At 62.0% G+C, this 50,982-nt stretch carries 38 protein-coding genes (1 of these 38 cut by a window edge); 17 read left to right on the top strand and 21 right to left on the bottom strand.

Going from position 1 to position 50,982, the window contains the following annotated elements; genetic code table 11:
• The 15 genes from J5M56_RS18055 to J5M56_RS17985 all read right to left on the bottom strand — a co-directional run.
• Positions 1–3,092: glycosyltransferase family 2 protein (locus J5M56_RS18055; RefSeq protein WP_207937476.1), on the bottom strand; the 3,092-nt coding region annotated here is incomplete at its 3' end.
• A 73-nt stretch (positions 3,093–3,165) separates the two neighbouring features.
• On the bottom strand, positions 3,166–4,749 hold the full coding sequence (locus J5M56_RS18050; protein ID WP_186478795.1) for a flagellar hook-associated protein 3: 1,584 nt from the start codon (positions 4,747–4,749) through the stop codon (positions 3,166–3,168).
• A 13-nt stretch (positions 4,750–4,762) separates the two neighbouring features.
• Positions 4,763–6,796 (bottom strand): flagellar hook-associated protein FlgK, encoded by a 2,034-nt coding sequence (flgK, locus tag J5M56_RS18045; protein ID WP_207937475.1) that lies wholly within the window; start codon positions 6,794–6,796, stop codon positions 4,763–4,765.
• 12 nt (positions 6,797–6,808) lie between these two features.
• Positions 6,809–7,975, bottom strand: coding sequence for a flagellar assembly peptidoglycan hydrolase FlgJ (flgJ, locus tag J5M56_RS18040; protein ID WP_060476942.1), 1,167 nt, complete (start codon positions 7,973–7,975; stop codon positions 6,809–6,811).
• A gap of 11 nt (positions 7,976–7,986) precedes the next feature.
• The gene (locus tag J5M56_RS18035) at positions 7,987–9,096 is read right to left on the bottom strand and encodes a flagellar basal body P-ring protein FlgI (RefSeq protein ID WP_060476978.1); all 1,110 of its coding nucleotides are present in this window, start codon (positions 9,094–9,096) and stop codon (positions 7,987–7,989) included.
• Between the two features lie 12 nt (positions 9,097–9,108).
• Positions 9,109–9,804 (bottom strand): flagellar basal body L-ring protein FlgH, encoded by a 696-nt coding sequence (gene flgH, locus J5M56_RS18030; RefSeq protein WP_060476943.1) that lies wholly within the window; start codon positions 9,802–9,804, stop codon positions 9,109–9,111.
• Between the two features lie 61 nt (positions 9,805–9,865).
• On the bottom strand, positions 9,866–10,651 hold the full coding sequence (gene flgG, locus J5M56_RS18025; RefSeq protein ID WP_060476944.1) for a flagellar basal-body rod protein FlgG: 786 nt from the start codon (positions 10,649–10,651) through the stop codon (positions 9,866–9,868).
• A 47-nt stretch (positions 10,652–10,698) separates the two neighbouring features.
• Complete coding sequence (locus tag J5M56_RS18020; protein WP_060476945.1) at positions 10,699–11,439, bottom strand: flagellar basal body rod protein FlgF; 741 nt, start codon at positions 11,437–11,439, stop codon at positions 10,699–10,701.
• A 179-nt stretch (positions 11,440–11,618) separates the two neighbouring features.
• The gene (locus tag J5M56_RS18015; protein WP_207937474.1) at positions 11,619–11,804 is read right to left on the bottom strand and encodes a hypothetical protein; all 186 of its coding nucleotides are present in this window, start codon (positions 11,802–11,804) and stop codon (positions 11,619–11,621) included.
• 48 nt (positions 11,805–11,852) lie between these two features.
• On the bottom strand, positions 11,853–13,199 hold the full coding sequence (gene flgE, locus J5M56_RS18010; protein ID WP_186478793.1) for a flagellar hook protein FlgE: 1,347 nt from the start codon (positions 13,197–13,199) through the stop codon (positions 11,853–11,855).
• 27 nt (positions 13,200–13,226) lie between these two features.
• A complete protein-coding gene (flgD, locus tag J5M56_RS18005; protein ID WP_060476948.1) occupies positions 13,227–13,943 on the bottom strand; it encodes a flagellar hook assembly protein FlgD in 717 nt (238 codons plus the stop codon).
• Positions 13,944–13,958: 15 nt separating this feature from the next.
• A complete protein-coding gene (gene flgC, locus J5M56_RS18000; RefSeq protein WP_060476949.1) occupies positions 13,959–14,402 on the bottom strand; it encodes a flagellar basal body rod protein FlgC in 444 nt (147 codons plus the stop codon).
• Between the two features lie 3 nt (positions 14,403–14,405).
• Positions 14,406–14,813 (bottom strand): flagellar basal body rod protein FlgB, encoded by a 408-nt coding sequence (flgB, locus tag J5M56_RS17995; protein WP_207937473.1) that lies wholly within the window; start codon positions 14,811–14,813, stop codon positions 14,406–14,408.
• A 301-nt stretch (positions 14,814–15,114) separates the two neighbouring features.
• Entirely contained in the window at positions 15,115–15,942 is an 828-nt protein-coding gene (gene cheR, locus J5M56_RS17990; RefSeq protein ID WP_060476951.1) for a protein-glutamate O-methyltransferase CheR, read from the bottom strand.
• A 51-nt stretch (positions 15,943–15,993) separates the two neighbouring features.
• Positions 15,994–16,923 carry a chemotaxis protein CheV gene (locus J5M56_RS17985; RefSeq protein WP_186478791.1) on the bottom strand — a complete coding sequence of 310 codons (930 nt, stop codon included), beginning with the start codon at positions 16,921–16,923 and terminating at the stop codon, positions 15,994–15,996.
• Between the two features lie 78 nt (positions 16,924–17,001).
• On the opposite strand from J5M56_RS17985, the gene flgA reads away from it, so the two are divergent.
• From flgA to J5M56_RS17960, 5 genes are all read left to right on the top strand, one after another.
• The gene (gene flgA, locus J5M56_RS17980) at positions 17,002–17,754 is read left to right on the top strand and encodes a flagellar basal body P-ring formation chaperone FlgA (RefSeq protein WP_060476979.1); all 753 of its coding nucleotides are present in this window, start codon (positions 17,002–17,004) and stop codon (positions 17,752–17,754) included.
• Between the two features lie 150 nt (positions 17,755–17,904).
• Positions 17,905–18,219, top strand: coding sequence for a flagellar biosynthesis anti-sigma factor FlgM (flgM, locus tag J5M56_RS17975; protein WP_207937472.1), 315 nt, complete (start codon positions 17,905–17,907; stop codon positions 18,217–18,219).
• Between the two features lie 51 nt (positions 18,220–18,270).
• A complete protein-coding gene (locus tag J5M56_RS17970) occupies positions 18,271–18,738 on the top strand; it encodes a flagellar protein FlgN (RefSeq protein ID WP_207937471.1) in 468 nt (155 codons plus the stop codon).
• Between the two features lie 80 nt (positions 18,739–18,818).
• Positions 18,819–19,562, top strand: coding sequence for a flagellar brake protein (locus J5M56_RS17965; RefSeq protein WP_060476955.1), 744 nt, complete (start codon positions 18,819–18,821; stop codon positions 19,560–19,562).
• Between the two features lie 147 nt (positions 19,563–19,709).
• Entirely contained in the window at positions 19,710–20,282 is a 573-nt protein-coding gene (locus J5M56_RS17960; RefSeq protein WP_060476956.1) for a hypothetical protein, read from the top strand.
• Between the two features lie 54 nt (positions 20,283–20,336).
• On the opposite strand, the gene J5M56_RS17955 is transcribed toward J5M56_RS17960, so the two are convergent.
• The 3 genes from J5M56_RS17955 to bkdR all read right to left on the bottom strand — a co-directional run bounded on the left by J5M56_RS17955 (position 20,337) and on the right by bkdR (position 23,719).
• Complete coding sequence (locus J5M56_RS17955; protein ID WP_060476957.1) at positions 20,337–21,671, bottom strand: MFS transporter; 1,335 nt, start codon at positions 21,669–21,671, stop codon at positions 20,337–20,339.
• Positions 21,672–21,800: 129 nt separating this feature from the next.
• Positions 21,801–23,042: a glutamine synthetase family protein gene (locus J5M56_RS17950; RefSeq protein ID WP_186478829.1), complete on the bottom strand. Its 1,242-nt coding sequence runs from the start codon at positions 23,040–23,042 to the stop codon at positions 21,801–21,803.
• A gap of 191 nt (positions 23,043–23,233) precedes the next feature.
• Complete coding sequence (gene bkdR, locus J5M56_RS17945) at positions 23,234–23,719, bottom strand: Bkd operon transcriptional regulator BkdR (protein WP_207937470.1); 486 nt, start codon at positions 23,717–23,719, stop codon at positions 23,234–23,236.
• Positions 23,720–23,916: 197 nt separating this feature from the next.
• Here bkdR and J5M56_RS17940 point away from each other — a divergent pair, with 197 nt between their 5' ends.
• The 7 genes from J5M56_RS17940 to J5M56_RS17910 all read left to right on the top strand — a co-directional run bounded on the left by J5M56_RS17940 (position 23,917) and on the right by J5M56_RS17910 (position 31,171).
• A complete protein-coding gene (locus J5M56_RS17940; protein ID WP_060476960.1) occupies positions 23,917–25,149 on the top strand; it encodes a 3-methyl-2-oxobutanoate dehydrogenase (2-methylpropanoyl-transferring) subunit alpha in 1,233 nt (410 codons plus the stop codon).
• 1 nt (position 25,150) lies between these two features.
• The gene (locus J5M56_RS17935; protein ID WP_060476961.1) at positions 25,151–26,209 is read left to right on the top strand and encodes an alpha-ketoacid dehydrogenase subunit beta; all 1,059 of its coding nucleotides are present in this window, start codon (positions 25,151–25,153) and stop codon (positions 26,207–26,209) included.
• Positions 26,210–27,478, top strand: coding sequence for a dihydrolipoamide acetyltransferase family protein (locus J5M56_RS17930; RefSeq protein ID WP_207937469.1), 1,269 nt, complete (start codon positions 26,210–26,212; stop codon positions 27,476–27,478). It abuts the gene before it with no gap.
• A gap of 2 nt (positions 27,479–27,480) precedes the next feature.
• Positions 27,481–28,860 (top strand): dihydrolipoyl dehydrogenase, encoded by a 1,380-nt coding sequence (gene lpdA / locus J5M56_RS17925; protein ID WP_060476963.1) that lies wholly within the window; start codon positions 27,481–27,483, stop codon positions 28,858–28,860.
• 170 nt (positions 28,861–29,030) lie between these two features.
• Complete coding sequence (locus tag J5M56_RS17920) at positions 29,031–29,750, top strand: AzlC family ABC transporter permease (protein WP_207937468.1); 720 nt, start codon at positions 29,031–29,033, stop codon at positions 29,748–29,750.
• Positions 29,747–30,073 (top strand): AzlD domain-containing protein, encoded by a 327-nt coding sequence (locus tag J5M56_RS17915; RefSeq protein ID WP_207937467.1) that lies wholly within the window; start codon positions 29,747–29,749, stop codon positions 30,071–30,073. The genes J5M56_RS17920 and J5M56_RS17915 overlap by 4 nt, the downstream gene beginning before the upstream one ends.
• A 138-nt stretch (positions 30,074–30,211) precedes the next feature.
• The gene (locus J5M56_RS17910) at positions 30,212–31,171 is read left to right on the top strand and encodes an endonuclease (RefSeq protein WP_207937466.1); all 960 of its coding nucleotides are present in this window, start codon (positions 30,212–30,214) and stop codon (positions 31,169–31,171) included.
• A 67-nt stretch (positions 31,172–31,238) separates the two neighbouring features.
• On the opposite strand, the gene J5M56_RS17905 is transcribed toward J5M56_RS17910, so the two are convergent.
• Complete coding sequence (locus J5M56_RS17905; RefSeq protein WP_207937465.1) at positions 31,239–32,870, bottom strand: twin-arginine translocation signal domain-containing protein; 1,632 nt, start codon at positions 32,868–32,870, stop codon at positions 31,239–31,241.
• A gap of 172 nt (positions 32,871–33,042) precedes the next feature.
• On the opposite strand from J5M56_RS17905, the gene pvdM reads away from it, so the two are divergent.
• From pvdM to J5M56_RS17880, 5 genes are all read left to right on the top strand, one after another.
• The gene (gene pvdM / locus J5M56_RS17900; protein WP_207937464.1) at positions 33,043–34,401 is read left to right on the top strand and encodes a pyoverdine-tailoring dipeptidase-like protein PvdM; all 1,359 of its coding nucleotides are present in this window, start codon (positions 33,043–33,045) and stop codon (positions 34,399–34,401) included.
• The gene (pvdN, locus tag J5M56_RS17895) at positions 34,401–35,690 is read left to right on the top strand and encodes a pyoverdine-tailoring periplasmic protein PvdN (RefSeq protein ID WP_060476968.1); all 1,290 of its coding nucleotides are present in this window, start codon (positions 34,401–34,403) and stop codon (positions 35,688–35,690) included. Before pvdM ends, pvdN begins: the two co-directional genes overlap by 1 nt.
• A 25-nt stretch (positions 35,691–35,715) precedes the next feature.
• Complete coding sequence (locus J5M56_RS17890; RefSeq protein WP_207937463.1) at positions 35,716–36,570, top strand: formylglycine-generating enzyme family protein; 855 nt, start codon at positions 35,716–35,718, stop codon at positions 36,568–36,570.
• A gap of 152 nt (positions 36,571–36,722) precedes the next feature.
• A complete protein-coding gene (locus J5M56_RS17885; RefSeq protein WP_207937462.1) occupies positions 36,723–38,381 on the top strand; it encodes a cyclic peptide export ABC transporter in 1,659 nt (552 codons plus the stop codon).
• 84 nt (positions 38,382–38,465) lie between these two features.
• Positions 38,466–40,943: a TonB-dependent siderophore receptor gene (locus tag J5M56_RS17880; protein WP_186478780.1), complete on the top strand. Its 2,478-nt coding sequence runs from the start codon at positions 38,466–38,468 to the stop codon at positions 40,941–40,943.
• Between the two features lie 227 nt (positions 40,944–41,170).
• On the opposite strand, the gene J5M56_RS17875 is transcribed toward J5M56_RS17880, so the two are convergent.
• Together J5M56_RS17875 and J5M56_RS17870 are read right to left on the bottom strand one after the other, a co-directional pair.
• Entirely contained in the window at positions 41,171–42,118 is a 948-nt protein-coding gene (locus J5M56_RS17875) for an alpha/beta hydrolase (RefSeq protein WP_207937461.1), read from the bottom strand.
• Between the two features lie 59 nt (positions 42,119–42,177).
• Positions 42,178–50,982 carry the 3' portion of a non-ribosomal peptide synthase/polyketide synthase gene (locus J5M56_RS17870; protein WP_207937460.1) on the bottom strand. 4,809 nt of this gene lie beyond the right edge of the window, so 8,805 of the gene's 13,614 nt are visible here — the last part of the coding sequence; its start codon lies off the right edge, out of view; it ends in the stop codon at positions 42,178–42,180.

Genomic DNA, 50,982 nt, shown 5'->3' with positions numbered 1-50,982 from the left:
CAGCCCACCCGCGGTCGGGCCGTGGTCTGGCGCTCGCTGGCAAGCCCTGCCCAGAGCCGAGCTGCCAACATGTTGGGGACCACGCGGATATCGTGATGAAGGCTCGACAAAGCGTCGGCCAACGGCTCGGTGGACACCACCACTCGGTCGCACAACGAGATGCCGCGGGCGACCAGTTCGCGGATGTCGCCGGCAATATTGCGCGAGTGATCGTTGCGCTTGGGCACATCGATGATGTAGTCGTCGATCTCATAGATATGCCTGGCACTGGAAGCACGCACCAGGCGCTGCATTTCATCGACCGAGCTCTTTTTGCTGCGGTACTGGAAGATGACGACGTCGGGCTTTTCGCGCTCGAGCTGGATCAGCTCCGGCATGGAGTAATCCTGACGTCCTTGTATCCAGCCCGCGCTCTCCAGGCCCAGGAACGGTTGAGAGACACGGTAGTGACCCACCGCAGAAGAGTTGACCGGTAACGCCAGCACCGACGGCAACACACGCTTGATGAAAGGATCCCACCCTTGGCGCAGCCCAGGCTCCAGGGTGAAGCTTGCCATCTTCAGGCTGAGATTGCGGTTGTAGGCAGGGTCACGGGCCAGCTTGGCAAGCCAGCGCTCATGCAACACTGCCTGGTCGTGCGCCCTCAGGGCGCGTATGTCATGCGCACCTGGGTGACCATCGCTGGCCGCCGCCATGCAAGCCAGCAAGGCGTTGGGCGTCCACACCAACAGGTAGCCTTGCTCTCCCAGCCGTAGGCAGATGTCCACATTCTGAAAGCCGCCCTGCAATCGGTCGACGTCGAACCCACCGAGGCTTTCGAACAGTTCCCGCCGCAGCAACAGGCAGTCCAGGCTCAAGGCGCTCCAGTTCTGCACCGCCTGCAGGCGGTGCATGTAACCACTGCTATCAGCGGGCATTCCCACAAACGGGCTGCCAGCTTCGCCATGCAGCGACAGCACCAGCCCGGCACCGACCACCGTGCCGTTTGCGCTACACAGTTTCGGGCCAACCGCGCCAACTTCCGGACGCCGGGCTTGGGCCACAAGCTCAGCGAGCCAACCCGCGTCGAAGGCCACGCAGGTGCTATCGAGCATCAGCAGATACTCGCCGCGCGCCAAGCCGCTGGCCTCGTTCAACTGGGCCACCTTGCTGGTTTGAGCAACTTCGATCACCCGCAACTGCTCGCTGCCAAGGCTGCGCATTGCCTCAAGCCACTGGCGCAGCTCTGTCGGCACGCTTGGCGCAGCAATCAACAGCACTTCGAAGTTGCCGTAGGCGGTGTGCTCGAACAATGACTCGACGCAACGCCTGGCCACCTGAAGGTTGTCGCCAACAGTGACGAGAATCGAGACCGAGGCAGAACCTGCGTGCTGGTAAGCCACGCGGCAGAGGGCAAGCCCGTCAGCGCAAACGACATCAGCTGCCACGCCCAGCCGTTGCAAGTGGGCGTCAGTCACCCGAGGTGCCTGCAGGACGCAGCGCGGGTCCCTCAACCAATCGTCGAAACGCCATGCGCAATGAACCAGTACCTCATCGACATGTTCGACCACCTGGAGGCCATGCTGCTCCGCGAGCCGCCACAGCAGATCATGGGGAGCCAGCAGCCCGAAGTCAGCGTTGAGCCCCCCTACCTGCTGCAATGCATCGCATTTGAATGCGAGCACGCGCCCCACATAGGGCATGCTGCGCATCAGGTCGAGGTTGAAGTCGGGCTTGAACAATGGTGTGGATTCGCTCAGCGCGTCCTGACTGTCTTCGTCCATGTACAGGCACACACGGTCGCGCACCACCATGCGTTCGGCCATGATCGCCAGCGCATGGGGGACCAAGCGGTCACCGGCACGCAAAAGCAGCACCCAGTCAACGCCCTCAGCCTGCTGAAGGCGAGCTTGCAGCGTCGCCATGCCATCGCTTTGCGATTGCAGAAATTCCACACCCGCCTCGTCTGCGCCCAATGCCTGCGTCGGCCCTACCACCCAGCAAGTGGCAGCCGGATATGATTGCGCGTTCAGGCTTTCGAGCGTCATGCGCAGCGCCGATGCCTGGCCTTCATCGGCCCAGACTACCGGCACTATCCTGGGCTGCGAGGGCCATTGCCCAAAGCGCTTGGGCAACAGCTTCAGCTGCGCGTCCGAGAGTACGCGGCACTCCAGCCACTGGCTGTAGACCTGCTCCAGAGACAGGCAATCACTGCCTACCTGCTGTTGTGTACGGGCCCACTGCAAAGCCCCTAAGCCATTTAGGTCATACTCCTGCCATTGCGCACTGGCATCGTCGACGTAGTCGCAGAAAGGCAGATACCTGACCCAGCCTTTGGCCGGAGCAGCTTCGCTGGTGCGCTCACCGAGCATTGCCTTGATCCAGTCGGTTTCGATCGGGAACGCCAAGGTCATGCTGGGTTGGTGGCTCAATCGTGCCGGGTGCAGCCGCTCCAGGCAGAGGAAACGGTCGAGGTGCCCCAGGTTTCCCCGGCGTAGCAGGCAGATGTACAGTGCCAGGTCCAAACGTGCCGCAAAGCCTTGGCCTTCCATGACCAGCGCGGGCAGAAACTCCTCCACCAACGAGCGCCGCATCAACGCACCGCTCAGGCCACCGAACAGATTGGGTGCCTGCAACTCCAGGGCATCGAGCAAATCGGTCCCTTTCACCACGGCATCGTCCGGACACATCACCATGTTGAGCATCCGTGAAGGCAGCAATGCATCGTCGGCGGCACACAGCAATCGCTGGCAGATCGACAGGCTCACGTCCGGGTGGCTGTTCATCGCTGCGGCCTGCAGGCTCACGCACTCGGTGAACAACAGGTCGTCATCGCAAAGAAACTTGATCAGCGCGCCGCGCGAAAGCTCAAGACACACCAGCAGATTGCGGGCAAATCCTAGTGTCTGTGGGTTGCGCTGGTAGCGGATCGGTCTGCCGGTTTCGGCCATTACCTCGTCAACGATAAGCTTTATCGCGTCGCCACGACTGTCATCACAGACCAGAACTTCGAAGTGCGGGTAATCCTGGTTGACCGCGCTCATCAAGGCATTGCGCAGAAAATCAGGATTGAATGCCGCAATGGCGATACTGACCAGAGCCGATGGGTTCACGTTGAGGTACCTTGGGGAACGCGCTCACGCATTACCGGCAGGCAATGCGTGAGTGGATATAACGAGGGGGCTGTCAGATGTAGTTGACCAGCGAGAGGCCGGCAACTTTTGCATAAGCCTGTAAAGACGCTTGCAGCATGTTGGTCTGCATCTGCAACCGCAGCATCACCTCGGCCGGATCGCTCTCGCGAATCGAGCTCTGGGTCTTGGTGTTCTCGGTGTTCAGCGCATCGTTGGTTTCAGCCTGCACATCCAACGCCTGGCCCCGGCCACCAATGGCGCTGATCGAGGACGATACCTGGTTGCTGGCACTCACGATGTTGCCAATGGCCGAATCGACCGATGCCAGAAAATTCTGTCGGGCCACCGGGTCGTTGTCCACCGGCGTACTCAACGCTGTACGCAGTTGACTGATGGTGTCGAGCACGTTCTGGGTCTGATGCGTGTCGACCTTGACCCCGAACGAATCGCCCGCAGCCGGCACCCCGGACAGCTCGAAGCTGACACCCGCCGCGGAAGCCGTGGTACCGCTCGGCCCTCCCAAGGTGCCTGAAGCCACTGGGCGGCTGCTGTCGGTGATCGGCGCGGCATACAGCTCGAAGGTGTTGGTACCAGTGAATTTCAGCACTGCACCACCGGTAGGGAATGCAGCCTTGTAGGCAGCTTGGTCGGTGATGGTCGCGCTGGTGACTTGCTCGCTGGAGCTGTTGCCAGGGCTGCGGGTACCGGATACCTGATCAGCCTTGGAACTGAGCGTGAAGGTATGCCCAGCAATGGCGGCATCCTCGTTGCCTTTGTCTGCATCCTTGAAGGTGATGTCCAGGCGCATGTCAACGCCGCGGAAGCTGATGGTGGTGTTGTCGCCCTTGGGGTCGAACTTACCGCCCTGGCTGGCTTCCAGGGTCACATCATTGCCGCTGGCATCGGTGATCTTGTACTGAGTGCTGCTGGTGAACTCGATGCTGTAAGGCTCACCGCTGCGGAAGCGGTCGTTGTAGGTCGAGCTACCCGACACCTGGCCGTTGGACAGGCTCACACGGCCGTCATCGATCGCTGGCGACACCAGCTTGGTTTCGCTGCGGCTGGTATTGAGCGCCTGCTCGAATGCATCGTAACCGGTTTCGTTGGCAGCCAGGCTGAGCATGTCGCCCACCTGCAGGTTCAGCTTGCTCTGGTCACCCTGGTAACTGTAGGTGCCATCGGCATTGCGCACATACGGCTGGGTATCACCCTTGGAGCCGGAGAAAATGTACTTGCCATTCTCATCCTTGCTATTCATCAGGGTGAACAGCTGGTCTTGCAGCGACGCCAGCTCGTCGGCATTGGCCTTGCGGTCGGAGTCGGTGAACGTACCGTTGCCCGAGCTCACCGCCAGTTCGTTGACACGCTGCAGGATGGTGCTGATGGAGTTGAGCGTGCTTTCAGCGGTGCCCAGTGAGTTGCGCACGCTGGTGATGTTACCCGAGTACTGTTTGAGCATGTTCTGCTGCTGCTCCAGCTGCAACAGGCGCGCAGCCCCCACCGGATCATCCTTGGCCGAGCGAACGCGGATGCCATCACTGGCCTCCTGCTGGCTCTTCACCGATTTGGCGAAGTTGTTCTGGTAGTTGGCCTGGTTGGTGTTATAGAACTGTGCGGTAGAGATGCGTACGCTCACGATCTAGGGCTCCTCAAAGACTGTTGATCAGGGTGGCGAAAGTTTCCTGGGCCGCCTTGATGATCTGCGACGACGCGGTGTAGTACTGCTGGAACTTGATCAAATTGCCAGTTTCTTCGTCGATCGACACGCCCGACAGGTTGTCGCGGGCATCCTTGGCCGACTTCTGCAGCGCCGTCGTGGCATCGCTGTCCATCTGCGCCTGGCCGGCCTTGCCACCCACGTTGGAGACCAGCTTGGCGTAGGCATCTGTGAAACTGATGCCCTTGCCATTGGCACCCACGTCGACGGTGGATTTGGTCTGCAGGTCGATCACCGACTGGCTGTTGCGGTTGTCCGCCGAGCCTGCGCCGGTCAACGCCACGGTATAGCTATCGCCATCCTTGGGAGCACCGGAAACGCTCATCTCGAAGGTGAAGTTGCTGCCCAGCGAATTGCCGTCGCCATCGACCATCGGCACCGAGAGCTGCAGCTTGTTGTCCTGGCCGGGGATGATCGTACCGCTACCGATACTGTTGCCCTTGGCGTCGTACATCGTGTACGCCTGCGGCGAGGTGCTGTCATCGCCGAACACCAGCTTCACCGGGGTCGAGTATTTAAGGCCTGTCTGCAGCTGCGAACGTTGCGCGGAATCGTAGATGTCCAGTTCCGAGGTCAGCGTCGGCTGGGTGATCACGCCAGTGCCTCTGTTGCCCGAACCGCTGGTTGCCGTCAGGGGCGCGGCCAAGGCCAGGCGCTTGGGATCGGTCAGCACAGTGTCGATGCCGGCTGCGGCATTGCGTGTCGGGGTGATCTTGAAGCTGTCACCGGCGCTCAGGGCGCCACCGTTGAGCGCCAGGCTGAACCCATCGATCACCGGTGCCGGATCGTCGTCAAGGCTGTAGCTGCCCATGTCGGTGCCATCTGGCAGCTTGCGCACGGTGTATTGCTTGTCGCTGGTGAAGGTCACCTGGTAATCGCTGGTGGTGAGCTTGCCGGTGTCCTTGATGGTCACATCGAGGTTGCCAGAGCCTGCGCTGTTGCCAGACCGGGCGATGCTGCGCTGGGCAATGGCCGCGGCGCTGTTGATATCGCTGAACAGGGTGGCACCGAAGTCACCGTTCTTGTCGATGCCTTGGGCCAACTGACTGTTGATGGCATCTGCCACTACCAACGCCACGCGGCCAAGCTCATTGAGCGCGGGGTCGAGCGTTTCCTTGCGATAGCGGATCAGGCCGCCCAGCTCGCCACCGGTGGTGCTGTTGGTGATGTCCATCTTGGTCGAGCCACGATTGAGGATCAGGCTCATGCGGGTTGGGTCGCTGGCGCTAGGCTCGACACCGATCGTTTGCGTGGTATTGCCCAGTACCAGGGCCTGGCCGTTCTTCAGGTAGACGTCGTAATTGCCGTTCTTTTGCTCGACCACATCGGCACCGATCAACGACGACAACTCGCGCACCGCGCCATCGCGCTGGTCGAGCAGGTCGTTGGGCTGGCCGTTGATGGCAGTCATCTTGGAGATCTGAGCGTTGAGGTCGGCAATCGACTTGGTCAGGGCGTTGACCTTGTCGGCGATCGACGCCATGTTGGCGTTGATATCGCTGTTCTGCTGGTTGAACTGCGCCGACAAGGTATTGAAACGCTTGGCCAACGACTGCGCACTGGTCAACAGCAGCTGACGCGACGCGTCCTCGGTCGGTTTGGCGGCAGCATCCTGCATGGCGCTGAAAAAGCTCTGCAAGGCAGCTGTGATACCGGTGTCACTGCTCGAGAGGGCAGTATCGAGCGGGGTGATCTGGCTCAGGTACGAAGAGGCGTCGCTGCTCAGCGAGGTGGTGGTACGCAACTGGTTCTCAAGGAACGCGTTGTAAACCCGGCGTACGTCGGCCAGCGTAGTGCCAGAGCCGATGAACACCTGGCCGACCTGCTGGGCGCCTTTGGTCTTCTGCACGTTCTGCTGGCGCGAGTAACTATCGACATCGGCGTTGGCAATGTTGTTACCCAGGGTATACATCCCCGACTGTGCGGCGCCAAGCCCCGACATACCAATGTTGATCAGACTCGCCATGGTTCCATGCCCTTAAAGTTTCGTTGTGGTACCGAGCGTTGCGTATTGCTCGTACGACTTCATCTGTCTTGCGATCTGCGAGATCTTGCTGGCGTAGTTCGGGTCGGTGGCGTACCCGGCCTTTTGCAGCTCCCGCACGAACTGTTCTGGGTTATCGGCTGACTTCACCGCATCTTGATAGCGTGAATTGTTCTGCAACAGACTTACCAGGTCGTGGAAGCTGTCCTGGTAAGAGTCATAGGAACGGAACGCCGCCGTCTCCTTGACGAACTGACCGTCTCGGAATTCGCTGGTGATCGCCCGCGCCGAATCGCCTTCCCAATTGCCACTGGCCTTGATACCGAACAGGTTGTGGCTGCTGCTGCCGTCACTGTTGCGCATGACCGACTTGCCCCAGCCGGTTTCCAGGGCGGCTTGAGCCACCAGGTAACGCGGGTCGACACCGATGCGCTTGGCAGCCTGCTCAGCCATCGGCAGCATGGTGGCGACGAATTCGTCGCTGCCTGCGAAGGCCTTCTTCGGTGCCAGCGGCGGCTGCGCCACCGCGCGGCCGGTAATGCGCAGGCCGTTGTCGGGAACGGCGATAGCGGTAGCCACTTGCTGCCCGTCACGGGCCGGCACGGCTGCCGTATTGGTGGTCGCGGCCGGGCCGGTGGCCGAAGGCACGATACCGGCCAGCAGGCGGTCGGTGAGCTTGCCCGGCAGCGCCAGGCGCCGGGCATTGAGCGCGGCGACGTCATTACGCGTGGCAGCGGCCTGGGTGGCGTGCACAGGTTCGGCCACCTTGTTGCCCCACAGCGCAGGCGCACTGCCCTCGATACGTGGGAACGGGCTGGTGTTGACCGGCGTGCTCTTGTTCTTCGACAGCTGGCGCACCAGCACGTCTTGCAAACCGATACCACCACCCTCGCGGGACATGCTCACGGCCAACTGCTGGTCGTACATGTCACGGTACTGCTTGACCGTCTCGCTGTTCATCGGGTTGTCGTCGGCCAGTACATCGCTGGCCTTGCGCGAGGCTTTGAGCATCTCGCTGATGAACAGCGACTCGAACTCCTGGGCCACCTTGCGCACGTTGGCATCGCTGTCGCGGTCACCGTGCTTGAGCGAGCTCAGGCGGTTCAGGTCGGTGTAGGCACCGCTGTCGGCGTGGCTGGAGACGAGGCTTTTCGAATTCATCGGCGGCGTCCTCAGATCACGATCAGGTCGGCCTGCAAGGCGCCGGCCTGCTTCAAGGCTTCGAGGATGGCCATCAGATCGCTGGGCGCTGCGCCCACCTGGTTCACCGCACGGACGATTTCATCCAGGGTGGTCCCAGGGCCGAACTTGAACATCGGCTTGGCTTCCTGCTGGGCATTGACCCGCGAGCGCGGCACCACTGCCGTCTGGCCATTGGAGAACGGCCCCGGCTGGCTGACGATCGGGTCTTCGGTAATGGTCACGGTCAGGCTGCCGTGGGTCACCGCCGCCGGCGAGACCTTGACGTTCTGGCCAATGACGATGGTACCGGTACGCGAGTTGATGATGACCTTGGCCACGGCCTGGCCAGGGTCGATCTCCAGGTTCTCGAGGATCGACAGGTAGTCCACGCGCTGGCTTGGGTCCATGGGCGCACTGACCCGTACCGAGCCGCCGTCCACGGCCTGGGCCACACCTGGGCCGAGCAGTTCGTTGACCTTGTCGACGATGCGCTTGGCTGTTGTGAAGTCGGGGCGGTTGAGGTTCAGGGTCAGGCTGTTGCCTTGGTTGAAGCCGCTAGGCACGGCACGCTCGACCGATGCTCCGCCAGGAATGCGGCCGGCCGACGGAACGTTGACGGTGATCTTGGAGCCGTCACGGCCTTCGGCATCGAAGCCGCCGACCACCAGGTTGCCCTGGGCGATGGCGTAGACATTGCCGTCGATACCTTTGAGCGGCGTCATCAGCAGGCTGCCGCCACGCAGGCTCTTGGAGTTACCGATCGATGATACGGTGATGTCCACCAACTGCCCTGGCTTGGCAAATGCCGGCAGGTCGGCATGCACCGACACGGCGGCGACGTTCTTGAGCTGCACGTTGCCCGAACCTGCCGGCACCTTGATGCCGAACTGCGACAGCATGTTGTTGAAGGTCTGCAAGGTGAAGGGGGTTTGGGTGGTCTGGTCACCCGTGCCATTGAGCCCCACCACCAGGCCGTAACCGATCAACTGGTTGGAGCGCACACCAGAGATGCTGGCGATGTCCTTCAGGCGCTCGGCATGGGCTCCGAACGCACAGGACAGAAGCAGGGTCGCGGCAATCAGCTGCCTTAGGTTGAACATGTTCATCCGTACTCAGAAGGGCCAAAGCGGGCTCATGAAGAAGCGGTCCAGCCAACCGGGCTGGCTGGCATCGGCGAAGGAGCCTGTGCCGGAATAGGTAATGCGCGCGTCGGCCACACGGGTGGACGGCACGGTGTTATCGGTGGCGATATCGTCGGCACGGATCAGCCCGGCGATACGCACCAACTCCTCGCCGGTGTTGAGCGTCATCCACTTCTCGCCGCGCACGGCGATGATGCCGTTAGGGAGCACTTCAGCCACGGTGACCGTGATCGAGCCGGTCAAGGTGTTGCCTTGGGTCGCCTTGCTGTCGCCTTTGGTGGTGCGGTCACCGCTGTACCCGGCCGACAGCGACAGGTCGCCGCCGCCGAACGGATTGTTGGTATTGGGGTTGGCCCCGAACAGCGAGGTCAAGCCGAGGTCGGCCTTGCTGTTTTTCTGAATCTGCGACCCTGCGTTCTTGCTCGCCGAAGTGCGCTCGTTGAGGGTGATGGTGATGATGTCACCCACACGGAACGCCTTGCGGTCGGTGTACAGGCTCTGCTCGAAACCGGCCTGGTAGATCGAACCGTTGTTGGCAGCCGCCGGCAGCGGGGTGCGCGGCAGAACCGGCGCATAGTACGGGTCGTTCGGCTTAGGCGTCGGCGCGACGCAACCAGCCAACACCACCGCCCCCCCCAGGGCGAACACAGACAACAGACGCTTCATGACACATACCTCACGGTGTAACGGGAGTAGAACCTGCACTTAGGCTTGCAGCGACCACGCTTCAGAGCTGTTGCGTGACGAACGACAGCATCTGGTCAGCGGTGGAGATGACCTTGGAGTTCATCTCATAGGCACGCTGGGTGGTGATCATGTTCACCAGCTCTTCAACGGTGCTGACGTTGGAGTTCTCCAGTGTCTGCTGCAAGGTGGTGCCAAAGCCATTAAGGCCTGGTGTGCCGACCTGCGGCGCGCCACTGGCAGCGGTTTCCAGGAACAGGTTGTCGCCGATGGCTTGCAGGCCAGCGGGGTTGATGAAGTCGGCTGTCTGGATATTGCCGATCACCTGTGCTGCGGGGTTACCGGCAGTGGTGATGGACACGGTGCCGTCCTGGCCGACGGTGAAGGTCTGGGCATCGTTGGGCACCACCACCGCAGGCTCCAGAGCGAAGCCCTGGGCAGTGACGATCTGGCCATCGGAGTTGAGATGGAAAGTACCGTCACGGGTATAGGAGACAGTGCCATCGGGCTGCAGCACCTGGAAGAAGCCACGGCCATTGACCGCCATGTCCAGCGGGTTTTCGGTGGTTTGCAGGCTGCCGGTCTGGAAGTTTTTCTGGGTGCCGACGATGCGCACACCGGTACCTACCTGCAGGCCCGATGGCAGCTCGCTGTCCTGGGTCGACTGCGCGCCAGGCTGACGCTTGATCTGGTACAACAGGTCGGCGAATTCGGCGCGATCGCGTTTGAAGCCTGTGGTCGAAACGTTGGCCAGGTTGTTGGAAATAACGGTCAGGTTGGTGTCCTGGGCGGACAGGCCGGTTTTAGCGACCCAAAGAGCCGGAAGCATCAGTATTCTCCTCGTGCGCCTGTTTTACGGCACCCGTTCACAGTTGGTTAGCCGATTTGCAAAACACGCGCCATGGCTTCATCGCCTTCCTTGGCCGCGTTCATCATTTTCACGTGCAGCTCGAATTGGCGGGACAGCGCCAGCACCGACGTCATTTCTTCGACGGCATTGACGTTGCTGCCTTCCAGAAAGCCCGACACCACCCGCACATTGACGTCGGCAGCCGCCGGTTGGCCGCTCTGGGTGTGAATCAAGCCATCCAGACCTTTGGTCATGGTTTTGATGTCCGGGTTGACCAGCTTGATACGGTCGACTTCGGCCATCACCCGCGGGCCTTCACCCATCGAGCGGATGCTGAGGGTGCCATCGGCACCGACTTCGACTTTCTGCTCTGGTGGAATGGCGATAGGGCCACCGTTGCCGATCACCGGCATGCCATTGCCAGCTCGCAGCACGCCAAGGGCATCGATGTTCAGGCTGCCGGTGCGCACGTAAGCTTCGCTGCCATCGGGCGCCTGCACGGCGATAAAGCCCTGGCCGCTCACCGCCACGTCCAGGTCACGCCCGGTCTCGACCATCGGCCCTTCGCTGAAGTCGGTAGCCGGGCGCTCGGTCATGGCAAATGCCCGCGACGGAAAGCTGTCACCGAACACCGGCATCGAGCGTGCCTGTTCCAGATCACGCTGAAAGCCATTGGTGGAAACGTTCGCCAGGTTGTTGGCGTGGGCCTTTTGCGCCAGCGCGTTCTGGCTGGCGCCGGTCATGGCCACGTAAAGCATCTTGTCCACAGTCATCCTCCGCTGCACTGACGATCGATTGCCGCTCGCCGCTGCTGTGCAGGCTTTAAAGCAAGTTCCGAACCAACTTTTCGAATTCATGAAAAAGCCCGTATTCACGGGCTTTTTCAGGGTTTGCCAGCTGCCTGCCGCCGGTTATCCGGCGCCGGTTTGCCGATAGCGGCAACGGCTTACAGTTCGCGGCAACCGCCGTTGCTGTAAGGGCCGGCGAATTTTTTCCAGCCCTGCCCCGGCGGCCATTGCGAACACACCAGCCGCCCGTCCGCCTGGCTTTCCCAACGCCACCAAGGCGCGGTGCCGGCGTGGGCCTGATACAGGTAGAAGGCGGCGAGCAACAGGATGGCCAGCTTGTTCATGGGTGCTCCAGATCGCCGGGGCCGCTCGACGGCCCCAGCGCGTCATCATCAGGTCATCTGGATGATGGTCTGCATGATGGTGCTTTCGGTAGAGATGGTCTTGGCGTTTGCCTGGTAGTTGCTCTGGGCCTTGATCAACTCGACCAGTTCTTGAGTCAGGTTGACGTTGGAGGCTTCCAGCGAGTTGGACTCAACGCTGCCCAGGGTACCGGTTTTCGGCGAATCGATGCCCGGAATGCCCGAGGAATAGGTTTCCGTCCAACGGGTGCCACCGATTTGCTGCAGGCCCTGGTCATTGGCGAAGCTGGCCAGCGCCACCTGGCCAATGGCCCGGGATTGCTGGTTGCTGAAACTGGCGAACAGCACACCCGTGGAGTCGATGCTCAGGCTGGAGAGAATGCCGGTGGCGTAGCCGTCCTGGGACTGCGACATGCGCGCGGTCTCGGTATTGTACGAGGTGGTGCTGTTCATCGACAGACGCATGCCAGTGGTGTTCTCGGTGGAACCGTTGGCGATCCAGTTACCGCTGGCATCCTGAGTGGCTGGAATCCAGCCCTTGAGCGTGAAGGTGTTGTTGGTCACGCTCCACTCCGCCCCCGCCGGCAGCCCGGTGGTGTCAGTAGTCATCGAGGCCACGCTGCCATCGCTGTTGAAGCTGATGGTGCCCGTCAATGGGGTATCGGTGGTCGGGTCCATCGGGTTGCGGCCATCGATCAGGGTGTACATGGTCCACTCGTTCGTATCGGTCTTGCGATAGAACTGCTCCATGGTGTGCTCGTTGCCTTGGCTGTCGTAGACCTTGGTCGAGAACGACTTGCTGTACGAGGTTTCGTCCGTCGGGTCGAAGACGATCTCACCTGCGACCGGCGGCGTGGAAGGCAGCGGGATGGATTTGGCCGACGAGTTCAGGTTGATACCCTGGTCGATCAGGCTGGTGGCCTTGGGTTGCAGGGCGGAGGTATCGATCTTGAGGTCGGTCAGCACACCCTTCTTGATCGTACCGTTGGCATCCGCCGCATAACCTTGCAGGCGCAGGCCATCGGAGGTGACGACGTAGTTGTCCTTGCTGTTCTGGAAGGCGCCGGCACGGGTGTAGACCATCGAACCGTTGTCCGACAGTACGAAGTAGCCTTGGCCCTGGATGCCCATGTCCAGCACGTTGCCGGTGTTGTTCACGTCACCCTGGGTGAACTGCTGGGAAACCGCGGCCAGGCGCACACCGTTACCGACCTGGTTCTTGCCTACGCCCAGGCGGTTGGCACCTGCGTAGACATCGGCGAACTCGGCACGGGACGATTTGAAACCTGTGGTGTTGACGTTGGCGATGTTGTTGCCAGTGACGTCCAGTTGCTTGTTGGCTGCGTACAGACCGCTAAGGCCGATATTGAAAGACATGCTGTTGCTCCTTGTGCCGTTCTGGCCTTAGATACCGATGGTTTGTACGTCAGCAAGGGAAACCTTGCCGACGCCAGCGAGGTTGAGCACCATCTCGCCTGTGGTGTTGAAGCTGACGCTGGTGACCTTGGCCGGCAGCAGGGTATTCATCTGCACCGACTGACCGTCGACGGTGGTGCTGGCGGTGAAGGTGTAGGTGCCCGGATCGACCTTTTCACCGCTGGCGTTGGTGCCATCCCAGATGAAGTCGGCGTAGCCGGCTTTCTGCTCGCCCACCTCGATGGTCTTGACGGTGTTGCCGTCCTTGTCTTTGACGGTGATCTTCGCCCCATCGATGGCCTGGGGTACGACGAACTGGCCATTGAAGCTATCGGCGGTGTCGACCACGGCCTTGTCGTTCTGCACGATCACCGAGCGCCCGACCAGCGAAGAAGCCTGCAGGGCCTGGGACGAGGCCATGGCACTGGTGATGTTGGTAACCGATTCATTGAGCGAGGTAATGCCTTCCAGGCTGCTGAACTGTGCCAACTGGGCGACGAACTCACCGTTGTCCTGCGGGTCGAGTGGGTTCTGGTGCTGCATCTGGGTCACCAGCAGCTGCAAGAACGCGTCCTTGCCCAGCGTGCTGTTGCCCGTCTGGGAAGTTGTGTCTGTGGCGGTTTTCTTGGTGGTACCGGTGCTTACACCCGAGGCCGCCAGCACGTCATTGAGGTTGACACCGGTGGTCGAAGTATCGATGGCCATCGTCGCAATTCCTTATCACTGACCCAGGGTCAGAACCTTCTGCATCATGTTCTTGGCGGTGTTCATCAGCTCGGCGTTGGTCTGGAACGCGCGGCTGGCCGAGATCATGTCAGCCATCTCTTCCACCACATTGACGTTGGGGTAGTAGACGTAGCCGTCCTTGTTCGCCGCCGGGTGGTTAGGCTCGTAACGCGCCTCCAGGTTGCTCTGGTCTTCGACGATGCCCTTGACCTGCACGCCCTGCCCCGCCTCGCCCTGATCCTCGAACAGCGACTGGCTGGTGCCGTTCTGTGCGTTCTGGAAGGTGGTGGCGAATACCGGGTGGCGAGCACGGTAGGTCTGGTCGATGCTCGAGGACACGGTTTCGGCGTTGGCGATGTTCGAGGCGACGGTGTTGAGGCGAGTGTTCTGCGCGCTCATGCCGCTGCCGGCGATGTTGAAAACACTGGAAAGGGACATGAATTACTCTCCGCGCAGGGCCGACACCAGCCCTTTGAATTTACTATTGAGCAGGGTGAAGCTGGCCTGGAACCCGATGGCGTTTTCGGTGTAGTTCGATTGCTCGATCTGGGCATCCACGGTGTTCTGGTCCACCGAGGGCTGAGTTGGCACGCGGTACTGCAAGCTGTCGTCAGCCATTGCCAGCCCGTGGGCCTCGATATGCCGGCTATTGGTACGGTCCATGGCAAAGCGCCCGCTTTGCTGCTTCTGACTCTCGGCGGCAAGCACCGAAGAGAAGTCCAAGTCACGCGCCTTGTAGTTGGGCGTGTCGGCGTTGGCGATGTTGTTGGCCAACACTTCGGCACGCTGGGCGCGAAAACCCAGGGCTTTTTCGTGAATGCCAAGCGCCTTGTCGAAACTGATGCTCATAATCGGGTAAACCTTCGAAGGTTGGCCGGAATTTCGTTGAGCAAGTCATAGCAAGGGTTGTGCCAACGACCTGAAACTGCGCAAACACTGGGCTGCGGTGTATTCAGCTGCTGGCCCGATGCCAGAAAAGCGGCAAAGTGCTTCCGCTTGGCCAGGGAAAAGCGGCAATTGAGGGGTGGCAAAAGCGGCAAATCAAAAAATTGACGTCAAACCGCAACGCCACGATTCGCGGGTTGAACCGCGAGAGGGCAGGCATAGGCAAATAAAAAAAGCCGGCAATTTGCATTGCCGGCCATCGCACTCACTTGGCCTGGTAGATGATACCGGGGCTGCACTGGACCATCTGGTAATGGTCCGGCAACCCATTCAGCGCCTCCGAGGCACCGAGGAACAGATAGCCCCCAGGCTTGAGGGTGCTGTGGATGCGCATCAGGATGTCCTTCTTCACCTGCGCCGAGAAGTAGATCAGCACATTACGACAGAACACGATATCGAACTTGCCCAGGCTGGCGTAACTGTCGAGCAGGTTGAAAGCGCGGAACTCGACTCGGCTACGGATGGCCGGTTTGACCGCCCACCGGCCGGGCCCTTTGGTGTCGAAATAACGCTGCAAGCGCTCCTGGGACAACCCACGAGCGATTGCCAGGCTATCGTACTCACCGCTTTTGCAATTGGTCAGCATCGAACCGGAAAGGTCGGTGGCGACAATCTGCGCCCCCATCTTCAACTGGCCAAGGTTACTGCGCTCGAATTCGTCGATCGCCATCGAGATCGAATACGGCTCCTGCCCCGACGAACAGGCCGCCGACCACATGCGCAGACGCTGGCCGGGGTTGTTCTTGATGAACTCGGGTATGACCTTGTTCTTCAGCACTTCGAACGGGTAGGTATCGCGAAACCACAGGGTCTCGTTGGTGGTCATCGCATCCACCACCTGCTCACGCAGGCCGCCGCGCGGCTGGGTCTGAATGCGCTGCACCAGCTCGCCGAGGCTCTTGATACCCTGTTGCTCCATCAGCTTGTTGAGACGGCTGGAAACCAGGTACTGCTTATTCTCCCCCAGCAGGATGCCACAGGCTTTTTCCAGGAATACCCTGAACTGTTCGAATTCCAAATTACCCGTAGACACTACTGCCGCCTCTTTTCAATCACTGGTGCCGGGGGGCTGCCCCCGGCTGCTTCAATGCGTTGCCTTGATTCGGTCGACCACGCGCTGGGCCAGGTCATCCGGCCTGAATTTGGCGAGGAAATCATCGGCACCGACTTTCTTGACCATCGCCTGGTTGAATACCCCGGACAGCGAAGTATGCAGGCAGATGTGCAATTTTTGCATACGCGGATCGCTACGGATCTCTGCGGTAAGCGTATAGCCGTCCATTTCCGGCATTTCAATGTCGGAAATCATCATCAGAAACTCTTCTTCCGGCCGCTTGCCCTCCTCCACCAGCTTGCGCAGGTAATCCAGGGCCTGACGACCATCGTTGAGTGCAACCACCTCCACCCCCACCGTCTGCAGGCAGCGGCTGACCTGCTTGCGCGCCACCGACGAATCGTCGACGGTAAGCACGCGCAACAAAGTGGCCTTGTCCTGCACCTCGGCATCGACCACACCGGCAGACACCGATTCGGACGACGGTGCCACCTCGGCCAGCACCTTCTCCACGTCGATGATTTCGACCATGCGGTTGTCGACCCGGGTAACGGCCGTCAGGTAATGGTCGCGCCCAGTGCCCTTGGGTGGTGGATGGATCTCTTCCCAGTTCATGTTGACGATACGCTCGACCGAATGAACCAGAAACCCTTGGGTCTTGGTGTTGTACTCGGTGATGATCACGAAACTGTTGCGCGTGTCTTCCTGCAAGCCTGGCAGGCCGGTCGCCATCGACAAATCGAGGATCGGGATGGTCGCCCCGCGAATGTTGGCCACACCTCGCACAACTCGGTGAGACTTGGGCAACAGGGTCAGCTCAGGGCATTGCAGCACCTCGCGGACCTTGAACACGTTGATGCCGTAAAGCTGCGCTCCATTGAGACGGAACAGCAGCAATTCCAGGCGATTCTGCCCAACCAGCTGCGTACGCTGGTTGACTGAATCCATTACCCCCGCCATGCCTGACTCCTTATGCTTTCTGCCTTTTTGGTGCCACTTGCTCAGCAAGTCGGCACGGGCTTTGCTTTTTTGAGCGTCATGTACACGAAAACGACAAATTTCCGACGACTGACGCACCTGCTGAGCGGCTTGCTCGCCACGCTATGCCTGCTGGCACCTGGCGCTCGCACACTGGCGGACGCGGTTACCTTGCCTGAACAGCTTATCGGTGTCACCCAAGGGTTTCTTGAATTCAGTGTCGAGGACTATCTGGCGACCACGCAAACCCCAGGGCGCTACGAAATTCAGGTCAACCCGCTCGACCCGCGCCTACGCATGCCCCTGTGCAGTCAGCAACTGGACGCGTCGCTGGAAAGCCCTGCACAACCGCTGGGGCGGGTGACCGTGCGGGTGCGCTGCAACGGCAGCGCGCCCTGGACCATCTTCGTACCGGCAACGGTGAAGCTATTTCGCGAGGTGGTGGTGGTCACTCGGCCACTCAAACGTGACAACGTGGTCGGCGAGAACGATGTCGCGTTGCGCGAGCGCGATGTCGGCACGCTGAACCAGGGTTTTCTCACCGAACTGGATCAGGCGGTGGGCATGAAAATGCTACGCCCCACAGTGCTCGACCAGGTACTCACGCCGCAGCACCTTGAACAGGCTGAGGTGGTGCGCAAGGGCGATCATGTCGTGATTACCGCGCGCAGTGGCTCGCTGAGCGTGCGCATGCCCGGCGAAGCGCTGGCCAAAGGTGGCGAAGGCGAGCAGATCCGCGTGCGCAACCTCAATTCGCAGCGGGTGGTCAAAGCCCGGGTGACCGGCCCAGGCCACGTCGAGGTCGCCATGTAGATTACGCTGGCAGTGCGCTGCGGCTTTTCCTAAACTGTGCGCAAACGGGTTCGCGGGCTTGCTGACAGGCGGCTACGCATTAATGCCTAAAGTTTATTTCGGGTTGGCCGAAAACAAGGCAAGCGTCCAAATACCCAGAGGTTTGCGATCATGGCCATCGACTTAAGTCGTTTGAACAACTCTCCGTCCATCACGGGTGGCGTTCGTGGCAACGCCACGTCCGGCAACGCCGAAAAAACCGGCGAAGCCAAAGAAGCGCCCAAAGGCGCCAGCGCCAGCGGAGAAGCGGTACACCTCAGCCAAGAGGCCCAGCAGTTGCAACAGGTCAGCGACAAGCTGCGCGACCAGCCCGTCGTCAACAGTGCCCGCGTGGCGCAGTTGAAGCAGGCCATCGCAGACGGCAGCTACCAGGTCGACGCCGGCCATGTCGCCAGCAAACTGCTCGATTTCGAAGCCCAGCGCTGACCGTTCGTCGCGCTGACTTCACGGACGCTATGTAAAGCCAAAGAGTTAGCCATGCACGACATCACTTTGCTGCAACTGATCGAAGACGACATCGCACCGACCCAGGAACTGCTCGACCTGCTCCAGCAGGAGTCGATGGCCCTGCACGGCCGCGACATGGCTCCGCTGGAGGGTATCCTGGCGCGCAAGCAGTCGCTGATCGTTCTGCTCGAGCAGCAAGGCATGCGTCGCAACAACCTGCTCACCAGCCTTGGCCTTAGTGCCAACCGTGCCGGTGTGCAGGCACTGGCCGCTCAGTCGGACAACGGCGAGCTGATCATGCAGCAGCTCGAAGTGCTGAACCAGTTGATGACGGCGTGCCAGAAGGTCAACGAGACCAACGGCCGGATGATTCAAGTGCAACAACACGTCACGGCCAACCAGATCAATATCCTTCAGGGCGGTGAAGCGCCATCGCTCTACGACAGCCGTGGCACCACCTCCCCACTAGCCAAGCCCCGGGCGCTCAGCCAGGTGTGATTATTTCTATCAAGGCACGGAACATACTGGCAAAATGCCGTTACTTGCGTGTGTCGTTTTTGCCTGGAGATTGATAACCCGTGTTCAATGAAGCCGATGCCCCGCAACCGCCAAAGGTGCTGAACACGCCCTTGGAGATCGCGGCCAACCTGCGCCTACTACAAGAAAGCCACGATCCGCTGATCATCACCTTCCACGAGCGCAGCCAGCGGTTCCAGAGTTACGTGGTGCACGTAGACCGTGACAGCAATGCGCTGGCCCTGGATGAAATGATTCCGCGCGATGGCGAAAAATTCATCGAGAACGGCGAAGCGTTCCGCATCGAAGGCTTCCACGACGGTGTGCGCATCGCCTGGGAATGCGACCAGCAGTTGAAAATCAGTGAGGTCGATGGTCATCGCTGCTACCGCGGTGCGATGCCCGAAGAAATGACCTACCACCAGCGCCGCAACGCATTCCGTGCAGCGCTCAAGCTGTCGCAGTTGGTCGACATCATTCTCGATGGCAGCTACCTCAAGGGTAACGGTGCCTTGCGCGGCAAGCTGCTGGATATTTCGGCCACCGGCTGCAAGCTGCGCTTCGACGGTAACGTCGAGGACCGCCTGCAACTGGGCCAAGTGTACGAACGCTTCAAGGCCAGCAACCCGCTAGGCCTGGTTGATACCATGGTGGAACTGCGCCATCTGCACTTCGAAGAGCGGATCAACACCACCTTTGCTGGCGTGCGCTTTCATAACCTCACAGGTCAAGCCCAGCGCAAGGTCGAAAGTTTCGTCTACCAGTTACAGCGTGAGGCTCGGCGTTTCGATAAAGACGATTATTGAACCGAGCCGCACTCGCCGAACGCCACCCACCGGGTGGCGTTTTCGTTTGCCGATTGGCGTAGGGTTTCCCCATTACGCGTGATTGACCGACTTCCTACTGTAGAGCGCCCTAAGCCTGCAACAGGCGCATCAGGAACGAGGCCTAGCATGATTCAATCGACATTCACCGCTGAACTGCATTGCCACTATGGCCGTATCGGGGTAGTTGAAACCCCCATCTGGGTGCACCCAACGCTCTCTTTGGACGTCGATGGCTGGCTGTGCACAGAGCACCACTTGCGGGGCACCTCCAGCTTCAAGCCCATACGCTTCGAGTTCGCCTTCGTGGAAAAAGGACGTAACCGCATCTACTACAAGATCAAATGCGACACTTCCTGGGAGTACCAAGACGCAAGGCTCGCCAAAAACGGCAATGGCTGGCTGGGCCTTTACGGCACTCACGTGTTGGGCAGGTTATTGGACTTGCCCCACGATCTGTTTTCGCAGTCGCGCAACAAATGGAAGATCGAATTGCTGCAACCCTGGGACGGTGATGTGGCAAGCGCCGAGCATATCGATTTCCACCTGCGCGACTTGCAGGGCCACAGGGTGTCAGTTGTGCCCTATAGGCACGTCAGCAACAAGGACAGTGACAATCTGCGTTTGTGGTTTCTCAATGCCGGCGACAAACAGGGCGAAGTGCTGACGCTGCAGCTGCGCAATATAGAGCTCAAGCACTAGTGACATTGCAGCCTGCCAGCAATCAGGCACGGGGCCTGCTTGCTGGCAGTTCGATTACACCGGCCGCTCGACGTGCCCCGGCGCCGCCTCTACCCCCGCCTTTTCCTCTTCTTCGGTATCCTCAGCCGCAACTGGGGTCTGCATCACGTCCTGCACGGTCTGCTCATCCACACGGGGGTCGAGGGCCGCCGACAGTGGCGAGCCGGCCGCTGGCATGGCCACGTGCCCCAGTGGAGCATCCTGCACCTGGTGCAGCCCGGTAACGGCTTTTGGCCGGATGCGCCAGACCAGCACCAGGGCGAAGAATGCGAAGAATGCGTAGAGCATCTGCGCCCCGAATACTTTCATCAGAACACCCGCCGCCAAGGGCCCGATACAGGCACCCACGCCATAGGTGACCAGCAGCATGGCCGTCAACGAAACCCGCCGCTCGCTCTCGACATGGTCATTGGAGAACGCCACCGCCAGCGGGTACAGGCAAAATTGCAGCAGGGAAATCACGAAGCCAATGCCGAACAGCACCTCAAGCGGCACGCTGGGCAACAGCGCGAGCGGCGCCGACGCCACTGCCAAACCCACTGCGACGCTACGAATCAGCACAGCACGGTCATACCGGTCGGACAGCCAGCCAAGCGGCCACTGCACCAGCAGCCCGGCAAAGATGCAGCAACCCATGAACAGACCAATCTGTTCGGTCGACATGCCTTGACTGGACGCGTACAGCGGCGCCAAGCCATAGAACGAGCCGACGATCAGGCCCGAACCCAGTACCGTACTGAGCGACTGCGGTACCCGCTTGATGAAGAACTTTGGTTCCATCGGTGCCGGGCGCAGCGGCGCTGGGTGGATGCGTCGGGTCATCGCTACCGGCACCAGGCACAAGGCGAAGCACATGGCTACCAGCATCAGCAGCTCAGGGCCCAGTTGCGGGTGTACCACCAGAATCAGCTGGCCAAGCACAAGGCCAAGGTAGGAGGCGATCATGTAGCCGCTGAACACCGCACCCCGATGCTTGGCGTCGGCCTGCTCATTGAGCCAGCTTTCGATGACCATGTACTGGCACATCATGCCCAGGCCGACGATCATCCTCAGCCCGACCCATACCGGCAGCCAGCTGGTCAGGCCATGGCCGAGCACCGCCGCACCGACGATGCCGGCGCACGTGGCATAGGCTCGAATGTGCCCAACCCTACCGATAAGCCGGTGGCCGACCTTGCCGCCTACCGCCAGACCAAAGTAGTTGGCTGCCATCAACGCACCTACCCACAGGCTATCGACATGCTCGGCCGCTAGGCGCAGCGCCAAGTAAGTGCTCAGCAGGCCGGAGCCGATCAGCATCATCAAGGCGGCAAAATACAGCGACTGAAAGGGCTTCCAGATGTTTCGCATACGTCCCGTCGAACTCCCTGGTCAGGTGGCGTTGGCTTGCCGCAAGCATAAAAGCAAAACGGCCGTAATGCAGTCCTGCGCCAGCCAAATCGGCTGACAGCGGCGCGGCCAGTGCCAAGGGTGTCGCGCTCAGGCCTGTGCGGCCAGCACGCGTCGCTCCCATGGCGTGATTTCGTTGAAGAAGTCCGTAAGTTCAAGGGTCTTGCTCGCAACGTAGCCTTCGATGAACTCATTGCCGAACAGTTCCCGGGCCAACGCACTGCGCTTGAGGCGCTCCAGTGCTGCATGCAAGGTGCAAGGCAGACTCAAGTGCTCCGGCACCTGGAACTCGCCCTGGATCGCCGGGGTGGGCTGCAGGCGCTGTTCGATGCCATGCAGGCCCGCGGCCAAGCTGGCAGCGATGGCCAGGTAGGGGTTGGCGTCGGCGCCCGGCAAGCGGTTTTCCACCCGTCGCGCCACCGGGGCGCTGGCAGGGATGCGCAGGCCTGCAGCGCGGTTGTCCTCGGACCAGCAGGCATTGTTCGGCGAAGCATAAGGGTGGCACAAGCGCTGGTAGGAGTTGACGTTGGGCGCGAACAATGCGGTGAAGTCGGCCATGCACGCCTGCTGGCCACCGATGAAGTGGTAAAACGCCTCGGTCGCCTCGCCTTTCTGGTCGCTGAATACATTCCGCCCGCTGGCGATCTCCACCAGGCTCTGGTGAATATGCATGGAACTGCCCGGGGTATGTGCCAACGGTTTGGCCATGCACACCACAGTCAGCCCGTGCTTTAGGGCCACCTCTTTGAGCAGGTGCTTGAACAGGAAGGTCTGGTCGGCCAGCAGCAGCGGGTCGCCGTGCAGCAAGTTGATCTCGAACTGGCTCACGCCCATTTCATGCATGAAGGTGTCGCGTGGCAGGCCCAGGGCCGCCATGCATTGGTAGACCTCCTGGAAGAATGGGCGCAGGCCGTTGTTGGAGCTGACGCTGAACGCCGAATGCCCAAGCTCACGGCGGCCGTCCCTGCCAAGCGGGGGCTGGAAGGGCTGCAGCGGGTCGGCGTTGTGGGCAAAGACGAAGAACTCAAGCTCGGTCGCCACCACCGGTGCCAACCCCAGGGCTGCATAGCGGGCGATCACCGCTTTTAGCAGGCCCCGCGTGGACAGCCCAGAGGGCATGCCGTCAAGTTCGTTGGCATCACAGATAGCCAGCGCCAGGCCCTCTTCGCTCCATGGCAGGCGATGGATCTGTGCAGGCTCGGCCACCAACGCCAGGTCACCGTCATCACTGCCGTAGAAACGCGCTGGAGGGTAACCCCCCATGATGCATTGCAAAAGCACACCCCGGGCCATCTGCAAGCGGCGGCCTTCGAGGAAGCCTTCGGCGGTCATCACTTTTCCACGGGGGACCCCGTTGAGGTCGGGGGTGACGCATTCGATCTGGTCAATGCCCTGGAGGATCTCGGCAGGCGAGCGGTGGGCGGCGGTGGTCATGACGCTTGTCCTTGTTGTTATGGGCTGGCCACAACATAGGCTAGGGGTGTTTAAAATATCAAGCACCCTCTCGCATAGACTGTGCCGGCCTATTCGCGCAAGGTCATGCCATTGGCAGGCAACGGTAAAGCGGTCTTGTAGCGCACCTGCTTGAGGGCAAAGCTTGAGCGGATGTTGGCCACCCCTGGCAAGCGCGTCAAATAATCGAGGAACCGTTCCAGGGCCTGGATACTCGGCAGCAGCACCCGCAGCAGGTAGTCCGGATCTCCCGTCATCAGGTAGCACTCCATCACCTCTGGCCGCTCGGCGATTTCTTCCTCGAAGCGGTGCAAGGCCTGCTCGACCTGTTTCTCCAGGCTGACATGGATGAACACGTTCACGTCCAGGCCCAGCACCTGGGGCGACAGCAAGGTGACCTGCTGGCGAATCACCCCCAGTTCCTCCATCGCCTTGACCCGGTTGAAACAGGGCGTGGGCGACAAGTTCACCGAGCGCGCCAGCTCGGCATTGGTGATGCGGGCGTTGTCCTGAAGGCTGTTGAGAATGCCGATATCGATACGATCGAGCTTGCGCATGAGACAAATTCACCGGTTTTTTGTGCTTATGCGGAATGTTTATCTCCCCTGTCAGACAAAGGCAATCAACTTGAGAGAAAAATTCTTTCGCCCTGCCACTAAGATGTAAGTGACGCTGACCTGCCAGTCACAAGCCGGTAGTCAGCGGCGACCGCTTCAGAGCTCACAAAAACAACATCCGAGCGAGCGTAAAAAGCATGAACGAGTACGCCCCCCTGCGTTTGCATGTGCCCGAGCCCACCGGCCGGCCAGGCTGCCAGACCGATTTCTCCTACCTGCGCCTGAACGACGCAGGCAAAGTCCGTAAACCCCCAATCGATGTAGACGCCGCCGACACCGCCGACCTCTCCTATAGCCTGGTCCGCGTACTCGATGAACACGGTGACGCCCAGGGCCCATGGGCCGATGACATCGACCCCCAGGTGCTGCGCCAAGGCATGCGTGCGATGCTCAAGACACGCATCTTCGACAGCCGCATGGTGGTTGCCCAGCGCCAGAAAAAGATGTCGTTCTACATGCAGAGCCTGGGCGAGGAAGCCATCGGCAGCGCCCAGGCACTGGCGCTCAACCGCACCGACATGTGCTTCCCCACCTACCGCCAGCAAAGCATTCTGATGGCCCGCGACGTGTCCCTGGTGGACATGATCTGCCAGCTGCTGTCCAACGAGCGCGACCCGCTCAAGGGCCGCCAGCTTCCCATCATGTACTCGGTACGCGATGCTGGGTTCTTCACCATCAGCGGCAACCTGGCGACCCAGTTCGTGCAAGCAGTGGGCTGGGCCATGGCCTCGGCGATCAAGGGTGATACCAAGATCGCTTCGGCCTGGATCGGTGACGGCGCTACCGCCGAGTCGGACTTCCACACCGCCCTGACCTTCGCCCACGTTTACCGCGCCCCGGTGATCCTCAATGTGGTCAACAACCAATGGGCGATCTCCACCTTCCAGGCGATCGCGGGTGGTGAACAGACCACCTTCGCCGGCCGTGGTGTGGGTTGCGGCATCGCCTCGCTGCGGGTCGACGGTAATGACTTCGTCGCCGTCTACGCCGCCTCGCGCTGGGCCGCCGAACGCGCCCGCCGTGGCCTTGGCCCGTCGCTGATCGAGTGGGTGACCTACCGCGCCGGCCCGCACTCGACGTCCGACGACCCGTCCAAGTACCGCCCGGCCGATGACTGGAGCCACTTCCCACTGGGCGACCCGATCGCCCGCCTCAAGCAGCACCTGATCAAGACCGGTCACTGGTCCGAGGAAGAACATCAGGCCACCACCGCCGAGTTCGAAGCAGCAGTGATCGCGGCGCAGAAAGAGGCGGAACAGTACGGCACGCTTGCCAATGGCCACATTCCCAGCGCGGCGTCGATGTTCGAAGACGTCTACAAGGACATGCCTGAGCACCTACGCCGTCAGCGCCAGGAACTAGGGGTCTGAAATGAACGATCACAACAACAGCATCAACCCGGAAACCGCCATGGCCACCAGCACACTGACCATGATCCAGGCCTTGCGCTCGGCCATGGATGTCATGCTCGAACGCGACGACAATGTGGTGATATACGGCCAGGACGTCGGTTACTTTGGCGGGGTTTTCCGTTGTACCGAAGGCCTGCAGACCAAGTATGGCAAGTCGCGCGTGTTCGACGCGCCGATCTCGGAAAGCGGCATCGTCGGCACTGCCGTTGGCATGGGCGCTTATGGCTTGCGCCCGGTGGTGGAAATCCAGTTCGCCGACTACTTCTACCCGGCCTCCGACCAGATCGTCTCGGAAATGGCCCGCCTGCGTTACCGCTCGGCCGGCGAGTTCATCGCCCCGCTGACCTTGCGCATGCCCTGCGGTGGCGGCATCTACGGCGGCCAGACCCACAGCCAGAGCCCCGAAGCGATGTTCACCCAGGTCTGCGGCCTGCGCACGGTCATGCCGTCCAACCCATACGACGCCAAAGGCTTGCTGATCGCTTCGATCGAATGCGACGACCCCGTGATCTTCCTGGAGCCCAAACGCCTATACAACGGCCCGTTCGACGGCCATCACGACCGCCCTGTCACCCCCTGGTCGAAACACCCGCAGAGCGCTGTGCCCGACGGTTACTACAGCGTTCCGCTGGACAAGGCGGCTATCACCCGTCCCGGCAACGACGTGACCGTGCTGACTTATGGCACTACGGTGTACGTGGCCCAGGTGGCTGCCGAGGAAACCGGTGTGGATGCTGAAGTCATCGACCTGCGCAGCTTGTGGCCGCTGGACCTGGAAACCATCGTCGCGTCGGTGAAAAAAACCGGCCGCTGTGTAGTGGTCCACGAGGCCACACGTACCTGCGGCTTCGGCGCCGAACTGGTGTCGCTGGTGCAGGAGCACTGCTTCCACCACCTCGAAGCGCCGATCGAGCGTGTCACCGGTTGGGACACCCCCTACCCCCACGCACAGGAATGGGCGTACTTCCCAGGCCCATCGCGGGTGGGCGCGGCATTGAAACGGGTCATGGAGGTCTGAATGGGCACGCACGTCATCAAGATGCCGGACATTGGCGAAGGCATCGCGCAGGTCGAGTTGGTGGAATGGTTCGTCAAAGTCGGTGACATCATCGCTGAGGACCAGGTAGTGGCCGACGTCATGACCGACAAGGCGACGGTGGAAATCCCCTCGCCGGTCAGCGGCAAAGTATTGGCCTTGGGCGGCCAGCCGGGCGAAGTGATGGCGGTCGGCAGCGAGCTGATCCGCATCGAGGTCGAAGGCGGCGGCAACCATGTCGAGGTGCCGCAGGCCAACGTGGCGCAGGCTCCCAGTGCAACCGTTGCGCCCAAGCCTGAGCCACAGGCCATCCAACCCGTAGCCGCGCATACCCCGGCGCAGCTTGCCCAAGCGCCGATCGTGCCGCGCCAGCCTGGCGACAAACCGCTGGCTTCGCCTGCCGTGCGCAAACGCGCACTGGATGCCGGCATCGAGTTGCGCTATGTGCATGGCAGCGGCCCGGCCGGGCGCATCCTGCACGAAGACCTCGACGCGTTCATGAGCAAGCCGCACAGCGCTGCCGGCCAGGCCCCGCAGGGCTATGCCAAGCGCACCGACAGCGAGCAGGTGCCGGTGATCGGCCTGCGCCGCAAGATCGCCCAGCGCATGCAGGATGCCAAGCGCCGGGTCGCGCATTTCAGTTACGTAGAAGAGATCGACGTCACCGCCGTGGAGGCCCTGCGCCAGCAGCTCAACGCCAAGCATGGCGACACGCGTGGCAAGCTGACGCTGCTGCCGTTTCTGGTACGCGCTCTGGTGGTAGCCCTGCGCGACTACCCGCAGATCAACGCCACATACGACGACGAAGCACAGGTCATCACCCGCCATGGCGCGGTGCATGTGGGCATCGCCACCCAGGGGGAAAACGGTTTGATGGTCCCGGTGTTGCGCCACGCCGAAGCCGCCAGCCTGTGGGCCAACGCTAGCGAGATCGCACGCCTGGCCAACGCTGCGCGCAGCAACAAGGCCAGCCGTGAAGAGTTGACCGGTTCGACCATCACCCTGACCAGCCTCGGTGCCTTGGGCGGCATCGTCAGCACACCGGTGGTCAACACACCGGAAGTGGCGATCGTCGGCGTCAACCGTATCGTCGAACGGCCGGTGGTGATCGACGGCCAGATCGTCGTGCGCAAGATGATGAACCTGTCCAGCTCATTCGACCACCGGGTGGTCGATGGCATGGACGCCGCGCAGTTCATCCAGGCCGTGCGCGGCCTGCTCGAACAACCTGCCTGTCTGTTCCTGGAGTGAGCATGTCGCAGATCATCGATACTACCCTGCTGATCGTCGGCGGTGGCCCGGGAGGTTATGTAGCCGCTATCCGTGCCGGGCAACTGGGCATTCCTACGGTGCTGATCGAAGGCCAGGCCCTGGGCGGCACCTGCCTGAACATTGGCTGCATCCCGTCCAAGGCGCTGATCCATGTGGCCGAGCAATTCCATCAGACCGCACGTTTGGCCGGGCATTCGCCACTGGGCATCAGCGTCGACAACCTGCGCCTGGATATCGCCCAGAGCGTGGCCTGGAAGGATGGCATCGTCGACCGCCTGACCACAGGCGTGGCTGCCTTGCTGAAGAAACATGGCGTGAAGGTGATTCACGGCTGGGCCAAGATCCTCGATGGCAAGCAGGTCGAGGTCGACGGCCAGCGTATACAGTGCGAACACCTGCTGCTGGCCACTGGCTCCACCAGCGTCGAACTGCCAATGCTCCCCTTGGGTGGGCCGATCATTTCATCCACCCAAGCCCTGGCGCCCTCAACGCTACCCAAGCATCTGGTGGTGGTGGGTGGCGGGTACATCGGCCTGGAACTGGGCATCGCCTATCGCAAGCTTGGCGCACAGGTGAGCGTCGTGGAGGCGCGCGAACGCATTCTGCCGACCTATGACAGCGAGCTGACCGCCCCCGTAGCGCAGGCTCTGAAGACTTTGGGCATCAGCCTGTACCTGGGCCACAGCGTAGAAGGCTATGAAGACGGCTGCCTGCTGGCCAGCGATGGCCAGGGCGGGCAACTGCGCCTTGAGGCCGACCGAGTGCTGGTGGCCGTGGGCCGTCGGCCACACACCCAAGGGTTCAACCTGCAATGCCTGGACCTGAAGATGAACGGCGCTGCGATCGCCATCGATGCGCGCTGCCAGACCAGCATGCGCAACGTCTGGGCCATTGGTGACGTGGCCGGTGAGCCGATGCTTGCCCACCGTGCCATGGCGCAGGGTGAGATGGTTGCCGAAATCATCGCTGGCAAAGCGCGACGGTTCGAACCTGCAGCCATCGCCGCGGTGTGCTTTACCGACCCGGAAGTGGTGGTGGTGGGCCACACGCCCGAGCAAGCCAGCCAGCTTGGGCTCGACTGCATCGTCGCGCAATTCCCGTTCGCCGCCAACGGCAGGGCCATGACGCTTGAATCGACCAGCGGTTTCGTGCGCGTGGTGGCACGCCGTGACAATCACCTGATCGTCGGTTGGCAGGCGGTGGGGGTGGGAGTGTCCGAGCTCAGTACTGCATTCGCGCAGTCGCTGGAGATGGGCGCAAGGCTGGAGGATGTAGCCGGGACCATCCACGCCCACCCGACCCTGGGCGAGGCGGTGCAGGAAGCGGCGCTGCGTGCGCTGGGCCACGCACTGCATATCTGACACTGGAGCGGCCAAGGCCGATTTGACCCGCTCGCCCTGGCGCTGCGGGTCTTTTTTATCCGCTAACGCCTGCGTGCCCTCGCGCAGACCGATCGTTTCGAAAAAGCCATTGTGACAATGCGCTGCGCCCTTTACTTTGTGCAGCCCCGATGAGCGTCAAGGAATACCCCATGTCACACCAAGGCGCGATGCCCGCCTTCAGCGAAGGTGCCCGCGCGGTCCTGCCATTGATGACCGGCATGCTGCCCTTTGGCTTGATCACCGGAGTGACTGCCATAGGTATCGGTATGTCGCCTGCCGATGCCATGGGCATGACTTTGCTGTTCTATTCCGGGTCTGCGCAGATGGTGGTGCTGCAACTGATGCACAGCGGTGCGCTGCCGCTGACCATGGTGGTGACCGCACTGGTGATCAACCTGCGCTTTGTGATGTACAGCGCAGCCCTGGCGCCCCATCTCAGTAACCTGCCGCGGCGCAAGACTTGGCCGTTGGCATTCGTGCTCTCCGATCAGGCTTTTGCACTGTGCAGCCTGAAGTTCGGCGCCGGCCCGGTGGGCCGATCTGCCTTCGCGTACTACATGGGAACAGCCCTGCCGATGTGGGTCGGCTGGAACCTGGCTGTGCTGGCCGGTGTGTACCTGGGTGCCGGCATCCCGCAATCCTGGTCGCTGGGCTTTGCCATTCCCTTGTCGTTCCTGGCCCTGCTGGTGCCGAGCATCCGTAACCCGGCAATGCTGGGCGCAGCGGTGGCGGGCGGTGCGCTGGCGGTTCTGGCTCATGACCTACCCTACAACCTGGGTTTGCTGGCCGCGTCGCTGGGCGGGGTGATCAGCGGCTTGACCATCGAGCACCTACGCAAAGACGCAAACAAGGCAGCGCAGACGCCATGACCGAGCTATCCCCCTGGGTCACCTTCGCCCTGATCGGCCTGGGCACTTTCGCGATACGGCTGTCGTTCATCGAATTCTATGGTGCATTGCGCATTCCACCGGTTTTGCGCCGCGCGCTGGTGTACGTGCCAGCCAGCGTACTGGCCGCCTTGGTACTGCCGGCGGTGGTGTTCCAGGCCGGGCAGCCTGGCATCGAAATAGGCAACCCGCAGCTACCTGCGGCGATCGTCGCCGCGCTGGTCGCCTGGCGCACACGCAGCACGCTGCTGACCCTGGGGGTTGGCATGGGTGTGCTGTGGGGGCTGCAGTACTGGGGCTATTAAGCTCTGCGCGAGTATCCTCGAGAGCTGTCGAACGCCTTTGCACAGCCGCGCAGCGCTCAACCGCAAGCCTTTCACCGCTTCTACCCCAGGGCACAATCCGTATAATCGCGTCTTTTTGTAAGCCTAAGACGTAATTCAATGAAGAAACTGCTCTGCGCCGTCGCACTTGCCTTCGCCGCCCTACCCGCCGCCTTCGCCAGCCCACCCGCCACCTTCACCGAAGCCAAGGTGGTCGCGAAACAGAAGATCTACCTTGACCAAAGCAACAGCGCCACCGGCGACTTGTACTGTGGCTGCAAGTGGACCTGGGTAGGCAAGTCAGGCGGGCGCATCGATTTGAAATCCTGCGGCTATGAAACCCGCAAGCAGCAGACCCGCGCCGAGCGTACCGAATGGGAGCATATCGTCCCGGCCTGGACCTTCGGCCACCAGCGCCAATGCTGGCAGAACGGCGGGCGCGAGCATTGTGTCGACAGCGATCCAACCTTCCGCGCGATGGAGGCCGATCTGTTCAACCTCTACCCATCGGTGGGCGAAGTGAATGGTGACCGCAGCAATTTCAACTACGGCATGGTGTCTGGGGTTGCGCCGCAGTATGGCCAATGCACCACCAAGATCGACTTCCAACAGAAAACCGCCGAGCCACGCGACGAGGTCAAAGGCTTGGTAGCGCGCACCACGTTCTATATGTTCGATCGCTACAAGCTCAGCATGTCGCGCCAGCAGCAACAGGTTTTGATGGCCTGGGACAAGCAGCACCCGGTAACGGCCTGGGAAAAGCAGCGGGATCAGCGCATTGCCGCGATCATGGGCCACAGCAACCCGTTCGTGACCGGTGAGCGCAAGTGGGCGCTGGGTTACACGCCACAAGGTGCTGGCGTTGCCTCGGCACCGGCTGTCAAACCGGCGCCGGCCGAGCCGACACTGGCCAATGCACTAAGCGCTGGCGCGGTGCTGGGTAACCGCAATAGCCACGTCTATCACCTGGCCACTGGTTGCCCAGGTTACAGCCAGGTGTCGCAGAAGAACCAAGTGGCGTTTGGCAGCGAAGCCCAAGCGCAAGCGGCAGGGTATCGCAAGGCGGGTAATTGCAGATAAGCGGCTTGCAGGTCGGCTGGAGCCCCGGCCACCGCTGGGCGCGATACCCGTCGCCCTAAAGCCTCGTTCAGACCTTGCCCGGCAGTTTGATATGCCGGGCATACCAAGGCCTGCGCGGGGTGCGCCGCAGCAAGGGGTCCACGTCCCGCTCACCGCTGAAGGCAATGCGCAGCGCAAGCTTCATGGCTTCGACTTCCATCTCCCCCGCCCCGCCTCCAGCATCGGAAATGCCACCGCAGCCATGGGTGATCGGCCCGAGCCATGGGTCACCGACCTGCACCCACCGCCCCGGTGCGAACCAGGACACACCGTTGACCTGCCGGCGCTGCACTTCACCCGGATGGGCGCGCTCGTGGGCCCGGTACCAGTCTTCGATGCGATCGTCGATCCAGCCATGAAAGCGCCAGAACACTGGGTTCACGTGGGACGAAAACGGGTCGCCCAGGAAGTCGTTTTCCTCACGGAACCAGCGCGCAGCGTAATCGGTCTGGTCGCGGTCACCCATCACCGGGGCGCCGTTGGAGGGGTCGCGGGTGACGGTGGCCCAGCGCATGTGCAACCAGTCATGAATGTTCAGTTCCACCTGTGAGCCGAATTCTCCCAGGGTCAGGCGGCTGAGGTAGTCCGGGTCCTGATACTGCGACTCCCACACCTGAAAGTTACTGAAGAAAGTCTGTGCCGCCTTGATGCCATGCAACCACTGGCTCAGTTCTTCATCATCGGCCGCCACCCAGGCCGGTGGCACCGAGTTGCCATCGTGGTTCTCCTGATAGCGGATGAACCCCAAGCGGTCGTACTCCAGCTGCGGTGACGGCAGTGGCAATTGCGTCCAGTTCGGCAGGCCAGGCTGCAGGCCGCGTGCATGCCCCAGCATGTGCCGGTGCATGAACAGAAAATCTTCGCCGGACCCATTGAGGTGCTTGCGCCGGCCCCGAGCGCTGCGTTCCGCGTCACGCGGGCCTGGTTGCCAGCCAGCGCCTCGCAGGGCATCGCGCTTGGCCTCGGGCAAGCGGTGCCATTTGTCCCGAGTGGCATGCCATACCTGATGGAACAGGCGGTGCTCCGGGGAGTTCAGCCAGGCCATGAGCGTGGGTGCCAACGGCGTGACCTGGCGTGCTTCGGGGAAGGCGCGTTTGCTGGCAACGAACTGGTTGTCAGGCTCAGGGCTCAGCAGTGGCCGATCGATGCGCCGGATGCGGCCGGTCAGGGTGCCTGCGCCCGCATTGCCCCATGAGGCCCATACATCATCGAGGGTCGCCTCCAGCTCATGGCTAGGTGCTGACGCCCCCGCCGGCACCAGGCGCCAGCGCACGTTGCCCGCATCGGCAGCAACCAGCTCGCCCAGCACTCGGTAGCGAGGCTGTTCGTTGCCGCGCAGTTGCTGTGCGACATCGACAAAGCCGCGCAGCGCGCGGCCCGTCGGCCCGACATCGAGCAGCAGTTGCAGGCCCTGCAGCGGCAAGCCCTCAAGCCCAGCATCGGCACCAGTCAAGCGCAGGTCCCAGATACCGCGCAGTTTGTCGGCGATGCGCATGCCGGGCTCGCTGGCTGCTTCGACAATGGCCTCGCCCGCTGTCTGCACTTCATCCTTGCCCAGCGGCTCGTCGTAGTCCCGGGGCTGGCGCGCATACCACGCAGCCGAGCCCGCCGCCCCCGCAACCGCTAGCCCCACCATGAACCCACGCCTGGAAAACCTCATCGCCACATCCGTACCCGTGTCAGCCACGCCTATCGAGCTAGAACGAGACGCCGCGCGGCAAATTTAACGCCGGCGCGCTGCTAAATTTCCGGCTGCCGGCCTCGTCCCTCCGTGACAGGCAAGCCCGGTAAGCGCGGCTGCCGTATCGACCCTGGCAACCAACGGGATGGCAATGAATACGACACGCTTGCGCAAGGCCCCCTACCTCGCAGCCCTGGCCCTTATCCTCGCAGCCGCAGGCGCCGCAGCCTGGTATTTCTTCATCTACCTGCCCGCCGGTTACCCGCGCGAGGTGATCAAACACGCCGAGCAACTGCAAGAGCGCATCCTTTCTTTCGACAGCCACATCACCGTACCGCTGGATTTTGGCACCGAAGGCAAAGAGGCCGACAAGGATGGCAGCGGCCAGTTCGACCTGGTCAAGGCTGGGCGGGGGCGTTTGTCAGGCGCTGCGCTGACGATCTTTGGCTGGCCGGAAATCTGGAACGGCGACAACGCGCCCCATCGCCCCACCGCGGCCTTTGTCGATGAAGCGCGCCTGCAGCAGGAAATGCGCTACAAGATCCTTACCGGCATGGTCCGCGATTACCCCAACCAGGTTGCCATCGCCTATACCCCCGCCGATTTTCGCCGCCTGCATGGCGAGGGCAAATTTGCCATCTTCCTCAGCATGCTCAACGCCTATCCCCTGGGGCACGACCTCGATGCCCTGGACACCTGGGCTGCGCGCGGCATGCGCATGTTCGGTTTCAGCTACGTGGGCAACAATGACTGGGCCGACTCCTCGCGCCCGCTGCCGTTTCTCAACGACACCCCTGACGCCCTGGGCGGCCTATCGCCGCTGGGTGAGCAAGCGGTGGCTCGGCTCAACGACCTTGGCGTGATCATCGATGTCTCGCAGATGTCGACCCTGGCCCTGGAAGACGTGGCCCGCCTGAGCCGTGCGCCGATGGTCGCCTCCCACTCGGCACCGCGAGCGCTGGTAGATATCCCGCGCAACTTGAGCGACCACGAACTGCAAGCGATCAAACGCAGCGGCGGTGTGGTTCAGGTGGTGGGTTTTCCCGCCTACCTCAAGCCCCTGAGCCAAGGCACCCTGGACAAACTCAACGCGCTGCGCAAACGCTTCGACCTGCAGCCCTTGACGGGCCTTGCCAATGCCTTGATGCCGGGCGATGCGATCATTGCCATCTGGCCGGAAAAGCGGTTCGGTGAGTACGCCAGCGCGCTGTACGCCATCCTCGACGAAGAGCCCCGCGCCACGGTCAAGGACCTGGTCGACGCCATCGACTATACCGTGCGCAAAATCGGCATCGACCATGTTGGCATCGCCTCGGACTTCAACGATGGCGGCGGCGTCACGGGGTGGATGAACGTCGGTGAATCGCGCAACGTCACCGCCGAGCTGATTCAGCGCGGGTACTCTGACGCGGACATCGCCAAGCTGTGGGGCGGCAATTTCCTGCGCGTGTGGGACACCGTGCAAAGCTTGGCCAAACCCAGTGCCATCACACCAGCGGAGCGCGGCTGATGAACGCACGTCGGCGCTTTCTCAAACAGGCAGGCCTGCTGGCCGCCGCCCTACCGCTGACCGGCAATTTTGCCCAGACGGCGCTGGCCGTCACGCCGCTGGCAACGCCCGACCAGAACAAATGGCAAGCCCTGCGCCAGCAGTTCGACCTGGACCCGGCCTACCTGCACTTTTGCAATTTCCTGCTCGCCTCCCACCCGCGCGTGGTAACTGAGGCCATCGCCCGTTTTCGCACTCGATTGGATCAGAACCCCGGCGAAATGGTCGATTGGGACCGCGAAGAACTGTGGGGCTACGAAAACCAGGTGCGTGCCTGGGCTGGGCGCTACTTCGCCGTACAGCCAGGCCAGGTGGCCCTGACAGGCAGCACCACCGAGGGCTTGTCGATGATCTATGGCGGCCTGCAGGTGGCGCCGGGCAAGGAGATCCTGGTCAGCGCCCATGAGCACTATTCGACCAACACTCGGCTGGATTACCGCGAACGGCTTATGGGTACCAAGGTGCGCCGGGTGGCGCTGTTCAAGGACCCGCACCAGGTTTCGGTGGACGAAATACTCGGCAATATCCGCCAGGCCATCCGCCCCGAAACCCGTGTGCTGGGCATGACCTGGGTGCAGTCTGGCAGCGGCGTGAAGCTGCCGATCCGCGAGGTCGGTGAACTGGTGAACCAGCTCAACCAGCAACGCGACGAGCAAGACCGAATCATCTACGTGGTGGATGGCGTACACGGGTTCGGCATCGAGGACGTAACCTTCGCTGACTTCAACTGCGACTACTTCATCGCCGGCACCCACAAGTGGTTGTTCGGCCCACGCGGCACCGGCGTGATCATCGCTCGCCACGCCAAGCCACAGCCTTACCTGGTGCCGAGCCTGCCGACGTTCACCAAAGGTGAAAACTTCGGCACCTTGATGACCCCTGGCGGTTACCACGCCTTCGATCATCGCCTGGCCCTGGGCAAAGCGTTCGAGCTGCACCTGCAACTGGGCAAGGCCGATGTCCAGGCTCGCGTGCATCAACTCAATGACTACCTCAAGCAGCGGCTGGCCGAGCACCCCAAAGTGCAGCTGGTCACCCCTCGCAGCAGCCAGCTTTCCGCAGGGTTCACCTTCTTTCGCGTCGAAGGCCGCGACTGCGACGCCGTCGCCCGCCACCTGATGGCCAACAAGGTCATCAGTGATGCCGTCGACCGTGACGTCGGCCCAGTGGTGCGCCTGGCCCCAAGCCTGCTCAACGACGAAGCCGAGATCGACCGGTTGATGGCGATCCTCGCGCCACAACTCACCTGACATTGTTGCCTTTGAAGAGAACCCTATGGCTATGTTCAAACCCTTGGCCCTGATGGCCGCCCTGTTCGCCAGCGCCCCGGCCTTGGCCGCCGACGCGCCCAAACCCGGCAAGATTTTCAAGGACTGCAAGGATTGCCCGGAGATGGTGGTGCTGCCCGCCGGCAGCTTCACCATGGGCGTGCCGGATGATGAAGTGGGCCGCCAGCCCGACGAAGGCCCGATGCACACCGTGACCTTCGCCAAGCCCTTTGCGGTCAGCCGCTTCCAGGTCCAGGCCAAGCAGATGCAAGCCTGGCAACGCGAAGCCAAGGTCACCCTGCCCGACGGCGACGACCGCCCAGGCCGGCGCTGCACCAATGGCAAGCCTAGCTACCCGCAAGGCCCGGACCAACCGGCGGTATGCATCAGCTATGACGAGGTCAAGGCCTACGTTGCCTGGCTGTCCAAGAAAACCGGCAAGCACTACCGCATGCTCAGCGAGGCCGAACGTGAATATGGCGCCCGTGCAGGCTCCAGCGGCCCATTCCCGTTCCCGTTCGACAAAGGCAAGCAATACAGCATCGCCAAACACGCCAACACCTACGGCGCCGCCGACGGCTTTAACTACACCTCGCCTGCCGGCAGCTTCCCGGCTAACGCCTTCGGCCTCTACGACATGCACGGCAACGTCTACGAATGGGTAGCCGACTGCATGCACGACAGCTACGTAGGCGCGCCCAGCGATGGCAGCGCGTGGATGGAAGCAAGCTGCGAGTACAACCACATCCGCGGCAACGACTACAGTGAAGCGCCGGTGTTTTCCCGCTCGGGTAACCGCAACTACCGCGAACCCTATGTACGCGGCGACTGGTTGGGGTTTCGGGTAGCTCGAGAGCTGTAACCCGCGCGGTCATCCAGACGACCCAGGCTCGATAGCCTGGGCTTGCTAAATAAGAACCCTTCTCGAACGTCTTCCTCACAGGGCAATGGCCCGCACGGCGCCTGCCTGACGCAGCGCCCAAAGCGCTCGCGCGCATCCACCAGGAACCCACAATGAACCGATCGTCCCCTGGCGCACTTCGCGAACTCCTCGGCTTGCTCAAACCCTACCGCCTGATCGTCGCCGCTGCCATCGGCCTTGGTATCGTGGGCGGCCTCTGCATTACCGTGCTGCTGGCCAACATCAACAATCTCTTGCATACCCCTGGTGCACTGAGCTGGGGCGTGGTGCTGGCGTTCGCGGGCATTTGCCTGGTGGCGCTGGGCGCATCCATCGCCTCGGACATCGGCACCAACTATGTCGGCCAGCACGTGATCGCGAGCTTGCGCCGTGACCTGGGCGAAAAAGTGCTCAGTGCGCCGATCGAGCAGATCGAGCGCTACCGCAGCCACCGCCTGATACCGGTGCTGACCCATGACGTTGACACCATCAGTGACTTCGCCTTCGCGTTCGCACCGCTGGCCATCTCGCTGTCGGTGACCCTGGGCTGCCTGGGGTATCTGGCGCACTTATCCTGGCCTATGTTTCTGATCGCCGCGCTTGCGGTGCTGATAGGTACAGGCGTGCAATACATCGCACGCATACGTGGCATCCGGGGGTTCAACGCGGCCCGTGAAGCTGAAGACGAATTGCAGAAGCATTACGACGGTGTAGCTTCTGGTGCCAAGGAACTGCGCATCAGCCGCCCGCGTCGCCAGCGTATGTTCAACGACCGCATCAGCCGTACGGCGAACTACATCCGCGACACTCACGTGCGCTCGATCAACATTTTCGTCATCGCCAAAAGCCTTGGCTCGATGCTGTTCTTTGTGGTGATCGGCCTGGTGCTGGCCCTGCAACAGGCGCAACTGGTCAGCGACCCCAAGGTGACCAGCGGCTTCGTGCTGGTGTTGCTGTACATGAAAGGGCCACTTGAGCACTTGGTCTCGACCCTGCCCATCGTCAGCCGCGCGCAGATTGCCTTGCGTCGCATTGCCGAGCTGTCGCAGCAGTTTTCCTCGCCCGAACCGCACCTGCTGCTCGATGCCCCTGATGTGCCTGACCGGGAAATCCAAAGCCTGGAGCTGCGCAATGTGCGCTTTGCCTTCCCGCCAGTAGAAGGTGCTGCGCCATTCGCCCTTGGGCCGATCAACCTGCGAATAGAACAGGGCGACATCCTGTTCATCGTCGGCGAGAACGGCTGCGGCAAGACCACCCTGATCAAGCTGCTGCTGGGCCTGTACGCGCCCCATGAAGGCGAGATAGTACTGGACGGCCAGAGCGTTACCGCCAGCAACCGCGACGACTACCGCCAGCTGTTCACCACCGTGTTTGCCGACTATTACCTGTTCGATGACCTGCTGCAGGACGGCCAGGCGTTGCCCGAGGACGCCGGCAACTATTTACAACGACTGGAAATCGCCCACAAGGTGCAGATCCGCGACGGGGCCTTCACCACCACGGATTTGTCCACCGGGCAACGCAAACGCTTGGCGCTGATCAACGCTTGGCTGGAGCGGCGCCCTGTGCTGGTGTTCGACGAATGGGCGGCCGACCAGGACCCGACATTCCGGCGCATCTTCTATACCGAGCTGCTGCCGGAGCTCAAACGTATGGGCAAGACCATCATCGTCATCAGCCATGACGATCGCTACTTCGATGTGGCCGACCACCTGCTGCGCCTGCGCAACGGCAAGCGCGTGGAAGAAGAAATCACAGAATTTTCACATTGAGCTTTCCGGTTCTGGGGCATCCGAACGTTACATAAATGCAAATAACTCTCATAAGTAATCTATCTGCTAACACTGAGTATCCGCATGATCACTAATACGGTTTCGCCGCTCGCCCGGGCGGTTCGCAGGAAATCCTTGACCTTGGCATCTCCGACGCTACTGGCCTGTGCGCTGGCCGCCTCGATGCATGCTTACGCCGAACCCGTACAGCTCAACATCCCATCGCAGGGGCTCGCCGGCGCACTCAATGCTCTGGCGCAACAGGCTGATCTGCAGTTGCTCTACAGCCCGCAAAGCGTGCGTAACACCACCGCCCCCGCTATCAAGGGCACTATGGAGCCTGAACAGGCACTGCGCCTGCTGCTGCGTGACAGCGGCCTGAACTACCAGCTCGACGGCCAGACGGTGATCCTGACTGGCGCATCGGCGTCATCGGCGATGGAGCTGGGACCTTTGAACATCGACGCCAACACGCTCAGCGCCACCAGTGAGGGGACCAACTCGTACGCTGCACGTGCCGTGACCATCGGCAAAGGCGTGCACACGCTCAAAGAAACGCCGCAGTCGGTCACGGTCATGACCCGCAAGATGCTCGATGACCAAAACCTCAACACCCTCGAGCAGGTGTTGGACAAGACGCCCGGTATCACCACCTACGATTCGCCCATGGGCGGCAAGTATTTCTACTCGCGCGGCTTCAACCTCGACGGCCAGTACCAGTACGACGGCGTGCCCTTGGATGTGGGTGGCAACTACGTGCAGGCCAACAGTTTTTCCAGCGACATGGCGTTCTACGACCGCGTGGAAATCCTCAAGGGCGCAGCCGGCATGATGAAGGGCTCCGGCTCCTCGGCCGGCGGCGTGAACTTCGTGCGCAAGCGGGGGCAAGACAAGGCGCACACCAGCGTTACCCTGTCCGCCGGCAGTTGGGACAACTACCGCAGCCAAGTGGATGTGGGTGGGCCGCTCAACGAATCGGGAACCGTGCGCGGCCGAGCGGTAGCGGCGCTTCAGGACAAACAGTATTTCTACGACAACGCCGATCGTCAGGACCGTGTCGCTTACGGCGCCATCGACTGGGATGTGACGCCCGACACGACCTTGGGCTTGGGCCTTGCCTACGAGGATGTCGATGCCTCACCTTGCTATCATGGCCTGCCACGATACGCCAACGGCAGTGACCTGAAGCTATCCCGCTCGACCTGCCTGGGCGCCAGCTGGAACGACCTGCAAAGCGAGCGCATCACAGGCTTCGCTGACCTCAAACACCGCTTCAACGATGACTGGTCGCTTAACTTCGCCTCGGTGTATACCCACAACAACCAGAACATCGAGTACGGTTACTCTGAAGGCGCCGTGCCGGTAGGCGCTAGCACTGGCGCTATGGGCCGTTATGCCGGTCGCTTCGATTACGACCAGACCGACTACGGCTTCGATAGCTACATCGATGGCAAGTTCGAGGCCTTCGGCCTGGAGCATGAGCTGATTATCGGGGCCAATGCCAGTCGCCAGAAGAATCACGACTATTTCGCGCTACTGGCTCTGAGCGGCACGCAAAACCCCTTCGACCCATCGGATAACTTCCCGCGCCCTAGCAAAGCCGACTACCAGACCGGCACCCTGCGTGGCGGGCCGTTCCCTACCGATTCCACCACCACTCAGTGGGGCACTTATGCCAACCTGCGGCTGAAACTGGCCGAACCCCTTACGCTGGTGCTGGGTAGCCGCGTCAGCTGGTACCGCAACGATCGCGACTCGTATACCCAGCGCTGGGATACCTGGGAACATATTCGCAGCAAGGAAAATGGTGAAGTCACCCCCTTCGGCGCGCTGCTCTACGACCTGAACGACCAGTGGACCGCCTACGCCAGCTACGCGCAGATCTTCCAGCCACAAGGCAACCTGACCACTGCCGATGGCAAATCACTGCAGCCCAAAACCGGTGGCAGTTATGAGCTGGGTATCAAAGGCGAGCTGCTCGATGGCAACCTGAACACCTCGTTCAACCTGTTCCGTACCATCGAGGATCACCGCGCAGAAACCGACTATGAAAATGTCTGCGGCGGCTCCAGTGACGGTTACTGCTACAGCGACAGCGGCAAGGTGCGTGCTCAGGGCTTCGAGGCTGAGATCAGCGGATCGCCGATCGATCGCCTGCAACTGCTGGCTGGCTACACCTATACCCAGACCAAATACCTGAAAACCATCAACGATACCGACCCAACGGAACTGACGTTCACCTCAAGCTTCATTCCACGTCACATGGTCAAAGTCTGGGGTGACTACCAGCTCGACGGCGCGCTGGACCGCTGGACCCTGGGCGCGGGAGTGACCAGCCAGAGCGATAACTTCCGCCGTCAGGGCACCACGCGCATCGAGCAGCCGGGCTACACGCTGTTCAGTGGCCGTGTGCAGTACCGCATCGACCAGAACTGGACCGTTGCGGTCAATGGCAACAACCTGTTCGACAAGAAGTACTACAGCACCATCGGGGCCACCGGGTGGGGCAACTATTACGGCGAGCCCCGTAACTTCATGGTGACTTTGAAAGGCGATTTCTGAGTTCTCGGCCAAGTCAGGCACCCGCCCGTATTCGCGGTTTTAGCCGCGAATACGGGCTTAGCCGGTGCCATCCACCGCGCAGAACTCTTCGCCGCTAGACCCTCCGGGCCTGCGCAGGCCTTGAGACATGCGCGAACGTGTAAGAGCGAGCACAGCTCGCGATGCACCGCACAAGCGGTGCTCGCTCTCCCAGGCGCTAAACACCCAAAGCGCCCCCCTGATCCCCCTTACCCCAAAGCTCGAGCCAGCGCCGCACTCAGTCGCTCATGCACCTGCAGTACCTGCGGCAGCACTGCGGCCATGCGCAGCAAATCATGGGTCAGCCCCGGCAGCTCCATCACCTGGACCGCAACCCCAGCCTGGCGCAACCGCTCCACGTAGGCCCGCCCCTCATCGAGCAACGGATCGAGCCCGGCCAAGGCGACGATGGCCGGCGCCACACCGCTCAGGTCCTCGGCCAGCAGCGGTGAAAAGCGCCAGTCTTCACGGTCTTTCGCGGTACGCGCGTAATGGTCATAGAACCACTCCAGGGTATCGCTCTCAAGCAGGTAACCTTCGCCGAACAGCGTGCGCGAGACACTCTGCCGGCTGGCATCGGTCACTGGGTAACATAGCAACTGAGCGCGAGGGACAAGCCGTGCGCGCTCCCCCTGCCGGGCAGCAGCAATGGCCAGCACCGTCGCCAGGGTCGCGCCTGCGCTGTCGCCACCGAATGCAACACGGGCACGGTCAAGGCCCAGCGCCGCTGCCTGGCTGGCCAGCCACTCAAGGCAATCCTCGCCGTCGTGCACGGCAACCGGAAAACGATGCTCCGGTGCCAGACGGTAACCCACCGCCAACACGGCACAACCAGCCCTGGCACACAGCTCGCGGCAAACGCCATCGTGGCTATCCAGGCTGCCTACAACAAACCCGCCGCCATGGAAATACACCAGTACTGGCAACAGGTCGTCTGCCTGCGGCGGCCGGTAAAGGCGCAGCGGGATGAGTGCACCGTCCCTGGCAGGCGCACTCAGTGCTTCGACAGCCAGCTCATCCGGCGCAGCCCATTGCAATTGCTCGGTAGATTGCTGGAAGGCCCGCCGGGCCTCGGCAGGGCTCAGCTGATGCATGGGTAGGTTGTCAGCATTGGCTTGAGCCAGGTCCAGAAACGCTTCAAGTTCAGGATGTAGCATGGAGTGCCTCGAGTAGGGTGAGGCCTAGGCAGGCCTCCCCGATTGAATGACGAAAAGGATCAGCCCAGACGTTGCAGGCAGTGCTCGACCAACAGCTCAAGCTCGTTGCAGTAGTCGTCCATCAACGTCTGCACCGTTTCGGGACGGTAACGGCGCGTGCTGTACACACAGCGCAACGCCAGGCAGCCGTCATAGACCTGGCCGATGATTTCCAGCCAGTTGCCAAGACGTGCAGCGGGGCTGTAGCAGTCCCCCGTACCTTCGCCAGCGGGCACCAGCAGCGCCTTGTCGTCAAAGCTCTGGTCGAACTGGCCCAGGTAGTTGAAGGTGACTCGGGCCTGCGGCAAGCGGGCCAAGCGTTCTCTCAAATCAGGCTCGCCCAGGTAACGCAGCACGCCATAACCGATGCCTTTGTTCGGCACAGCTTGCAGTTGCCCCTGAATGGCCAGGATCGAGTCGCCCATATCCCTCTCTGGTTGCAGACGTACCGGGAACATGCTGGTGAACCAGCCCAGCGTGCGCGACAAGTCGATGTTCTCGAACAAGTCTTCACGGCCATGCCCCTCCAGTTGCACCAGCACCGACTCCTGCTCGCTCCAGCGGCATAGCACGCGGCCCAAGGCAGTCAGCAACAGGTCGTTGATCTGCGTGCCATAGGCAGCAGGCGCTTGCTTGAGCAGGCGGCTGGTCGAGCTGATGTCCAGCACGACCCTGGCCACCGCCTGCTCACTGACCTGGTTGCGACCACGAGGGTTGTCGCAAGGCAACTCCTGAACCGGGCGGTCCAGTTGCTGTAGCCACCAGTCGGCTTGCTCGGCGGCGATCCGCCCGGCATCCTGGGCCAGATGTTCAACCCAAGTGCGGTAGCTGCTGCTACGCATGGGCAGGCGAGGTTCCTGCCCTTGGCAGCAAGCCTCGTAAGCGCTGCGCAAGTCTTCGAGCAACACACGCCACGACACGGCGTCCACCACCAGATGGTGGATGACCAGCAGCAGTCGTGCCTGGCCATCGGCCATGCTCACGTGCATGGCACGCCACATCGGCCCGTCGGCCAAGTCCAGGCTGCGTTGCGCTTGGTTGGCCAATCGCTCCAGCGCCTGTGCATCGGCGGCTTCGCGCCGCCACAGCTGCGGCGCGCTGAGGTGCTCGGCACAATAATGCTGCAGCCAGCGGCCACTGTCCCGGGTAAAGCGCAGGCGCAGTGAATCGTGGTGCCGCTCGATTATCCCCAGGGCTTGCTCCAACGCATCCAGGTCGAGCGAACCACGGGCCTTGAGCATCAGCGCCTGATTGAAGTGCTGCGGCTCGCGCATTTCTTCGGCGAACAGCCACTCCTGAATCGGCAGCAGGCGGAATGCGCCTTCCCTGACCTCACGGCTGTTGTCCTCGACTGGGCCACTGGCTGCTTCAGCCGGACGCTCGCAGATGCCGACGATAGTCTGATAACGCAACAGATCGCGTAGTTTCAAGTCCAGGTTCAGCACAGGGTGGTTCTTGACCCGTGAAACCACTTGCAGGCTGAGGATCGAGTCACCGCCCAGTTCGAAGAAGTTGTCTTCGATACCGACTTGCTCGACCTGCAGCACCTGCGCCCAGACCTCAGCCAGCAGTTGCTCTTGGAGATTGCGAGGCGCCACATAAGCCTGCTGCTGGAAGCTTGGCTCGGGCAGCGCTTTGCGATCGAGCTTGCCGTTGGGGGTGACCGGGAAGGCGGCCATGACCATGACCTGCACCGGCACCATCCAGTCAGGCAAGGTGGCGCGCAGGGCCGTTTTAAGGCTGTCACCTGACAGTGAATGCTCGCCCACCACGTACCCCACCAACTGCTTGCCCGAGGCACTGTCCCGGGCGATTACCAAAGCATCCCGCACACCTGCCTCACGGCGCAGCGCAGCTTCGACTTCGCCCAGCTCGATGCGGAAACCGCGTATCTTCACCTGCTGGTCGATCCGCCCCAGGTAATCAAGGATGCCATCCTCGCGCAGGCGCACCAGGTCACCGGTGCGGTACAACCGCCCGCCTGGGCTACCGAACGGGTCCGGCACGAAGCGTTCGGCGCTCTGCCCGGGCCGGTTCTGATAGCCACGGGCAACCCCCTCGCCACCGATGTACAGTTCACCGGCCAAGCCCACCGGCAACGGATTGAGCTGCTCGTCCAACACATGCAGGCTGCGCTCGCCCACAGCACGGCCAATGGGCGCATAGTCGGCGCCGCAAGGCTCGTCGCTCGCCGCTTTCCAAAGCAACGGCGTTACCACGGTTTCGGTGGGGCCATAGCCATTGGTGAAGTAGCGTGGGCGCAGCGCCGCGCGAACCTGCTCGAAGCTGCGCTCCGGCACTGCATCACCGCCGAAGCAATAAATGCTCACAGGCGGCGCGGGCGTACCGCTGCCTTCGACATACTCAGCGATCTGCTTGAGGTAAGCCGGTGGGAAGCAGGCGATGTCGATACGTTGCTCGTGCAATACCTGACAAGTCTGCTCTGGCGTCCACAAACTGCCATCGCGAATCACCAGCGTGCCTCCCACCATCAGCGTGGTCAGCCAGCGCTCGTGCGCGCCGTCGAAAGCGAATGACATGAAGTGCAACTCGCGCACGCCTGGCTGCATCTCGTACAGCTCGGCGATAGCCTGGCAATGCATGCTGAGCGGCCCTTGCGGGACTGCTACGCCTTTCGGCCGGCCAGTGGAACCTGAGGTGTAGATCAGGTAAGCCAGGTTGCCTGGCAGGGCTTGCGACGGCGGCGCAGTATCCTGCCATTGGCCCTCATCGGCGGCGTCGAGCAGTACCCTTTGAAGATTAGCCGGTGCGGGTATCCGCGCCTGCAAGGCACCCTCAGTCACCAGCAACGCCATCCCAGAGTCCTCGACCATGTACGCCAGGCGCTCGGCAGGGTAGTCGACGTCCAGGGGCAGGTAGGCGGCGCCTGTCTTCATCACCGCCAACAATGTCACCAGGGTTTGCACCGAACGTGGCAGGGCTACCCCAATCACACATTCAGGGCCGGCCCCCAGCGCCTGCAACCGGTTGGCCAGGCGATTGGCAGACTGCTCCAACTGCAGGTAATCGAGCTGCTCTGCGCCGCACTGCACCGCCACTGCATGTGGACGCTGCACGGCATGCCGAGCAATCAGCTCGACCAAGGATTGCGCCTGCCAACTACGGCCGGGTTGGGCGCTCCAGCAGTGCAGCGCGGTGCGCTGCGCCTGCGGCAAGCGCTGCAAATTACCCAGTGCGACGTGCGCATTGGCGAGCATTTCGTCGAGCAGGTGCTCCATCGTTTCACGAATGCTCTGCACCGCCGGTTCGCTGAAACAACCGCGCAGGTACAGGTATTCGATCGACAACTGCTCACCCAGATGCACCGCCAGGTCCATGGGGAAATTGGTGACATCGTGGTTGGACGATTGCCCAAAGCTCAAGCCACTGGCGGCGCTGTCACCCAGGCGCTGATCGATCGGGTAGTTCTCGAAGACGATGATGCTGTCGAACAACGGCTGGCCACCCTGCCCCGACCAACGCTGCACGTCGGCCAGCGGCACATGGGCGTGCTCGCGCAGTTCCAGGTTGTCGTGCTGCAGGGCCTGCAACCAGTCAAGCAATGGCTGCTGAGGGTCCATGCGGCCGATGACCGGCAGGGTATTGATGAACAGGCCCAGCATTCGGTCGGCCCCTGTCAGGCCTTCAGGGCGACCGGCCACCGTTGCGCCGAAGCAAGGCGCTGCCTGGCCGGTATAGCGCTGCAGCAACAGCAGCCAAGCACCTTGCACCAGGGTGTTGGCGGTGATCCGCAGCTCGCGGCAACGTTGATGCAGGCGCGCGGTGCGTTCCTCATCCCAGCGGGTGTACAGCGCATGGTGGCCCTGTTCGTCGCTGACATGGCGCGGATGCATGGCTTGGCTCAGGGAAGTCGGCTCGTCCAGGCGTTGCAGGCGGCCTTTCCAGAAGCGCTCGAGGGCACCCTGATCCTGGCGCTGCAGCCAGCCGATGAAGTCGCGATAGCGGCCCACCTCAGCGCTGCTGCTGCCATGGTGATACTGCTCCATCACCTCGCCAAACAACTGCGAGCTGGACCAGCCATCCATGAGAATGTGGTGGCTGGTCCAGGCCAAGTGATAGCTGTGCTCGGCAACGCGGATCAGCAGCAAACGCTGCAACGGCGCGCAGGTCAAGTCAAAGCCACGGGCGCATTGCGCTTCGAAGCGCTCGGCCAGCCGTTGCTGGTCTACCGCCTCGCCGCGCCAGTCGAGCAGCTCGAAGTCCAGGCGAGCCTGGCGATGCACAACCTGCACTGGGCGCGGCAGCCCTTGCCAGTGAAAACTGGTGCGCAGGATATCGTGGCGTGCCATGACGCGCTGCCAGGCCTGCGCGAAGCGTTGTGGATCCAGGCCCTCCACCGGCAGACAGACCTGGTTCACGTACAACGCCGAACCATTGTCGGACAGCGTATGGAACAGCATGCCCTCCTGCATCGGTGACAGAGCGTACAGGTCTTCGATATCTGGCACCGCAACAGGCAATGCATCGAGCTGGGCCTGATCGAGCCCGGCCAGCGGGAAATCCCCAGGCGTCACGCCGTGGTTGCCCGGTTGCAAGCAATGCTCAACCAGTGCCCGCAAAGCGCTTTCGAAGGCGTCTGCCAGCGCTTGAACCCGGCCTGGCTCGAAAGTGCATGCGCTGTAAGTCCAGCTCAGGCTCAACTCGCCTTGGTGAACCTGGCCATCAAGGTTCAACCAGTTGCCCAGGGGGGCATCCTCGTCGATACCGCTACCGGCCGACTCCTGGGCCAGGCGCCACAAGGCATGCTCTGCAGAGCCTGCATCGAACTGGCCAAGGTAGTTGAAGGTGATACGCGGCTGAGGCAGGGCTGCCAATGCTTCACGGTCAGCCAGCGCACCCAGGTGGCGTAGCAAGCCATAGCCTAGGCCTTTGTTGGGCACATTGCGCAGTTGTTCCTTGATGCGTTTGATCGAGGCGCCGATATCGGCGCCAGGCTGCAGGCGCACTGGATACAGGCTGGTGAACCAACCTAGGGTACGCGACAGATCGATGCCGTCGAACATCGCTTCGCGCCCGTGCCCCTCCAACTGCACCAACGCCGAGGCCTCGCCGCTCCACGTACATAGGGCCTGGGCCAGGGCGGTCAGCAACAAATCGTTGACCTGCGTACGATAGGCCGCTGGCGCCTGTTGCAGCAACGCGCGGGTCAGGGCAGTGTCGAAACGGCTGCTGTGGGTTCGGGCATGGCGTTTGGCCTGGCTGCCATCAGGGTGGTCGGCCGTGATGCCTTCTGCGCCCTCGGCAAGCTGGGCCTGCCAGTAGCTGAGCTCGGCACGCAGCTGCGCCGATTGCGCATGGGCGACCAGTTTCTCGCCCCAGACCTTGTAGGCGCTGGTTTTGGCTGGCAGGCGCAGCGCCTGGCCTTGTAGCAACTGCTGGTAAGCGCTTTGCAAGTCCTCCAGCAGAATGCGCCAGGACACACCATCAATGACCAGGTGGTGGGCTACCAATAGCAAACGTTGGCTGCCATCGGCCAGGCTGGCCAAGAGCACACGGCACACTGGCCCGTGCTCAAGCGACAGGCTGCGCTGAGCCTCAGCGGCAACCTGCGCAAAGTCACCGACCTGCACACAGTCCAACTGCACGGCCTGATCGACGTCGGCATGATACTGCACCCAGCCTTCGGCGCCTCTGCGATAGCGCAGACGCAGGGCATCGTGGTGCAGGGTGACCTGTGCCAGCGCAGCGCTCAGTACCTCGGCATCCAAGGCGTCGATTGGCTCTAGCACCAGGGCCTGGTTCCAGTGATCACGGGCCTTGATCTCGGTGTCGAAGAACAGCCGCTGAATCGGCAGCAACGGGGCCTCGCCAGTCACCGGCCCTTGCTCGGCCTGGCTGGCCTGCCCTTGTTCAGTGACACCGGCCAAACGCTGCAGGGTCTGAAGCTCGAAAACGTCTTTTGGCGTGAAGTGCAGGCCTTGCTGACGGGCGCGGCTAACCAACTGAATCGAGACGATGGAATCACCACCGAGCTCGAAGAAGTTGTCGTTCAGGCCAACCCGCTCGACCTTCAGCACGTCCTGCCAGATGCCGGCCAGGCGTTGCTCCAGTTCGCTTTGCGGCGCCTGGTATTCGCGTGAGGACTGGCCCAGCTGCGGTTTGGGCAAGGCCTTGCGGTCGAGCTTGCCGTTGGGCGACAGCGGCATGCGCTCGAGCAGCACCCACTGGCTAGGCACCATGTAGTCCGGCAGCACGGCGGCCAGGTGTGCCTTGATCGCCGCCAGGCTGTCAGGCTGTTCAGCGACCAGATACGCCACCAGCTGTCCTTCGGCGGCCACCACCACGGCTTCGCGCACGTCAGCCTGCTCTTGCAGGCGCGCTTCGATCTCGCCCAGTTCGATGCGCAGGCCGCGGATCTTCACCTGGTGGTCGATACGCCCGGCGTATTCGATCACCCCGCCCTCCCGCTGGCGGGCCAGGTCGCCCGTGCGGTACAGCCGCTGGCCTGCGCCAAATGGGCTGGTGACGAAGCGCTCAGCGGTCAGTGACGGGCGCCGGTGGTAACCGCGTGCCAGGCCAACACCGCCCAGGTACAGCTCGCCGGTCACACCGGGGCTGACAGGGTTCAACTCAGCGTCCAGCACGTAGGTCTGCAAGTTGGCGATGGGTTGCCCGATCGGCACGGCGTCCTTGCCTTCTTCCACGCACGTCCAGTGGGTCACGTCGATGGCCGCTTCGGTCGGGCCATACAGGTTGTACAAACTGCTGTGCGGCAACAGCGCCAGGGTTTGGCGTTGCAGCTCCATCGGCAGGGCTTCGCCGGAGCAGATGATCCGTTGCAGCGAGGTGCAGCGGGCGGCGTTTTCATCGCCGACAAAGGCCTGCAGCATCGACGGCACGAAGTGCAGCGTGCTGATGCGCTCGCGGGTGATCAGCTCGGCCAGGCGCGCCGGGTCGCGGTGGTCACCGGGCAGCGCCATCACCAGGCGCGCGCCTTCGCTCAGCGGCCAGAAGAACTCCCACACCGACACATCGAAGCTGAACGGCGTTTTCTGCAACACGCTGTCTGCGGCGGACAGCTGATAAGCCTCCTGCATCCAGGCCAGGCGGTTGTGCAAGGCGACATGGCGGTTGCCGGCGCCTTTGGGTTTGCCCGTGGAGCCGGAGGTGTAGATGACGTAGGCGAGGTTCTCCGGGTGCAGCGCTATGTTCAGGTTGCCGGCATCCAGGTCTTGCCAGGCCTCGGCCCGGTCCAGATCGAGCACGCTCAAGCCTGCGGGAATCGGCAGGCCTTCGCGCAGGTGCGACTGGGTCAACAGCAAGGCAATGCCGCTGTCTTGGAACATATAGGCCAGGCGGTCCTGGGGGTATTCAGGGTCCAGCGGCACATAGGCGCCACCGGCCTTGAGCACCGCCAGCAGGCCGACCACCATTTCAATCGAACGCTCGGCGGCGATGCCCACCAGTACATCCGGGCCTACGCCCATGCCGCGCAGGTGCTGGGCCAGGCGGTTGGCTTGGGTGTTCAGTTCGGCATAGCTCAGGGTACGGTCGGCGAAGCTCAGGGCTAGGGCCTGCGGTTGACGGGCGGCTTGCTGCTCGAACAACTGGTGCACATAAGGCGTGCCTGGGTAAGTGCGCGCCGTGGCGTTCCACTGCTCGACCACCTGCTGGCGATCGCTTTCCTGTAACAACGCAAGTTCACCCAGGGGGCTGTCGGGCTGAGCCATGAACTGCAGCAGCAACTGGGACAATTGCCCGGCCATGCGGCGAATGCTCGGCTCGGCAAAGTGCTGAGTCAGGTAATGGAAGGCCAGCTCCAGCTCATCACCGACCTGGGCGATCAGAGTCAAGGGATAACCGCTCTGCTCGCTGTAACGCAGATTGCTGAAGGCAAGGTCGCCTGGCGCAGCCTGCAGGGCTTCGGAAACCGGGTAGTTTTCGAACACCAGCAGCGTGTCGAACAGCGCCTCGCCGTTGCGCCCGGCCAAGCGTTGCACATCTGCCAGCGGCGTATGCTCATGATCACGCAAGGCCAGGTTCTGTGCTTGCACCACCTGGGCCCATTGGGCAACGCTGAGCGCGCCATCCGGTGTGGCAATCACTGGCAAGCTGTTGATGAACAGGCCCAGTTGCTGCTCGATTCCAGGCAGCTCAACGGGGCGACCGGATACGGTGGCACCCAGCGCAACCGTGCGCTGGCCGGTGTAGCGCTGCAACAGCAGCAACCATGCAGACTGCACCAAGGTGTTCAAGGTTATCTGTTGCTGCCTGGCGAACGCCTGCAGTCGGCCAGTCTGTTCAACGTCCAGCCGGGCACTGTGCAGGGCCTGGCCTGGTTTGGCCAGATCCGTCCGAGCGCAGGCCAGCGCCAGCCGGGTGGGCTCTTCCAAAGGCGCCAACTGGCCTTGCCAGAAGCCATGACTGGCCGCTTGGTCTTGCCCAAGCAACCATGCCAGGTAGTCCTGGTAACGACCTTCAGGCGCGAGAACAGCCTGGCCGGCATAAGTTTGCAGTACCTCGCCGAGCAGGCGGGAGTTACTCCAACCATCCATCAGGATGTGGTGGCTGGTGTAGATCAGGTGGTGGCTTGCAACGCCGGTGCGTACCAGGCAAAGGCGCAACAGCGGTGGGCAGGCGAGGTCGAAACCGCGCTCCAACTCCTGACGAGCACGCTCATCAAGCAGGCTGGCAGTCACCTCGTCGGCATCCTCGACGTTGATTTCCAGGCTTGCCTGGCGGTGTATCACCTGACGCGGAGCATCCAGCCCGGCATCCCAGAGGAAACCTGCGCGCAACAGTTCGTGACGGTCGACCGCCTGCTGCCAGGCACTGGCGAAGCGCTCGATGTCCAGGCCACGGAT

Source organism: Pseudomonas sp. 51_B (genome assembly GCF_017491595.1).
In the GTDB taxonomy this organism is placed as follows: domain Bacteria; phylum Pseudomonadota; class Gammaproteobacteria; order Pseudomonadales; family Pseudomonadaceae; genus Aquipseudomonas; species Aquipseudomonas promysalinigenes.
Note: the sequence above shows the minus strand (reverse complement) of the source record. Positions and strands in the feature narration are given on the sequence as shown.

Coding starts and splice junctions, on each gene's coding strand:
- flgH (WP_060476943.1), bottom strand. CDS start 9,804: ATGAAGCGTCTGTTGTCTGTGTTCGCCCTGGGGGGGGCGGTGGTGTTG.
- pvdM (WP_207937464.1), top strand. CDS start 33,043: ATGAATACGACACGCTTGCGCAAGGCCCCCTACCTCGCAGCCCTGGCC.
- flgB (WP_207937473.1), bottom strand. CDS start 14,813: ATGAGCATCAGTTTCGACAAGGCGCTTGGCATTCACGAAAAAGCCCTG.
- J5M56_RS18015 (WP_207937474.1), bottom strand. CDS start 11,804: ATGAACAAGCTGGCCATCCTGTTGCTCGCCGCCTTCTACCTGTATCAG.
- flgJ (WP_060476942.1), bottom strand. CDS start 7,975: ATGAATTCGAAAAGCCTCGTCTCCAGCCACGCCGACAGCGGTGCCTAC.
- J5M56_RS17880 (WP_186478780.1), top strand. CDS start 38,466: ATGATCACTAATACGGTTTCGCCGCTCGCCCGGGCGGTTCGCAGGAAA.
- J5M56_RS17950 (WP_186478829.1), bottom strand. CDS start 23,042: ATGACCGCCGAAGGCTTCCTCGAAGGCCGCCGCTTGCAGATGGCCCGG.
- flgK (WP_207937475.1), bottom strand. CDS start 6,796: ATGGCGAGTCTGATCAACATTGGTATGTCGGGGCTTGGCGCCGCACAG.
- lpdA (WP_060476963.1), top strand. CDS start 27,481: ATGTCGCAGATCATCGATACTACCCTGCTGATCGTCGGCGGTGGCCCG.
- J5M56_RS17920 (WP_207937468.1), top strand. CDS start 29,031: ATGTCACACCAAGGCGCGATGCCCGCCTTCAGCGAAGGTGCCCGCGCG.
- flgC (WP_060476949.1), bottom strand. CDS start 14,402: ATGTCCCTTTCCAGTGTTTTCAACATCGCCGGCAGCGGCATGAGCGCG.
- J5M56_RS17960 (WP_060476956.1), top strand. CDS start 19,710: ATGATTCAATCGACATTCACCGCTGAACTGCATTGCCACTATGGCCGT.
- J5M56_RS17930 (WP_207937469.1), top strand. CDS start 26,210: ATGGGCACGCACGTCATCAAGATGCCGGACATTGGCGAAGGCATCGCG.
- J5M56_RS17910 (WP_207937466.1), top strand. CDS start 30,212: ATGAAGAAACTGCTCTGCGCCGTCGCACTTGCCTTCGCCGCCCTACCC.
- J5M56_RS17985 (WP_186478791.1), bottom strand. CDS start 16,923: ATGGCGGGGGTAATGGATTCAGTCAACCAGCGTACGCAGCTGGTTGGG.
- J5M56_RS17935 (WP_060476961.1), top strand. CDS start 25,151: ATGAACGATCACAACAACAGCATCAACCCGGAAACCGCCATGGCCACC.
- flgD (WP_060476948.1), bottom strand. CDS start 13,943: ATGGCCATCGATACTTCGACCACCGGTGTCAACCTCAATGACGTGCTG.
- J5M56_RS17905 (WP_207937465.1), bottom strand. CDS start 32,870: ATGAGGTTTTCCAGGCGTGGGTTCATGGTGGGGCTAGCGGTTGCGGGG.
- J5M56_RS17940 (WP_060476960.1), top strand. CDS start 23,917: ATGAACGAGTACGCCCCCCTGCGTTTGCATGTGCCCGAGCCCACCGGC.
- J5M56_RS17955 (WP_060476957.1), bottom strand. CDS start 21,671: ATGCGAAACATCTGGAAGCCCTTTCAGTCGCTGTATTTTGCCGCCTTG.
- J5M56_RS17970 (WP_207937471.1), top strand. CDS start 18,271: ATGCACGACATCACTTTGCTGCAACTGATCGAAGACGACATCGCACCG.
- flgM (WP_207937472.1), top strand. CDS start 17,905: ATGGCCATCGACTTAAGTCGTTTGAACAACTCTCCGTCCATCACGGGT.
- flgG (WP_060476944.1), bottom strand. CDS start 10,651: ATGCTTCCGGCTCTTTGGGTCGCTAAAACCGGCCTGTCCGCCCAGGAC.
- J5M56_RS17885 (WP_207937462.1), top strand. CDS start 36,723: ATGAACCGATCGTCCCCTGGCGCACTTCGCGAACTCCTCGGCTTGCTC.
- J5M56_RS17875 (WP_207937461.1), bottom strand. CDS start 42,118: ATGCTACATCCTGAACTTGAAGCGTTTCTGGACCTGGCTCAAGCCAAT.
- bkdR (WP_207937470.1), bottom strand. CDS start 23,719: ATGCGCAAGCTCGATCGTATCGATATCGGCATTCTCAACAGCCTTCAG.
- flgA (WP_060476979.1), top strand. CDS start 17,002: ATGTACACGAAAACGACAAATTTCCGACGACTGACGCACCTGCTGAGC.
- flgE (WP_186478793.1), bottom strand. CDS start 13,199: ATGTCTTTCAATATCGGCCTTAGCGGTCTGTACGCAGCCAACAAGCAA.
- J5M56_RS17890 (WP_207937463.1), top strand. CDS start 35,716: ATGGCTATGTTCAAACCCTTGGCCCTGATGGCCGCCCTGTTCGCCAGC.
- pvdN (WP_060476968.1), top strand. CDS start 34,401: ATGAACGCACGTCGGCGCTTTCTCAAACAGGCAGGCCTGCTGGCCGCC.
- J5M56_RS18035 (WP_060476978.1), bottom strand. CDS start 9,096: ATGTTCAACCTAAGGCAGCTGATTGCCGCGACCCTGCTTCTGTCCTGT.
- J5M56_RS17915 (WP_207937467.1), top strand. CDS start 29,747: ATGACCGAGCTATCCCCCTGGGTCACCTTCGCCCTGATCGGCCTGGGC.